Annotated in this window: 41 protein-coding genes and 4 pseudogenes (2 of these 45 running past the window's edge); 19 read left to right on the top strand and 26 right to left on the bottom strand. The window is 62.6% G+C overall.

All coding sequences use genetic code 11. From position 1 onward, the window contains the following. On the bottom strand, positions 1–75 hold the start of the coding sequence (locus LQ249_RS14695) for a VRR-NUC domain-containing protein (protein WP_057004063.1). It extends 1,572 nt beyond the left edge of the window; only the first 75 of its 1,647 coding nucleotides appear in the window; the start codon lies at positions 73–75; its stop codon lies off the left edge, out of view. A 187-nt stretch (positions 76–262) separates the two neighbouring features. Between LQ249_RS14695 and LQ249_RS14690 the strand changes: the two genes are divergently transcribed. Next, complete coding sequence (locus tag LQ249_RS14690) at positions 263–487, top strand: YgdI/YgdR family lipoprotein (RefSeq protein ID WP_017845718.1); 225 nt, start codon at positions 263–265, stop codon at positions 485–487. A 75-nt stretch (positions 488–562) separates the two neighbouring features. Here LQ249_RS14690 and LQ249_RS14685 read toward each other — a convergent pair whose 3' ends face one another. From LQ249_RS14685 to LQ249_RS14650, 8 genes are all read right to left on the bottom strand, one after another. Beyond that, positions 563–1,987 (bottom strand): polyurethane esterase, encoded by a 1,425-nt coding sequence (locus LQ249_RS14685; RefSeq protein ID WP_169864524.1) that lies wholly within the window; start codon positions 1,985–1,987, stop codon positions 563–565. Positions 1,988–2,046: 59 nt separating this feature from the next. Next, positions 2,047–3,390, bottom strand: a complete 1,344-nt coding sequence (locus LQ249_RS14680) for a TolC family outer membrane protein (RefSeq protein WP_017845716.1) — start codon at positions 3,388–3,390, stop codon at positions 2,047–2,049. A 2-nt stretch (positions 3,391–3,392) separates the two neighbouring features. After that, a complete protein-coding gene (locus LQ249_RS14675; protein WP_017845715.1) occupies positions 3,393–4,694 on the bottom strand; it encodes an HlyD family type I secretion periplasmic adaptor subunit in 1,302 nt (433 codons plus the stop codon). Further along, positions 4,691–6,442, bottom strand: a complete 1,752-nt coding sequence (locus LQ249_RS14670; protein WP_232566592.1) for a type I secretion system permease/ATPase — start codon at positions 6,440–6,442, stop codon at positions 4,691–4,693. Before LQ249_RS14670 ends, LQ249_RS14675 begins: the two co-directional genes overlap by 4 nt. A gap of 97 nt (positions 6,443–6,539) precedes the next feature. Next, on the bottom strand, positions 6,540–6,908 hold the full coding sequence (locus LQ249_RS14665) for an AprI/Inh family metalloprotease inhibitor (RefSeq protein WP_017845713.1): 369 nt from the start codon (positions 6,906–6,908) through the stop codon (positions 6,540–6,542). 48 nt (positions 6,909–6,956) lie between these two features. Next, positions 6,957–8,390: a serralysin family metalloprotease gene (locus LQ249_RS14660; protein ID WP_046383347.1), complete on the bottom strand. Its 1,434-nt coding sequence runs from the start codon at positions 8,388–8,390 to the stop codon at positions 6,957–6,959. Between the two features lie 358 nt (positions 8,391–8,748). Further along, positions 8,749–9,852: a DmpA family aminopeptidase gene (locus LQ249_RS14655; protein ID WP_046383346.1), complete on the bottom strand. Its 1,104-nt coding sequence runs from the start codon at positions 9,850–9,852 to the stop codon at positions 8,749–8,751. 9 nt (positions 9,853–9,861) lie between these two features. Then, positions 9,862–11,226, bottom strand: coding sequence for an APC family permease (locus tag LQ249_RS14650; protein WP_017845710.1), 1,365 nt, complete (start codon positions 11,224–11,226; stop codon positions 9,862–9,864). A gap of 199 nt (positions 11,227–11,425) precedes the next feature. On the opposite strand from LQ249_RS14650, the gene LQ249_RS14645 reads away from it, so the two are divergent. After that, positions 11,426–12,220: a helix-turn-helix transcriptional regulator gene (locus tag LQ249_RS14645; protein WP_017845709.1), complete on the top strand. Its 795-nt coding sequence runs from the start codon at positions 11,426–11,428 to the stop codon at positions 12,218–12,220. Between the two features lie 43 nt (positions 12,221–12,263). Here the strand turns inward: LQ249_RS14645 and LQ249_RS14640 are convergent, their stop codons facing one another. The 5 genes from LQ249_RS14640 to LQ249_RS14620 all read right to left on the bottom strand — a co-directional run bounded on the left by LQ249_RS14640 (position 12,264) and on the right by LQ249_RS14620 (position 16,685). Beyond that, the gene (locus tag LQ249_RS14640) at positions 12,264–13,343 is read right to left on the bottom strand and encodes a polyamine ABC transporter substrate-binding protein (RefSeq protein WP_232566591.1); all 1,080 of its coding nucleotides are present in this window, start codon (positions 13,341–13,343) and stop codon (positions 12,264–12,266) included. 60 nt (positions 13,344–13,403) lie between these two features. Beyond that, positions 13,404–13,745, bottom strand: coding sequence for a cupin domain-containing protein (locus LQ249_RS14635; RefSeq protein WP_017845707.1), 342 nt, complete (start codon positions 13,743–13,745; stop codon positions 13,404–13,406). Between the two features lie 26 nt (positions 13,746–13,771). Then, positions 13,772–15,178 (bottom strand): NAD(P)/FAD-dependent oxidoreductase, encoded by a 1,407-nt coding sequence (locus tag LQ249_RS14630; protein WP_017845706.1) that lies wholly within the window; start codon positions 15,176–15,178, stop codon positions 13,772–13,774. 168 nt (positions 15,179–15,346) lie between these two features. After that, on the bottom strand, positions 15,347–15,775 hold the full coding sequence (locus tag LQ249_RS14625; protein WP_104903136.1) for a hypothetical protein: 429 nt from the start codon (positions 15,773–15,775) through the stop codon (positions 15,347–15,349). 82 nt (positions 15,776–15,857) lie between these two features. Next, positions 15,858–16,685, bottom strand: coding sequence for a helix-turn-helix transcriptional regulator (locus LQ249_RS14620; protein ID WP_046383340.1), 828 nt, complete (start codon positions 16,683–16,685; stop codon positions 15,858–15,860). A 257-nt stretch (positions 16,686–16,942) separates the two neighbouring features. Here LQ249_RS14620 and LQ249_RS14615 point away from each other — a divergent pair, with 257 nt between their 5' ends. Beyond that, positions 16,943–17,215, top strand: a complete 273-nt coding sequence (locus LQ249_RS14615) for a DUF1652 domain-containing protein (RefSeq protein WP_017845703.1) — start codon at positions 16,943–16,945, stop codon at positions 17,213–17,215. 92 nt (positions 17,216–17,307) lie between these two features. Here LQ249_RS14615 and LQ249_RS14610 read toward each other — a convergent pair whose 3' ends face one another. Then, positions 17,308–19,752, bottom strand: a complete 2,445-nt coding sequence (locus tag LQ249_RS14610; RefSeq protein WP_057004052.1) for a UvrD-helicase domain-containing protein — start codon at positions 19,750–19,752, stop codon at positions 17,308–17,310. Between the two features lie 218 nt (positions 19,753–19,970). Between LQ249_RS14610 and LQ249_RS14605 the strand changes: the two genes are divergently transcribed. Continuing rightward, positions 19,971–20,666, top strand: a complete 696-nt coding sequence (locus LQ249_RS14605; RefSeq protein ID WP_057004051.1) for a pirin family protein — start codon at positions 19,971–19,973, stop codon at positions 20,664–20,666. Positions 20,667–20,721: 55 nt separating this feature from the next. Here the strand turns inward: LQ249_RS14605 and pgm are convergent, their stop codons facing one another. The 4 genes from pgm to LQ249_RS14585 form a co-directional block, all read right to left on the bottom strand. Continuing rightward, the gene (pgm, locus tag LQ249_RS14600) at positions 20,722–22,368 is read right to left on the bottom strand and encodes a phosphoglucomutase (alpha-D-glucose-1,6-bisphosphate-dependent) (RefSeq protein WP_046484153.1); all 1,647 of its coding nucleotides are present in this window, start codon (positions 22,366–22,368) and stop codon (positions 20,722–20,724) included. Between the two features lie 104 nt (positions 22,369–22,472). Continuing rightward, positions 22,473–23,879: an aminotransferase-like domain-containing protein gene (locus LQ249_RS14595; protein WP_169864516.1), complete on the bottom strand. Its 1,407-nt coding sequence runs from the start codon at positions 23,877–23,879 to the stop codon at positions 22,473–22,475. Positions 23,880–23,915: 36 nt separating this feature from the next. After that, positions 23,916–25,352 carry a hypothetical protein gene (locus LQ249_RS14590; protein WP_046484150.1) on the bottom strand — a complete coding sequence of 479 codons (1,437 nt, stop codon included), beginning with the start codon at positions 25,350–25,352 and terminating at the stop codon, positions 23,916–23,918. A 705-nt stretch (positions 25,353–26,057) separates the two neighbouring features. Then, a complete protein-coding gene (locus LQ249_RS14585; RefSeq protein ID WP_017845697.1) occupies positions 26,058–27,080 on the bottom strand; it encodes a zinc-dependent alcohol dehydrogenase family protein in 1,023 nt (340 codons plus the stop codon). A 269-nt stretch (positions 27,081–27,349) separates the two neighbouring features. Here LQ249_RS14585 and LQ249_RS14580 point away from each other — a divergent pair, with 269 nt between their 5' ends. Then, on the top strand, positions 27,350–28,264 hold the full coding sequence (locus LQ249_RS14580) for a LysR substrate-binding domain-containing protein (protein ID WP_057004049.1): 915 nt from the start codon (positions 27,350–27,352) through the stop codon (positions 28,262–28,264). A 43-nt stretch (positions 28,265–28,307) separates the two neighbouring features. Here the strand turns inward: LQ249_RS14580 and tnpB are convergent, their stop codons facing one another. From tnpB to LQ249_RS14560, 4 genes and pseudogenes are all read right to left on the bottom strand, one after another. Further along, positions 28,308–28,616, bottom strand: coding sequence for an IS66 family insertion sequence element accessory protein TnpB (tnpB, locus tag LQ249_RS14575; RefSeq protein WP_046383331.1), 309 nt, complete (start codon positions 28,614–28,616; stop codon positions 28,308–28,310). Next, positions 28,613–28,945, bottom strand: a complete 333-nt coding sequence (gene tnpA / locus LQ249_RS14570; protein WP_232566590.1) for an IS66-like element accessory protein TnpA — start codon at positions 28,943–28,945, stop codon at positions 28,613–28,615. Before tnpA ends, tnpB begins: the two co-directional genes overlap by 4 nt. Positions 28,946–29,088: 143 nt before the next feature. Next, positions 29,089–29,433 (bottom strand): annotated as a pseudogene (locus LQ249_RS14565) (MFS transporter); the annotation flags it as partial. Further along, positions 29,422–30,630, bottom strand: a pseudogene (locus LQ249_RS14560) (condensation domain-containing protein); the annotation flags it as partial. The pseudogenes LQ249_RS14565 and LQ249_RS14560, both read right to left, overlap by 12 nt. A 460-nt stretch (positions 30,631–31,090) precedes the next feature. Here LQ249_RS14560 and LQ249_RS14555 point away from each other — a divergent pair. Continuing rightward, a complete protein-coding gene (locus LQ249_RS14555; RefSeq protein WP_169881115.1) occupies positions 31,091–31,696 on the top strand; it encodes an ATP-dependent Clp protease proteolytic subunit in 606 nt (201 codons plus the stop codon). Positions 31,697–32,085: 389 nt separating this feature from the next. On the opposite strand, the gene LQ249_RS14550 is transcribed toward LQ249_RS14555, so the two are convergent. Next, positions 32,086–32,640: a hypothetical protein gene (locus tag LQ249_RS14550; RefSeq protein WP_232566589.1), complete on the bottom strand. Its 555-nt coding sequence runs from the start codon at positions 32,638–32,640 to the stop codon at positions 32,086–32,088. Positions 32,641–32,925: 285 nt separating this feature from the next. After that, positions 32,926–33,819, bottom strand: a complete 894-nt coding sequence (locus LQ249_RS14545; protein WP_232566588.1) for a DMT family transporter — start codon at positions 33,817–33,819, stop codon at positions 32,926–32,928. Positions 33,820–33,976: 157 nt separating this feature from the next. Between LQ249_RS14545 and LQ249_RS14540 the strand changes: the two genes are divergently transcribed. The 12 genes and pseudogenes from LQ249_RS14540 to LQ249_RS14485 all read left to right on the top strand — a co-directional run bounded on the left by LQ249_RS14540 (position 33,977) and on the right by LQ249_RS14485 (position 56,156). Continuing rightward, positions 33,977–34,558: a helix-turn-helix domain-containing protein gene (locus LQ249_RS14540; RefSeq protein WP_232566587.1), complete on the top strand. Its 582-nt coding sequence runs from the start codon at positions 33,977–33,979 to the stop codon at positions 34,556–34,558. A 118-nt stretch (positions 34,559–34,676) separates the two neighbouring features. Then, positions 34,677–35,135: pseudogene (locus tag LQ249_RS14535) on the top strand (tyrosine-type recombinase/integrase); the annotation flags it as partial. A 358-nt stretch (positions 35,136–35,493) separates the two neighbouring features. After that, on the top strand, positions 35,494–35,898 hold the full coding sequence (locus LQ249_RS14530) for a hypothetical protein (protein ID WP_232566586.1): 405 nt from the start codon (positions 35,494–35,496) through the stop codon (positions 35,896–35,898). Between the two features lie 134 nt (positions 35,899–36,032). After that, the gene (locus tag LQ249_RS14525; RefSeq protein WP_232566585.1) at positions 36,033–42,545 is read left to right on the top strand and encodes an SDR family NAD(P)-dependent oxidoreductase; all 6,513 of its coding nucleotides are present in this window, start codon (positions 36,033–36,035) and stop codon (positions 42,543–42,545) included. Positions 42,546–42,574: 29 nt separating this feature from the next. Further along, positions 42,575–43,891, top strand: coding sequence for a flavin-containing monooxygenase (locus LQ249_RS14520; protein WP_232566584.1), 1,317 nt, complete (start codon positions 42,575–42,577; stop codon positions 43,889–43,891). Between the two features lie 25 nt (positions 43,892–43,916). Then, a complete protein-coding gene (locus LQ249_RS14515) occupies positions 43,917–47,351 on the top strand; it encodes an alpha/beta fold hydrolase (RefSeq protein ID WP_232566583.1) in 3,435 nt (1,144 codons plus the stop codon). After that, complete coding sequence (locus LQ249_RS14510) at positions 47,344–48,840, top strand: flavin-containing monooxygenase (protein WP_232566582.1); 1,497 nt, start codon at positions 47,344–47,346, stop codon at positions 48,838–48,840. The genes LQ249_RS14515 and LQ249_RS14510 overlap by 8 nt, the downstream gene beginning before the upstream one ends. Beyond that, entirely contained in the window at positions 48,828–51,605 is a 2,778-nt protein-coding gene (locus LQ249_RS14505) for a polyketide synthase family protein (protein WP_232566581.1), read from the top strand. The genes LQ249_RS14510 and LQ249_RS14505 overlap by 13 nt, the downstream gene beginning before the upstream one ends. After that, on the top strand, positions 51,602–53,398 hold the full coding sequence (locus LQ249_RS14500) for an acyltransferase domain-containing protein (protein ID WP_232566580.1): 1,797 nt from the start codon (positions 51,602–51,604) through the stop codon (positions 53,396–53,398). Before LQ249_RS14505 ends, LQ249_RS14500 begins: the two co-directional genes overlap by 4 nt. Further along, positions 53,395–53,667: an acyl carrier protein gene (locus LQ249_RS14495; protein WP_232566579.1), complete on the top strand. Its 273-nt coding sequence runs from the start codon at positions 53,395–53,397 to the stop codon at positions 53,665–53,667. The genes LQ249_RS14500 and LQ249_RS14495 overlap by 4 nt, the downstream gene beginning before the upstream one ends. Further along, on the top strand, positions 53,660–55,429 hold the full coding sequence (locus LQ249_RS14490) for a fatty acyl-AMP ligase (RefSeq protein WP_232566578.1): 1,770 nt from the start codon (positions 53,660–53,662) through the stop codon (positions 55,427–55,429). Before LQ249_RS14495 ends, LQ249_RS14490 begins: the two co-directional genes overlap by 8 nt. Next, positions 55,416–56,156 carry a thioesterase II family protein gene (locus tag LQ249_RS14485; RefSeq protein ID WP_232566577.1) on the top strand — a complete coding sequence of 247 codons (741 nt, stop codon included), beginning with the start codon at positions 55,416–55,418 and terminating at the stop codon, positions 56,154–56,156. Before LQ249_RS14490 ends, LQ249_RS14485 begins: the two co-directional genes overlap by 14 nt. A gap of 81 nt (positions 56,157–56,237) precedes the next feature. On the opposite strand, the pseudogene LQ249_RS14480 reads toward LQ249_RS14485, so the two are convergent. Beyond that, positions 56,238–56,414 (bottom strand): annotated as a pseudogene (locus tag LQ249_RS14480) (Arm DNA-binding domain-containing protein); the annotation flags it as partial. Between the two features lie 1,116 nt (positions 56,415–57,530). On the opposite strand from LQ249_RS14480, the gene LQ249_RS14475 reads away from it, so the two are divergent. Continuing rightward, a protein-coding gene (locus tag LQ249_RS14475; protein WP_169881118.1) for a hypothetical protein crosses the window boundary here: on the top strand, positions 57,531–57,671 show its 5' end (the start). Its footprint extends 1,479 nt past the window's final position; the window shows 141 of its 1,620 coding nt (coding positions 1–141); the start codon lies at positions 57,531–57,533; its stop codon lies off the right edge, out of view.

Genomic DNA, 57,671 nt, shown 5'->3' with positions numbered 1-57,671 from the left:
GCGTTGTGCCAGCCAATCCAGCACCTGACGGAAGTTATGCAGGTAATACAGGGGGTTTTCGAGGGTTTCGGGCATGGTCCGCAGCGATTAAGTACTGGTTATGCATACAGAGTGCCGCCGCTGACGCGTTGTTGCAATCGGTAATAGATAAATGGCGCACGCAACTTTTTGCGTAAAAGTGATCAGATAGGGGAATTGATGGCGTAACATTTATGGCCCGCAGCCTCAGGCCGCGGGACTTTTCAGGGTTAAGGTAAGGGTTATGAACATGAAGAATTTGGGTCTGCCACTGGTTGCACTCACTTTTCTGGTATTGGCCGGTTGCGCGACGCAAACCGTAGTGACATTGCAGAACGGCACGCAGTATTTAACCAAAGACACGCCGAAGACCAAGACCGCCGACGGCTTCTATGAATTCACCGACATCGCCGGCAAGCGCATCCGCGTCAGGGCCGATGATGTGGCCACGGTTCGCAAGGAAGACTGATCCCGCCCTGCATCCCTCATCAAACATGTGGGAGCCCGCTTGCTCCCACCCTTTGAACCGCGTGCCAACGCGGTTTCAACCGATCACGACACCCTCCCCCGACCAGTTGCTCACCCCCACCAGCGTCACCGAGTCCGCGCCAAAACTGATCACCGTATCGCCGCCCACCGCCTTGGCGTGCTCGCGATAATCCAGGCTGCCCTGCACATCCGTGAACACCAGTTTGTCGCTCGATTGGTAGCCGATCACCCGATCCTGGCCAAACGGCCCGCTGAACAGAAAGGTGTTATGGCCACTGTTGTCGCGAAGGGTGTCGTTGCCCTTGCCGCCTTCGATGAAGTCCGCGCCCTTGCCGCCCTGGATCAGGTCATTACCGTCACTGCCGATGATGAAGGTGTTGCCCTTGTGCGGCTCGGCATTGCGGTTGAGGTCCTGCACCCAGGTGGTAGCCCGCGCCGGGTCGGACAGGTTGGCGACGATCACCGTCGAGTCCCGGCTCATCTGGTCGTAGAACCCGGATTCGAGCACGCGGGTCATGCCGTCGCCATAGCCGCTGGGCAAATGCGACACCCAGGTCGGCAGGTTGGCAATGGAGAACGGCAGCACGTTCCACAGCGTCGAGGCGTAGTGATCGTTGAAGCTGACGATGTTGTCGGTGGTCGATTCATGGGGCTTGTCATGCACGCCCAGGGACGACAGGTTGAAGGATGAACCGTCCAGCGCACGGAATACCGGGTCGTTTTCATAGCCGATGTTCAACACCTTGTCGCCGGCGCTCTGGGTCGGCGACGCGTAGGCCACATAGTTGGCGTCCTTGTAGAACCCCGACCATCGCTGGTCGCTCAACTCCGCCAGGCTGTTGACCGCCAGCCCGCCGAGGCTGTGGCCGCTGACCAGCACGTCGGAACCGCTCAGGCCATGGGCGCCGGCATACTCGGCAACCGCCTTGAGCAAACCGCCAAAGGCTTCGCCGGCGTAGTTCTTCGCATAATCCTTGGGGCCCAGGGCGGCGAGCAGATCGCTGAGCAGATCACCGATGGAATCGCTGATCAGGCTTTCCCGCGGCCCCGACGTGCCGCGAAAGCCGATGCCGATTTCGAGCAGGCGGCCGGCGTCATCGTACTTGCCCAGCACTTCGGCCTGCGCGGTGGTGTAGCCAGCCTTTTCACCGAAAAACGTGCCCCGGGCGTCGACCTTGCCGGCGTAACCCAGGGTGCTCGCGCTGAGCGGCGTCCATCCGGCGTGTTGCAGCGCTTCCAGGGCGGCCTTTTCCGAATCGGGATTCCACGGGATACCGGGAATCACGCCTTGGGAGTCGGCACCGCCGAGCAATGCACCGACCAGCGTCGCCGGCAGGCCAACGCCCAAGCCGTGGTGCTGATAGCCCACCGCAAAGCCGTTATCCAGGTTGTGGTAGGTATACAGCGTGATCGCCATCGCATCGGCGAACAGCGCCTTGGAACCCTCGGTGCCAAGGTTTTTATAATCAAAGATTCCCATCGGTAGTGCCTCTCTGTTGTTGGAGTTGTCGAGAAAGCGCAATGACGTCCCAGGTGCAGCTACGGCTGCTTGCCCACCGGCCCAAAGGCCTCATCGACTTGCGCCAGGTCGGTATCGCGCAGGTTGCCGGCGTAGTAGTGCAATTTGGTCCAGGCCATCAGGTAGTCATAACGCGCCTGGGCCAGGTCGCGCCGGGTGCTGTAGAGCTGCTGCTCGGCATTGAGCGCATCGAGGTTGACCCGCTCGCCGCCGAGGATGCTTTGCCGGGTCGACACCACCAGCGCCTCGGCCGAGGTCAGGGCTTTCTGGTAGGCGCGCAGCTTGCTCACGCCCGACAGGCAGGCGCTGAACTGGCGACGCAGTTCGATCAGGGTTTCGCGGGTCTTGCCTTCCAGCTCGTATTCGGCCTGCTCCATGGCACGGCTGGCCTGGCGCGTGGACGCGGAGACAGCGCCACCGGCATACAACGGCAGGCTGACTTCGACGCCGATGGTGTTGGTGTCGTAGCGCTGGTTGTAGGTGTTGCCGCTGTCGGATTCCTGCTGGCGCGAACTGGCATACGCGGTGATCTTCGGCAAGTGCCCGGCACGGTTGCGCTCCACTTCATAACGCGCCACTTCCAGGGCCTGACGTTGCGAGGCCAGCGTCGGGTTGTTGCTGATCGCCAGCGCGTGCCAGGTGTCGTAGTTGGCCGGCGTCAGGCTGAAGGCGGCGAAGCGCTGATTGAGCGGCGCGAGGTCGTGGATGTTGACGCTCTGCACGCCGATCAGCGCGCCCAACGCTCTTAACGAGGCGTCCTGTTCATCCAGCGCCTGGATTTCTTCGGCGGTGGCCAGCTCATAGCGCGATTCGGCTTCAAGGATGTCGGTGCGCGTGCCCTCGCCCTGCTGGAACAGGTGCTGGTTCTGCTGAAACTGCTGCTCGAAGGCGTTTTTCTTGGCGCGGGCGATCTCGATCTGGTCTTGGGCGAACAACGCTTGGGTGTAATAGCTCAACACCCGCACCAACAGCGCCTGGCTCTTGTCGCGAAAACTTTCATCGGCAAACAGCGCCTGGGCCACACCCTTGCGGTAGTTGGCATAGGCTTCGTAGTCGAACAGCGGCTGCTGCAGGCTGAAGGTCGAGCCGTAGCTGTTGTAATTGCGCGCGTCGCGATAGCTGCCGCCACGCCCGTCAGGCAGGTGCGCTTCGGAATTGTTGCGCCCCTTGTTGTAGTTATAGGACAGCCGCGGCAGCAACCCGGCGCGGCCGATGGTGCGGTTTTCCAGGCCGGCGTCGCGTTCCTTGAGCGCGCCAAGGAACACCGGATCGTTGCGCAGAGCCTGCTCGTACACATCGAACGGGCCCATGGCGGCCTGGGCAGGCGCACAGCTCAACAGCACGGCAATGAACAGCGGTTTCATGTTCATTCCTCGGTCAACGCAGAGCCGGCGCGGTCGAGCAGCGGCTTGAACAGGTAATTGAGCAACGAGCGCTCGCCGGTACGCACGAACATCTCGGCGGGCATGCCCGGCTTGATCACCAGGCCGTGGAGTGTTTCCAGCGCGGCCTCGCTGACGCTGGTGCGCAGCACGTAGTACGGCGCGCCGGTTTTTTCGTCGAGCAGTTGGTCGGCGGAAATCAGGCTGACCTGTCCCGGCACACGCGGGGTACGGCTCTGGTTGAACGCGGTGAACAGGATGTCGACCGGCAGGTGGGTGCCGACCTTGTCCACCAGGTGGACCGGCAAATGCCCCTCGACTTCCAGCCGCGTGCCCTGTGGCACGATCTCCAGCAAGGTCTCCCCGGCACGCACCACCGCGCCTTCGGTGTGGACGCCGAGGTTGACCGCAATGCCATCGGCCGGCGCGTTGATTTCGCTGTGTTGCAGGTCGAACCCGGCGGACGTGAGTTGCTGCTCCAGGGTCAGGCTGCGCAGTTGCGCGTCGGCCAGTTGGCTGCGCACTTCCTTCTGGTATTCGTCGCTGTGCTGCTGCAGTTTGAGCCGCGATTCGAGGATGCCCTGCTCCACTCGGCCGCTTTCGCCGGTGTTCTGCGCCAGGTCCTGTTGCACCTGGGACAACTGGCGCTGGTACTCCATCAAGCGGTTGCGCGGGATGTAGCCATTGTCGGCCAGGGGCTGCAGATTGCTCAGTTGATCGCGCAGGGATTGAGCCTGGGCGCTCAGGTCGCTGCGTGCGCGGCGCATGCCATTGAGCTGCGCCGTGGCGCCGTCGATATTCGCGCGAATCCCCGCCTGTTCACGGGCAAAGGCTTCGCGGCGGCTGCTGAACAGTTGGCGCTGGCCTTCGAGCACCAGGGCCAGCGCGGGGTCCGGGGCGGTGCTGAGTTCGGCGGGAAACACGATGGCCGCGCGATTGTCGCGCTCGCTCTGCCAGCGCGCCACACTGGCCCAGGCCAGGCGGTACTGCGCTTGCAGCGATTGCACATCGGCCTGGTTCTGGGTCTGGTCGAGACGAAACAGCGGCTGGCCCTGTTTGACCGTCTCACCTTCGCGCACCAGGATCCGGCTGACCACACCGGGGCTGAAGGTCTGCACGGCCTTGCGCTTGCCCGAGACCACCACGGTGCCCTGCACCGGAATGCCCTGGTCCAGCGGCGCCAAGCTGGCCCAGAGGAAAAACCCACCGGCGCCGACCACCGTCAGCCACCAGCCCAGACGCACGAAAAAAGCGGCGTCGCGTTGTTCCACAGTGAGCATGCTCATGCGCCTGGATTCCTTGCGGTTTGATACTGACGACTGAAACTGACGCCGGTTTTTTCCTGCGTCGCCGCCTGCTGGCCGGACAACGCGCGCAGCACGTCCTGGCTCGGCCCAAACGCTTGCAGGTGGCCTTCGTTGAGCACCAGCAACTTGTCGGCCTGGGCCAGGGCCGAAGAGCGGTGGGTGACGAGAATCACGCTGCTGCCCTGGGCCTTCAACTGCACGATGGCGCTGGCCAGCGCGGCTTCACCGACGGTGTCGAGGTTGGAGTTGGGTTCGTCCAGCACGACCAGCCGCGGCCCGCCATACAGCGCACGCGCCAGGGCCACCCGTTGCTTCTGGCCGCCGGACAGGCCGCCGCCGTTGTCGCCCAACACGGTGTCGTAGCCTTGCGGCAGGCGCAGAATCAATTCATGCACGCCGGCCTGTTGCGCCGCCTGGACCACTTGCGCCGGGTCGGCATCGCGAAAGCGCGCAATGTTGTCGGCGATGCTGCCGCTGAACAGTTCGATGTCCTGGGGCAGGTAACCGATGTGCGGGCCAAGATCGTCACGGTCCCAGCGATGGATATCCGCGCCATCCAGGCGCACGGTGCCGGCCAGGGTTGGCCATACGCCCACCAGCACCCGCGCCAGCGTGGACTTGCCGGACCCCGACACGCCCAGCACCCCCAGCACCTCGCCGGCGCCCAGGTGGAAACTGACCTGATGCAGCGTCGCCAGGCGTCGACCCGGCGGGCCGGCGCTGACCTGCTCGAAACTCACCTGGCCCTTGGGGGCGGGCAAGGCCATCGGCTCGACGTCCGGCGCAAATTCGCGCAGCAGTTGGTCAAGCCGCTGATAGGCCAGCTTGGCCGAACTCCACTGCTTCCACACGGCAATCAACTGGTCGATCGGGCTGAGCACCCGCCCCATCAGGATCGAACCGGCGATCATCATCCCGGCGGTCATCTCGCCCTTGATCACCAAGAATGCGCCCAGGCCGAGCACCAACGATTGCAGGCACAGGCGCAGGGATTTGCTCAGCGCGGTGATCACCGAGCCGGTGTCGCTGGCCGCGTTCTGCAAGCCCAGGAACTGCGAATGCACGGCAAACCAGCGCTGGCGCAACGCGCCGAGCATGCCCATGGCCTGGATGGTTTCGGCGTTGTGCAAATGGCTGGTGGCCAGTTGGCTGGATTGCTGGGAGTAACCGCCAGCCTCAGCCAGGGGCTTGTTGGTCAGGTATTCGTTGAGGCAGGCCAGGCCGATCAGCAGCAAGGCCCCGGCCGTGGCCAGCACGCCCAGCCACACGTTGAACAGGAAAATCACCAACAGATAGATCGGAAACCACGGCGCATCAAAAAACGCGAACAGCGCCGGCCCGGTGATGAACTGGCGCAGATGGGTCAAATCTGCCAGGGACTGCCCGGCATGCCCCTGGCCGCGTTGCAGGTTGCGTTCGAAGGCGGCTTTATACACGCGCAAGTTGAAGCGCCGTTCCAACTGGCTGCCGATGCGGATCACGATAAAACTGCGGATGACTTCCAGGCTGCCGATAAAGGCGAAGAAACCGACGACCATCAGCGTCAACATCACCAGAGTGGTTTCATTCTGGGAGGACAGCACGCGGTCATACACTTGCAGCATATAAATGGATGGCACCAGCATCAGCAGGTTAATTAATGCAGTGAAACAGCCAACGCTGATCAAAATACTTTTATATTCACCCAGCGCCTTGAATAAAGGCGCAACAACAGGGGGCTTCGCCATGGTGTTTGATCTTCCTTGAACCCAATGACCGGCAATAGTTGCCCCAGCCCCTGAATAAGCGGCGGCCAACTATTAAATTCGAGTTATAGCGTTATAACTAAGGTATTCGTTGCAATGTCACGATATCGCCAGATGGCGTGCGCGCCTGGTATTCACCGTCGCGCTGACGATTCAAGTGGGTAATCCCGGAACCTTCGGCATTCATCAACCAGATCCCGTCCGGCGTCGGCGACCATGTCAGGGGTTTGTCTCCCAGCCATTGCTCAACGCAGGCCACATCGCCCCCCACGGCGGTGGCTTGCTCCAGCAAATCCAGGGCACAGACCTGATCCTGTCGGTGCAGTTGCCAATGTCCGGCCAACTGCGCGGTGGTGGGTAAAACGAGACTGCTAGCCATTGCATGGGCTCCTGCCGACACGAACAACACCTGTAGGACACAGGCGATCAAATGCACAAAACGCGGCATGTGTATGCCCCTCCTGGAAGCGCGGCGCCACAACGCCGCGCCGGAGCATCAGGCCACGATGTCGCTGACCGCTGCCTGGCCCACGGTGGTGACGAGGAAATCCGCCACGCCGTGCCCGGAGAAGTCCACGGCCAAGGTACCCAGGTGGGTGCCCGAGGCATAGCTCAATACTGCGTCGCCGGCATGCCCGGTGAACGCGTTGACGAAGCTCAGGCCCGCACCTTTGGTGATGCCGCTCAGGTCGATCTTGTCGGCGCCGCTGGTGAAGTCAAAGATCTTGTCCGCCGCACCTGGCTTGGAATCGGAACTGGCACCGAACACAAAGGTGTCGTTGCCGGCGCCGCCCCACAGTTGGTCCGCACCGCCAGCGCCGTAGATGAGGTCGTTGCCGGCCCCGCCCTTGATCAGGTTGGCGGCATTGTTGCCGATGATCAGATCGTTGCCCGCGCCGCCGAAGGCGTTTTCCACGGTGACGCCCTTGGCGATGGACACGTTGCCCACCAGGCCGCCAACGTCGGAGAACGAGGTCTCATTGAGGTTGATCTTCTGGTTCTGGGTGAAACCGGAAAAATCCAGGGTGTCGTTGCCGCCGCCGTCCCAGACCGAAAACACCAGCTTGTCGGCGTTGGCGGTGGCGCTGAGGAAATCACGCCCGGTGTTGGAGTTGAAGCCGTAGGTGGTGTCGCCAGCGCGGGTGGCGTAGTTCGCGCCGTAAAGCTTCTGGATCGCCGCGATATCGTCGATCAACGGCCCGGAGGCATAGGCCTCGACCCCGCCCTTGCTGAAGTTCTGGTTGGTGTTGCTCTCGCTCCAGTAACTCATGAGGCTGTAGCCGCGCGTGTCCTGTCCATAGGTCGCGTCGTTGTAGGTCGGGTTGCCGTTCCCGGCGTTGTAGTCGCCGGGGTGAGCCAGGCCCAGGGTATGACCGATCTCGTGGGTCAGGGTCTGCCGGCCGTAGTTGTTCAGGTCCGGGGTCTTGTTGGGTGTGTAGCTGCTGTTGGTCAGGTACCACGAGGTGCCGTCGTAGCCCGCGCCGGTGCCGGGCAGGTAGGCGAAGGCCGCCGCGCCGTCCTGGCCGCCGCTGTAGTTGCCGAAGGTCATATGCCCATCGCCGCCGCTGGCCTTCTCGGTGAAGGCAACGTTGGCGACATCCGACCAGGACTGCATGGCCAGTGCGGCCTGGGCTTTCTGCTGGCTGTTGAACTGGCTGAAGCCCGAGATGCCATGCTTGTTCAGCGTGCTCGAGGAGGCCGAGGTCAGGAAGGTGTAGGTCAGGTCGATCTTGCCGTTGCCGTCGACGTCCCGGTACGCGGCGCCGTCGCGCAGCAGCTGGGTGGCGGCCTGGTCAACGGAGTAGGAGGGTTTGCCATTGATCGTGAGGTTGCCGCCACGGTCGTACAGATGGCTGAAACTATCGATTTGCGTATACGCAGTGCTGGCTTGCGCGGCAGACACAATAGCCTGGTCTTTTACTTTTGACATAAACGTACTTCCTTGTGTGCAAGTGCATCAGTCTTGGGTCGATAGGAACCCCGCTGGCGAGATCGTCCTATCACTCGCCTCTTTTGAAGGCGTCACGAAACTGACACAACTTGAAATCTTTCGTCTACATCTATTTACGCAGTGAAAACCGACAAGTCGGCAACTTAAGCAAGTCGCGTGCAATGTTTGTAGGGGGTTAGTTGCTTTTGTCCGACAAAAAGCACCGCGCTGTTATTTAAATATTAAATAGCGGTAAAGCCGCTCAACTTGAGCGGCGCACTTGTTTAGATGGATCCAATATATTGTCACGGTGTCATTCGCCGCATTAAAGAGCCAGCATCTTTATAAATACACCGGATTATCGGCAGCTGTTCCAGCCCGTCTCGCGCAATGCCTGCAACAGTGTTTCGCCGTCCAGACCCGGCACCCGCACCCCGTCGTCGGTGGTCATGCTCTCACCGGCCAGCATGGCGTTGACGATCGCCTCCTCCACTGCCTCCGCCGCGGCGAGGAACAGCGGGGACATATGATCGTTATTGACCATCTGCACCGCGCTGCTGAACGCCAGGTCCTTGCGCCCATAGTCCGCCGGGGGCAGCGCCTGATTGCCGGTGGCGAAGGCCAGGAACAGGTCGCCGCTGGAGTCCTCGGTGCCGCCGCCGGTGCGCGCAATGCCGATGGACGCGCGTTGCGCCAGGCGCCGGCATTGATGGGGCAGCAACGGCGCGTCGGTGGCCAGGATCACCACGATCGAGCCCATGCCCGGCGTGCCCCGCTCGGCGAACGGCGATGGGATCGTCATCAACTGCCGGCCCACCGGGTAGCCGTCAACCCGCAGTTCCTGGCGCTTGCCATGGTTGGCCTGCACCAGCACGCCGACCGTCCAGCCGCCCTGCTCCGCCGGCAACCGGCGCGACGCGGTGCCGATGCCGCCCTTGAATTCATGGCAGATCATCCCGGTGCCGCCGCCCACCGCGCCTTCCTGTACCGGGCCACTTTCGGCGTGGTCCAGCGCCTCGCGCACATGCGCAGGCTTGACGTGCTGGCCCCAGATATCGTTCAGCAGGCCGTCGTAGGTTTCCATCACCACCGGCATGCACCAGTACACGGCCGGGTCCGCCAGACGCTCGCGCTCCAGGGCAATCAGGGTGTCGCGCACAATGCCGAGGCTGTGGGTGTTGGTGATCGCCAATGGCGTGGTCAACAGCCCTGCTTCGCTGATCCACTCCAGGCCCGTGGCGTCGCCATTGCCGTTGAGCACGTGATACCCGGCAAAGCACGGCTGCTGCCGCGCCTCGCCGACACGCGGCTGGACCACTGTGACGCCGGTACACACCTGTTTACCGTCGACGCGGGTCTTGAGCGTGCTGTGGCCGACCCGGACGCCGGGAACATCGGTGATGGCATTCAACGCGCCGGGCGTGCCCAGCCCCAACGTGATGCCCAATTGACGTGCGCGCATAACCACTCCTTACAGTTTCTGATACGCCGGACTCAACCGGCCACTGATGCAATACAGAATCACCGACAGCGCCAGCAAGCCGATGATGACCATGATGTCGCGCACCGAAGCCTCCGCGATCAAGGTCATCAACAGATACCCGGCGCCCAGCACCGCCAGCAATGCCGGCAGCGGCCACAAGGGCATGCGATACGGATGTGCGCGCTCACGCAGCAGCACCCGGCTCATCAGCGCACTCAAGGCCACGATCAGGTACACCAGCATGATCAGCAGCACACTGAACGAGGTGAGGTCCGCCAGGTTGGAGCTGAAACTCAGCAGCGCCGAAGGGATCGCCAGGAACAGCGTCGCCAGCCAGGGCGAATCCCAGCGCGGGTGAATGCGCGTGAACAGTTTGTTGATGGTCGGCGTCCACAGGGCGTCGCGGCCGCTGCTGAATACCACGCGGCCGATCTGGATCACGATGGCGACGATGGCGTTGAACACCGAGAGGAAGATCCCGGCACTGACCAGGCGTGACAAGGTTTCGTTGCCATGGCTGGTCAGCAGGTAGCCGATGGGGTCGGGGCTGCTGATCATCGCACTCAGCGACGGCGCGCCGATCAGCAGCGCCGTGATCGGCACCAGTTCGATCACCACCACCAGCCCCAGGGACCACAACACCGCTTTGTGTACGCCCTTGCCGCCGCATTTCATGTCTTCGGCCAGCAGCACCGCCGGCCCGTAGCCATTGAAGGAGAACAGGCCGATGCCGACCGCGCCGATCACCAGGGCCCAGGGCGCCAGGTGCAACATGCCGTTTTCGACGATCTGCGGCTGAAACAGCACGCTGACCGGCTGCACCGGATGGCCGAAGCCGAGGAACACGATCACCAGCAAGGCCGCCACTTCCAGCAGCAGGCAAGTGCCGGTGATCCAGGCATTGAGCTTGATATTAAGGATGCCCAGGGCGTAACTGCACACCACAATGACCAGCGCAACGGTCTGGGCATCGAACCGGGTGCCCAGGGCGTTATTCAAGTAGGTCGCCGCGCCCGTGGCCAGTACCGGTGGGATAAACAGCAACATCACCAGTACCGTCAGGAACGTCGCATAGCCCGCCATGCCGCCGAATACCCGCTTGGCATACACATATTCACCGCCAGCGCTGTTGTGGGCGCGGCCCAGTTCGGCGTAGCAAAAGGCGAACATCAGCGCGAGCAAGGCGGCCATGACAAAGGCCAGGAACACGCCGCTGCCGGCCTGTTGAATGGCGAACGGGGCGATCACGAACACCGAACTGGCGGGCGTCACCGCCGAAACGGTAATGGCCACCACATCGAAGACGCTCAGGGTGGGCTTGAGCACGCCGTCAGGCGCGGGGGAAGCACTCATATCGTTATCCTCTGTCGTTGTTTTTGGTGTGAGGCAGAAACGAAAAGTCTGAAAGTCGTGGGATATGTTTCCCACTCAATGATCGCGAAGTTAAAGCCAGAGCTGTTGTCAGCCAATTCCCCTATTGGCGTACTCCCCTTGACGACACCCGGCAAAAGCCGAACCCTTGGCCGATCTTTTGATGAGGGGAACCTGTGACATGAGCCTGTTCAGGGAAGTCGGCATGCATGCGGGGCTGGGGCGCACCCTGTCACAGATCGGCAGCGAGCGATTCTGGAAACAGCTGGTGCTGTTGTTGCACCAATGCCTGCCGTTCGATAACGCCCTGGCGATTTTCTACCCGCTCGATGGCCTGCCCCAGGCCCTGGAGGAATACGACGCCCAGCCCAGCAGCAAACCGGCGTCGATGCTGGTGTACCTCAACGGCCTGTACGTGCTTGACCCGTTTTTCCAGGCCTGCCGCGAAGGGTATGCCAGCGGCGTGTACCGCCTGGAGGAAGTGGCGCCGGACCATTTCCGCCAGAGCGAATACTTCCTCAACTACTTCCACGACAACGTGCTGGAAGACGAGGTGCAATTCATCCTGCAACTACCTGGCGCGGGCACATTGTCGCTGTCATTGGGCATGCAGCGGCGCTTCAGTGCTGAAGAAACCGGGCTGCTGACCACCTTGGCCGCGTGGGTGCTGCCGTTGATGCAGCAGCATTGGCAGCAAAGCACCCAGCGTGTACCGGCAGCGCAGGCGATGGCCAGCCAGATTCGCGATGCGCTGAGCCATTTCGGCTGCGGCGTGCTCTCGGACCGCGAGCTGGAAGTCGCCCGCCTGGTATTGCGCGGGTTCTCCTCCAAGGCCATGGCCGAGCGCCTGAATATCTCGCCGGATACGGTCAAAGTGCATCGCCGGCATCTGTACGCCAAGCTGGATATTTCTTCGCAGCCGGAGCTGTTCTCGTTGTTTATCCAGTCGTTGGGGCATGACCTGGAAAACCCCTGAATCCAAATGTGGGAGGGGGTTTACGTCCTCCCACATCAGTTCTTCAGCGCCCGGTACGAATGGTGTTCCACACCCGCGTGCGAACCCGGTCGATATTCAGCGGCATCGCTTCCAGCGCGAACAACTTGCCCATCATTTCCGCGCTTGGGTAGATCTTGGTATCGGCCTTGATTGCCGGGTCCACCAGGCTGTCCGCCGCACTGTTGCCGTTGGCGTAATGAACGGAGTTGGTGATGTCGGCCATCACTTGGGGCTCCAGCAAGTAGTTCATGAAGGCATACCCGGCCTTTTCATCCGGGGCGTCGGCGGGCATGGCCACCATGTCGAACCAGATCGCGGCGCCTTCCTTGGGGATCTGATAGCCGATGTTCACGCCATTCTTGGCTTCCTTGGCGCGGCTTTCGGCTTGCAGCACGTCGCCGGAGAAACCGACGGCCACGCAGATGTCGCCATTGGCCAGGTCGCCGGTGTATTTCGAGGAGTGGAAGTACGCCACGTAGGGGCGAACTTTCATCAGCAGCGCCTCGGCTTTCTTGTAGTCCTCAGGCTTCTTGCTGTGGGGTGGCAGCCCCAGGTAATTCAGAGCGATCGGCAACAATTCCGGGCCATTGTCGAGGATGGCCACCCCGCATTTGCTGAGCTTTTGCATGTATTCGGGCTTGAAGATCAGGTCCCAGGAATTCACAGGCGCGTTATCGCCCAGCACTGCCTTGACCTTGTCGACGTTGTAGCCGATGCCGGTGCTGCCCCACAGGTACGGGAAGCCGTGGGCGTTGCCCGGGTCGTTGTTTTCCAGGGCCTTGAGCAGCACCGGGTTGAGGTTCTTCCAATTGGGCAATTGGCTCTTGTCGAGCTTCTTCAGGGCGCCGCCCTGGATCTGCCGCGCCATGAAGTGGTTGGAGGGGAACACCACGTCATAGCCGGAGTTACCGGTCATCAACTTGCCGTCGAGGGTTTCGTTGCTGTCGTACACGTCGTAGCTGAAACCGATGCCGGTTTTTTTCTGGAAGTTCTTCGTGGTGTCCGGCGCAATGTAGCTCGACCAGTTGTAGATCTTCACCGTCTCGGCGGCCTGGCTGACAGAGGCCACCAACATCAAGGGCAACAGGGCAATGGCTTTCATGGTTCGATTTCCTGGCGGTTTTAGGGCTGTTTTTATGGCAGGCGATCAAGGATCAAAGCGTTACAGGATCAATACATAGGTCTTGCGCACGGTTTCCTGGATATCCCAGGTTCCGCTGCTGTTGGCCGGCAACATCAGTGCATCGCCGGCTTGTAGGTGGACGATTTCACCGTCGTCAGGGGTGAAGGTGCAGCGGCCCTGGATAAAGTGGCAAAACTCCTGGGCTTTGATCTGCCGGCGCCAGCGGCCGGGGGTACAGGCCCAGATACCGGTTTCGACGCCGTCGCTGCGCTCGACGCTCAAGCTTGACGCCACGGCGATCGGCTCGCCCAGGGGCACGGCGACCGGTGACGAATCCGGCAGATGGGCATTCAGCGCGTCTTTGAATTGAGTGATGCTCATGGGGCTACCTGTGTGAGTGGAACGGCTCAGTGCATGAAACTTTCCATGAACCCGGCCACGCCGATCGCCAACTTGCGGCGCCAGGGCGCGGTATTGGGGTTGGCCAATACCTGGTCCTCATGGACAAAACTGCGAATGATCGCGTTGTAGCCCAGCCAGCGGCACGGCTCCGGCTCCCAGGCCTTGAGCGCCTCCAAGCCACGCTCGCGGATCACCCAGGGTTGATGGGTCAACGGCGTCTCCTGGCCCAGGATCAGGTCGGCCAGGGTGCGGCCGCCCAGGTTGGTGGCACCGACGCCCTCCCCGCCGTAGCCGCCGGACAGTGCGATGCCGGTGGCGTGATGGCAGAGCATGTGCGGTCGGAACTGGCGCGACATGCCGAGGTTGCCGCCCCAGGAGTGGGTAATCCGCACGTTTTTCAACTGTGGGAACAGCTCGCCGAACAGGTAGCGACGCAGCGCCACTTCGCTGTCGGTCAAATCGAAGTCGTGGCGCAATTTGCCAGCAAACTGATAACCGCCACGGGCACCGAACACCAGACGGTTGTCGGCCGAGCGCTGGCCATAGGTGACCTGGCGGCTGCTTTCGCCGAAGGCCTGGCCATGCCTCAGGCCGATTTCGTCCCAGGTGCTGGCGGGTAATGGCTCGGTGGCGACGATCAGGCTTTGCACCGGCAGTTGGTAGCGACCCAACGGCGCCAAGGTGGTCGCGTAGCCCTCCACGGCCGGCACCACCCAGGCGGCACGCACGCCGGCTTTTGCAGTGCGCAGGCGGCCGGACTGCCAATGGGTAACGGGGGAGTTTTCGTAGATCTTGACGCCCATGCGTTCCACCACCCGCGCCAGGCCGCGGACCAACTTGGCTGGGTTGATCGTCGCCACATGGGGCGCATAAACCGCGCCAAAGGGCTTGGCGATTCGCAGTTGCTCAGCCAGTTGTTGCGGGTTCAGCCAGCGGTAGTCGGCCTCGGTGAGGCCTTGGGCGTAGAGCTTGTCCAGATAAAGGCGCAGGCTGCTTTCCTGCTCGGGGTAACGCGCGGCGCAGTACAGGGCGCCGCCCTTGCGGTAGTCGCAGTCGATGCCTTCGCGGGCCAGCACCTGCGCCACTTCGTCGGGAATGCCGTGCAGCAGGTCAAACGAAGCACGCCGCTGCTCGGGCGTGAGGCCGGCGAGTAAACGGTCTTCCCCCAACAGGTTGCCCATCAACCAGCCGCCATTGCGCCCGGACGCGCCGAAACCGGCGGTTTGCGCCTCGATGATGGCAATGTTCAGCTCGGGCGCCTGGCGCTTGAGGTAATACGCGGTCCACAGACCGGTGTAACCGGCGCCGATGATGGCCACGTTGACGTCCAGGTCGTGCTCCAGAGACGGCCGCGCCAGCAGCGGGTCGTCCAACTGGTCCATCCATAAACTGATAGTGCGCCATGCCGGCATGCCAGGTTCCCCTACCTCGTTTCGATAGGCTGGATCCTAGAGCGGGATGTCAGGGGCTGTCTTGCGCGCGTGCACGCAGGGAAATGTTGGCGCGACCTGCTGCCCCGTCAACGCCGAATGATTGGCGCTAACCGACGCGGGCAGAGGCTGCGGGGCCGACTATTTATTCTACCCCTTGAAGGCGTACTGGACGTTTACGATAGTCGTTCGACCGCCAACACTGAACTCACAACTCACTACCCCGAATAACTGTTTAAGGGGGATGCTCCTGGTGAGCGACACCTCGCCTTTGTCAGCTGTATAGCTGTTACCGGTTTGATGGTCGACGTAAATAACATCTTTAACACTCTCCCCGCCCACCTGGTATTTACCCGTCGAAATGGTGGGCGGTGTGAGTTGCACTTGAACCGCTTCGAATTTATCCGGGTTCTCGTCAACGGTTCGGGCACCGAAAAACCTCAGCGCACCGTCTTGCTCATCCATATACACACGGTCCGCTTGAAAGGTGTGACCCGTTCCGTCGATGTTAATGATTCCGTCCATGCGGCCTTCACTCTCTGGACCGTTCGGGTGGGCGGATTTATTGTGCTTAGACATAGCGACACTCCAACTGAAAGAAAAGATGCCTGGGCATTACACTACGAATCCGCGAATGAAAAACCTGTCGAACATGACAGGTTTAACCCACATCTTTTTTATTGCCAGTTGATCTAGCCGACTCGCCCTCAAAGCGCCCTTTAATGTAAGCCTTCGGCGTCAGGCCGGTGTGCTGGCGAAAAGCGCTATAAAACGCCGATAACGAATTGAACCCCGCCGCATAGGCCAAGTCGTCCACGCGTATGGGCGGCCTGGCTTTATCCAGCGCAGCCAGCAAATGCACGAGCCGAGCCTGATTGACATAGCGATAGAAGGTTTGCCCGAGGACTTGATTGAGCAAGTAGGAAATCTGATTGCGACTGTAACCGCACTCCTTGGCAACCCGTTGCAGGTCCAACTCCGGGTCCAGGTAGGGTTGTTGCTGCTGGAAGTAGTGCTGCAGGTCGTTGGCCATATGCCCTAGTTGCTGGGGCGACAGGCCCAGGCGGCTGACGCTCGGGCGCGTGGTTTGGGGGCTGTGCTCATGCACCAGTGACGCATATTCGTTGACCCGCCAGATCAGCCCGTCGCGCACGGTGATGGCCTCACTGGTACGGAACGACACCAGGCCCTGCCCGCCGCGCAGGGTGATGCGGTACTGGATGAACGCGGTGTCGCCATCGGCGCGAATGCGGTCCATGTGCTCGATGGCCTCGTCGGGCCCGCGCGGCATGCTGGCTTGCAGGTACTCGCGCAGTTCGGCGTAGCCGACGACGCGGTTCTGGAAGAAGTCGTGGTACTGGATGTGCGGATGGTAGTAAGACATCACGCCATCCAGGTCACGATGACGCCAGCACAGGTGGTGGCGCGTCACTAGCTCGCGCGTGGCGTGGGTGTGCTGGCAATCATCGTCCGCGGCGGTGTGGGGCATGCATGGCTCTACGACGGGTAAAAGGTGGAGGTTGCCGAATTTCAGCGCTGCCATCAATGGCCGACGGCAACTTCTGACTAATGGCCTTTTGCCCAGCCTTTAGCAAGACATGACACACGTCAAGCTATAGGAAAAGAACCGCCGAACGGGGCGAAAAAACTGCCCTTGCATTTATGAACGAATGCTATTTTTACACTCTCACTCGCTGTGACCAGTGACGGTCATGGCCCCCTGCCGCGAGCTAAAGGAAGCGCTCAATGAACAAGGTGGGCAACATGAACAAAGTGACATTCCCCAACGCCTGCCAGCTGATGCGCTGGCATTTCCATCCCATGGGCTTCGAAGGGAGCATGGACGCTCCCGGCAGTATGGTCGCGCGTCTGTTCGACCGCGCCAGCGGCGAGACGCTGATCGCCATCGCTGGCATCCCCTGCGCCACCGTGATGAATGCTACCGATGTAGAGCGCATCATCGAAGCGGTGGAAGCGGAGCTGGAGTGTTTTGTGCCGCCACATTTGTTAAGGGCTTGAACACGACCAGCGGTGCGCCAGTCGAGCGGTCTATCGACTGATGCACCGCTATTGCGGGCAAGCCCCTACATAGGGCCTGTGCCAGGCAGTGCTTAGCGCTGATCGTCAAAGAACGCTTTCCTGGCGTCGACCCGCTCCGAGGCCTTCGGCACATTCACGGCCTGGCCCTCGGGTTTTTCCACATACCAGTAGCAATGGCTGACCGCGCGGGTAATGCCGACATACGCCAGGCGCAGCACTTCGTCTTTTTGCGCGTTGTCGTAGGGTTCGGTGTCGCCGGCCTTGCCCAGGCCCGCCATGCGGTACACCTGGTTCTTGTACGGCGAACGGGTGACATGCTGGCAATCCCCAAGCAGGAACACCGCATCCGCCTGCAGGCCTTTGGCGCTGTGATAGGTCAATTGCTTGAGCCTGCGCGCCGCGGGCGGCAAGCTAGAATCCACATTAACTACAGATTGAATATGCTCATTAATCAATAACTTATCGCTACTTTTTCGATACAACATTAACACCGAATCACCCTTTTGATAGTGCTCCTGCAGGCGCCGGCCCAAGGCCGCATCGTCGCGTTCCAGTACCGTAACGGGCACCAACGCCTTGGGTATGCCGCTGGCTTTGGCCTTCTTGCCGGGGATCGCCGGCGCGGCGCGCACAATGTGTTCGGCGGCATCGATGATGTGCTGATGGCTGCGATAGTTCTCGCCGAGCATGACGCGGGTGGTACTCGGTGCCGGGAATTCCTGGTTGAACTGCATGAAGTACTTCGGCGAACTGCCGCGCCAGCCATAGATCGACTGCCAGTCATCCCCTACGCACAGCAGTGACGAATGCTGGGCGCCGCGTCCTACATGCATGGCTGGCCCACGGCTGCGGATTTCACGCAGGCTGGCGCGCAGCCAGGAGACGATCTGCGGCGAGACGTCCTGGAACTCGTCGATCATCAGGTGTGACAGCGGCCGCAACAGGGGGTCGCTGAGCAACTTGAGGTTTTCCGGGGTGTTTTCGCCAAACAGCGAGAACATGCGGTTGTAGGTCATGATCGGCGGCGACTGGTCGAGCAGATGATCTTCCAGAGCTTTCCAGAAAATGCTCAAGGCCTCGAAGAAGGCGCGGTCCGGATCGTCTTTGGCGAAACTCATCTGGCCCACGGCACTGGGCACGTCCAGACCGAGGTTCTCGATGAAACCTGCGGCCATGACAAAACAGTCCAGCAACGGCGCCGACGCCAGCTCGCCTTTGACCTTGTAATCGAACCCCGGCCCCGCACTGGCGTCACCGGCCAGGCTGCTTAAAAGACGCTTGGACGACTCATAACTATCCAGCCATATCAAAGGCTTACGGCAGAATGCTTGAAAAAGGGTGCGCTTGACCGCCCATTCCGCACGCACCGACAGCTTGGCATTGGGGCGGCTGAGCTGGGCGTTTTCCCGCGAATCGAAGCCCAGCACGACCCAGGCATCCAGCTCGGGAATATAGCCATGGCAATGGAATTGCGCGCCATTGATCTCCACGGTCTGGCGACTCGGCTCGATCCCTTTGATCGGCCAGGCGCCCGCGCGAAACCACAGGTCTTCAATCACGTCACACAGCTCTTCATCGCGCTTGGCGGCCAGTTCTGTCACGGCCATGCGCTTCTGCACGTCCGGGTGATCACGCTCCAGCTCCTTGAGCTGCAAACCATGGCGCGCCAGCGGTGCAATCAGTTCGCGAAAGCGCGTGTGCTGGCCGTACAGCCGGTGGTAGCAGGCGTTCATCTGCTGGCGTTGCGCCTCGTTGAGGCGCAGGTCGAACGGGTTGCTGTCTGCGTCCTCGAAGCCCGCACTGAGGTTCTCGAACGCCTGCAGCCGCTCGAAGCCCGGCAGGCTGCGCACCATCGGCAGGATGCGCGAGTGAAAGGTCCGCACCACGGCCTGGGCTTCTTTGATATCAAGAGGTTGCCCCCATAAGCTGAGCACTTCCATGAGCTTGTTGATGAAGTCCTTGCGCGACTCACGGGTGAACGTCACCACGGTCATCGAGCTCAGCTCGAAACCCAGGTAATGGGTGAGCAGCAGGATACGCAACACCAGCGAGGTGGATTTGCCCGCACCGGCACCGGCGATCACCGAGGTGGACGGCGTGTCGCTGAAGATCATCTTCCATTGGGCGGCGCTGGGCTGCGCGTGAGCCGGCAGCAAGCGTGCCACATCGGCCTTGATGCGTTTTTTCAGATCGGCCGTGAGGGGCAGCCGCCAATCATCGAACAGGTTGTCATCCACCCCCGGCGCACGGTGTTCTTCCGGGCGGAAGTCGCGAATCAGCAGGACCTGCCGGCCTTCTTCGATGCCGTCGGCCTTGCCCTCGCGATAGCCGTACTCCACACCCGCCTCGTGCCCACTGCGAAAACCGTCGGCCTGCCCATGCAGCCAGGAGAACCGGTGTTGCGCGCGCAAGCGGGTCAAGCCATGCCCGAACAAGCGGGCGGCGAGCCGTTTCAACCATGGCATTTCGGCCAGGGGGCGCAATTCAGGGGGCAGATCAGGCTGTTGCTGCGGCACGCGGACTCCTGCGATGAGCTGGGTGTTGACGAGTGCGCCATGGTCGCCGGAATCGCCGCGCAGTTCCAGCCAATTGCTTTGCCGTCATGCAGTTAGGCGATGAAGTGAAAGTCAAAGCATCCGAAACCAATCCAATTGATCGATAGGAATAAGGCATTTTTTACGCTTTTTATCGATCATGCACTGTTGGATGATGACCCCATCAACTGGAGACGATCATGCTCGAATTACGACCTTTCACCGCCCTGGGCGGCGCCCATCATGGCTGGCTTGACGCCCATCATCACTTTTCATTCGCTGAGTACCACGATCCCCAGCGCATGCACTGGGGCAACCTGCGGGTCTGGAACGACGACATCATCGCGCCCGGCACCGGGTTTCCCCAGCACCCGCATCGCGACATGGAAATCATCACCTATGTGCGCGAAGGTGCCATCAGCCATGCCGACAACCTCGGCAACAAGGGCCGCACCGAGGCGGGTGACGTGCAGGTCATGAGCGCCGGCACCGGGATTGCCCACAGCGAATACAACCTGGAAGCCACCCCCACCAAGATTTTCCAGATCTGGATCATCCCCAACGAAGCCGGCCTGCCGCCGTCATGGGGCGCCAAGCCGTTTCCGAAAGGTGACCGCGAAGGGTTTGTGACCCTGGCCAGCGGCAAGGCCGGTGACAGCGAGAGCCTACGCATTCGTGCGGATGCGCGCCTGGTGGCGGCCAACCTGAAAGCCGGGGAAACTGCCGAATACCGCCTGGACAGCGGGCGTCGCGCCTACCTGGTGCCGGCGACGGGGGTGATTGAGGTCAATGGCTTGCGCGCGCACGCGCGAGACGGTGTCGCGGTGGAAGATGAACAGCTGTTGCGCGTGACCGCGATAGAAGACAGCGAGATCGTGCTGGTCGACCTGGCCTGATCTCGAGGCGAAATATAGGCGCGGGCTGACCCGCGCCTATATTGACTGAGGCGTGTCAGCCAGCGCTGATTGCACCGTCAACCAGTACCTGCGCCTCTTGCACCAGTTGCTTGAGGTGATCTTCACCGATGAAGCTCTCGGCGTAGATCTTGTAGATGTCCTCGGTGCCCGATGGCCGTGCGGCGAACCAGCCGTTTTCGGTCATGACTTTCAAACCGCCGATCGCCTGGTTGTTGCCCGGCGCATGGCTGAGGATCTGCTGGATGCGCTCCCCGGCCAATTCGGTGGACGTCACCTGCTCCGGCGACAGTTTGCCCAGCAACGCCTTCTGCGCCGGGGTGGCCTTGGCGTCGACGCGAATCGCGAACGGTTCGCCCAGAGCGTCGGTCAGGCCACGGTAGATCTGGCTGGGGTCCTGGCCTTTGCGCGAGGTCATTTCTGCCGCGAGCAGCGCCGGGATCAAACCGTCCTTGTCGGTGCTCCACACGGTGCCGTCCTTGCGCAGGAACGAAGCGCCGGCGCTTTCCTCACCGCCAAAACCCAGCGAACCGTCGAACAGACCGTCGGCAAACCACTTGAAGCCGACCGGCACTTCGTACAGGCGCCGTCCGATGCGCGCCGCGACGCGATCGATCAAGCCGCTGCTGACCACGGTCTTGCCCACGGCCGCATCGGCGCGCCAGCCGGGACGGTTCTGGAACAGGTAGTCGATGGACACGGCCAGGTAATTGTTCGGCGCCAACAGGCCGCCGGACGGGGTGACAATGCCGTGGCGATCGTGGTCCGGGTCGCAGGCGAAGGCCACGTCGAAACGCTCCTTGAGTCCGATCAAGCCCTGCATGGCGTAGCTGGACGACGGGTCCATGCGGATCTGGCCATCCCAGTCGACGCTCATGAAGCGGAAGGTCGGATCGACTTCGGTGTTGACCACGTCCAGGTTCAAGCGGTAGTGCTCGGCAATCGCCGACCAGTAGCGCACCCCGGCGCCGCCCAGCGGATCGACGCCCAAACGCAGGTCGGCGCTGCGAATGGCGTCCATGTCGATCACATTGATCAGGTCGGCCACGTAGCTGTTGAGGTAGTCATGGCGATGGGTGGTGTCGGCTTTGAGCGCTTGGGCGTGGGTGATGCGTTTGACCCCGGCCAGCCGATTGGCCAGCAGCTCGTTGGCCTTGGCCTCGATCCATTTGGTGACGTGGGTATCGGCCGGACCGCCGTTGGGCGGGTTGTACTTGTAGCCGCCGCTTTGCGGCGGGTTGTGGGACGGCGTGATGACAATGCCGTCGGCCAGGCCGCTGGTGCGACCGCGGTTATAGCAGATGATGGCGTGGGAAATGGCTGGGGTCGGCGTGTATTCATCGCCCTCGGCGAGCATCACATGCACACCGTTGGCCGCCAGGACTTCCAGCGCGCTGGCCCCCGCAGGCGTCGACAATGCATGGGTGTCGAGGCCGACGAACAACGGCCCGTCGATACCTTGGGCTTCGCGGTACAGGCAGATGGCCTGGCTGATGGCGAGCACATGCCATTCGTTGAAGCTCAGTTCGAACGAGCTGCCCCGGTGCCCGGAAGTCCCGAACGCGACGCGCTGGGTGGAGATCGCTGCATCGGGCTGACCGGTGTAATAGGCCGTAACCAGTCGCGGGATATCTACCAGCAACTGGGCTGGCGCCGGTTTGCCCGCAAAAGGACTGATTGTCATGCATAAACCTCGGAAAGAAGGATTCGGAAAAAATGACAGTTTACTGAGAGTTGGACTGCCGCGCGATGTTATAGATCCCACACCAGCAAGAGATTTTTCACACGCTAGGCGCTCTGCGCCTGCAACAAGGCCTGCGCCAGCGCATCCAATGCCGCGTCCAGGTTCGGGTGCCCGTTGAACGCATGGCTCAGCCGTAGTTGCTGATGATGCAAGCCACTGAGGCTGAACAATTCCCCCGGGGCAATCACCACCTGTTGCGCCAGCAGGCGCTGGAACACCTGGCGCATGTCCACCGGCACCGACGCGTGCAGCCAGAAACTCGCCCCGGCCAGCGGCATGCGGTAAGTCACCCGCCCTGCCAGGCGCTGATCCAGGCGCTGGCTCATGGCGTCGGCCTGTTCACGCAGGCGCTGGCGCAACGTCTGCAGGTGCTGGTCCAGCCGCCCGCTTTGATACAGGTGGGCAATTGCGCGTTGGCGGATCGACGACAGGCGAAACGAACGCAGCAGGAACTGGCGCTGCAGCTCACTGCTCAGGTGGCGTGACAGTACATAGCCGAACGGTGCTTCCGGGCCGAGTACTTTTTCGAACGACGAAAATACGATCAGCCGTTCGGGGTTGACCTGGTTGCGCAGCGCCGTGTGGTTCTGCGCAAAACCCAACTCGCCAAAGGTGTCATTCTCCAGCAGCCAGCAGCCATATTCTTCGAGCAACTGAGCCACCCGCAAGCGCTCATAGTTGAGCATGACGTTGCCCGACGGCATGCCCACCACCGACGACAGCAGCACCAAGTGGACGGGCTCATGGCGCAACAGGTGTTCGAGCCGCGCTAGGTCCAGGCGACCGTCGACCTGCCAGGGCAACTCAATGACGCGCACGCCGGCAGCCTGCAGCAGGCGCAGTATTAACCAGTCGCAGGGGGACTCGACCAATACCGCGGCGCCCTTGAGACCCAGTACATCAATGAGTATTTCCAATACACCGCGCAGATCGGCACCGATGTAGACGTCATCGGCCTGCCAGCAGCGGGTCGGCGATGAGGTGTAACGCGCCGCCAACGCGGCGCGCAGCTCCCAGACGCCGCAAGGCTGCGACCAGGGTTGCAGCTGGCGTGGGTGGCGGCGCACCAGTTGGCGTTCGAGCATCAGCAATGCGCCGTCCAGCGCTCCCAGCAGCGCCGGTTCATCGCCGCTGAGTACCACCATTCCGGGCCGCCGCGCCGCCGCATACAGGCGCTCCAATAGATCGGCGCCCGCCGCCATCAGCGGATTGGCTGCCACGGGCCAGGCGAAATAACCCGATTTGGCCACCGAATACACCCGCCCTTCCTTTTCCAGCAGGGAGTACGCGTATTGAATCGTCGAGATCGACACATTCAGGCGCGTCGCCAACTGCCGCAAAGAAGGCAGTTTGACGGGCATGTCCAGGCTGACTTCGTTGATCAGGTTGATCATGTAGCGGTACACCGCCTGGTAGGCGAAATCCGCCTGCCGCTCACCTCGCAGGTTCATGACTGTCTACCTGGACGCACACACCGACGCACCCGCCTAGCGCCCGAACAACTGAAACGCCCGCGCCTCGGCGTTGGTCTGCAGGCGTGCGGCCCGGCGCTTGCGCGCATCGGCGCCCTGTTCAACCGCCAACGGGCGCTTGCGGTAAAGGTGCTGGAGCAGAGGCAGCGGCAAGCCGCTGGTGTCGATCGCCCATTGCTGCAGCATGTCGGCAGCCGGCTTGCCCTGGAGCACCTTGTGCAACTCGGGGAGTGCCACCAGCATGCCGGGGTGGCATTGACGCAGGTAACCCTCCAGCCGCTCACCATGATGGATGAAGGGCGAGAACAACAAACAGGTCAACTGGGCCTCCTCCAGGCCAAAGAACTCTTGGGCGTAGGCCGTCGACTGCACACGCCCTTCCCCACCGCAGGCCTCTGCGATCAAATGTTCAGGAATTTGCCGGCGACACAGGTAGTCCATCGCCTGGCGCAGAAAACCCGCCACGCCGTCCTCGTAGGACAGCTCGCGCAGGCACTGGGCCTGCACCCCGCGCAGGTGAGCCATCAGCAGCGGGTTGGGGTAGGCCGGATGGCTGAAGTGAAAACCAAACGGATCGGGGACGTAGCCCAGGAAGTCGCTGAGCAGAGGGGTTGAAGCAACGTCGACGTTGTTAAGCAGGTCGGCGATACCAATGTAGGCCAAATGGCGGTGCCCACCCCGGCCGGGGCTCTCATGGGCAACGTATTGCTCGCCATAGAGGTCTTGATAACAGCCGTTGCTCCACTCCTCCATGCGCGCGAACAACCCGGTGAGCGAGGCCGGCTTGCCCGGCGCAGTGCTGACGCCGGCCGCTTGGGCCGCCTTTTTCAACCACGCCAGGTACTGGCTCTGCTTGCGCGGCGAATCACCGCTGACCAGCGCATGCACCCCTCCGTTCCAGGTGGTGACACGCTGGTAGAAATCCCCCAGGGACAGGTAAGTATCGTTACACAACGTCGCGCGAATATCCCCGGAGGTCAGGTGCCCCACCATCAGCATATTGCGCTGGCTGACCTCCCGGCCCGCACCTGAGGCCGGGCGCTGGTGGTTGAACGGCTGCACTACCTGGTTTTCCACCATCAGCAGCTCGACCCGCGGGTCGTCGTGGAAAAACAGTGTGCTGTAGCCATGCTGCAGGCTATCCAGCGTGGCCTGGGTCATGCCGGCATGTCGGAGCGTCGCCACACGCAAGTTGAAAGTCCTGGGCGCGCGGCCCGCGATAGTCAGTTGCGCCGCACGCAGCAGTGCCAGGGTATAGCTGCTGACTTCGCCGCCCCCATGGGCAACCAACACTTTGTAATCGCCCACTTGTTCCATGCCGCCGGCAGCCACGACAATTCGCTGAATCAATAATTGAAGTGCAGTACGTTCGGCGCGCGTGAAGTGCCCGACCAAACGTTGCAGAACTTGCTGATAAACATAGTTCATGGCTTGTTCGTGAATTGCGCTCATAGTTCTACTACCTGAGTTGAAATATCAGTTCCAAGTAACTGCCGAGGTTATTTGCTCGACCCATTAGATGCGTAGGAATGTCGTCACACCGCGTGGCGTAACGATAAATAAACCTTAGCACGCCGTAACAATTCGACAGGGAACGCCAATTGTGTGCCCTTCGCGCCGCCTCTCCTTGAGACCCTTGCGCCAGGGCGTCCTGGCTACCCTAGGACCGTTCCGACAATGCCCTACACCGGCTTAAGCAGGAAACTAAGGATGCATCCGACATAAAGAAAAGATCCAGTTCAACCAATCAAACTTCAATAAATTGGAGTTACCTATCCCAACAGCCGCACCCTGTCTCGCAGGCAAGCATCGCGATAATTTAATTTCATATGTATCAGGCCGGAACGTCAGACATTCAATCATTGCTCAATCCTTGAGATGAGAGTGAAGTCACGATTATCGGCACTGGCATAATGATTAACAGATACAGAACGCCGCAAGAAACCAGTTCAGATGGCAATTGGGCAAGCCGTTGATTACGCGCGCACACAGATGCCGCGCTGGAATACAGCGCGGCATCGGGGGGAAAGCTCGTGTTTTGCGGGGCCTGGCGCCCTGATGGCGGCTTAAACGCCGCGAGGGTTAAGCCCTGACAAATGGCGCATTTGCCCCATCCGTTCAGACGCCGGAGTATTCATTTGCGAATACTCCTACAGCTCAAACAGCTTCAACCTGCAATGCGACGCGCTCACGGCACGGGCATTCGTCCATGTAGCGGTGCGCTTCGACGAACTGGCTGAATGGAAACACAGTGGTTTTCAGCGGGACCAGCACACGGTCGGCGGTCATCTGGTTGATGTCGCGCAACGCGCGCTGCAATGCCACTTGGTCCTGGGCGATGCCCAGCTCCGGTTTGCCGGTGAAGTTGCCGATGCAATGCACAAAGAACTGAATATTCTTCTGGAACGCCGCACAGGCCGGGAATGGCGTCTGGTTGCCACCTTGCAGGCCATACAGCACCAGGCTGCCACGCGGCGCCAACACATCACCGAGTAACGACATCTGCGGGCCGCCCAAGCCATCGAACACCACGTCAACGCCGCGATTATCGGTGAACTTGTTGATTTGCATGAGCAGGTCCTGCTCTTCGGTGACGATGACCTTTTCCGCCCCGAGGGACAGCAGGTACTCGCGCTCCGCGCTGTCCTTGGTCGCGGCAATCACACGCACACCCAAGGCCTTGCCCAGTTGCACAAAGGACGGGCCGGCGCAGTGGCTGGCGTCGGTCACCAAGGCAAACTGGCCGGGTTTGACCCGCGCCAAGTCCACATATGCAAAATATGCAATCAACAGCGGCGTGTAATGCACGCTGGCTTCGATCGGGCTCAAGACATCCGGATAACGGGTCAACGCCGAACGGGGCAGGACGATTTGTTCGCCATATACCGGGTAATCATTGGGGCTCTCGGCGGGAAAACTGGCGACTTTATCGCCCACGGCCAAGTCATCCACGCCGTCGCCCAGGGCTACGACCACCCCGGCCATCTCGTGGCCAAGGCCGGACGGCAAACGTGCATGGGAAGACGCCAGGTTCTGGCGCCACAAAATGTCATACCAACTGATGCCAATTGCCTCGACTCGTACCTGCACTTCGCCCGGTGCAGGCTGCGCGGCTGCATGCTCTTCGCACTTGAGCACCTCAGCCGGACCAAACTTGTGAAAACGGATCGTGCGGGACATCGCAAACCTCGTCAAAGTAACCTCTATTGCCCTGAACTCTATCTGGGCTTTCCGGGTAAGACCACCGGTCGCCGTTAATAGTCGACATGTCTGTCATTGATTCCGCGACTGAGGAATAGACCTCAACTATCGTAGGAAAACTCAATTAGCCGGTGCAGAGTACCAGCCTTTCCCCGTAAGATTCATGCCGGTCATGCTCCGAGCATGGAGATCATAGGGATCATGTATGGCCGCTCTCGTCAAGTTTACAGACTCATCCAGGACACAAGATGAACCGTAACGACCTGCGTCGTGTCGACCTTAACCTCTTGATCGTATTCGAAACCTTGATGCATGAGCGCAGTGTGACCCGTGCCGCCGAGAAATTGTTCCTCGGCCAGCCGGCCATCAGCGCGGCACTGTCGCGCCTGCGCGGTCTCTTCGATGACCCTCTGTTTGTGCGTACCGGGCGCAGCATGGAGCCGTCGGCCCGCGCCGTGGAAATTTTCGCCCTGCTGTCCCCGGCCCTGGACTCGATTTCCACCGCCGTCAGCCGCGCCGCCGAATTCGACCCGGCCACCAGCACCGCCGTGTTCCGCATCGGCCTGTCGGACGACGTCGAGTTCGCCCTGCTCCCCCAACTGCTCAAACGCCTGCGCGCCGAAGCCCCCGGCATCGTGCTCGTCGTGCGCCGTGTCAATTACATCCTGATGCCCGGCCTGCTCGCCTCCGGCGAAATCTCCATCGGCGTCAGCTACACCGCCGAGCTACCGGCCAACGCCAAGCGCAAGGTACTGCGCCGCAGCCTACCGAAACTGCTACGCGCCGACAGCGTGCCCGGCGCCCTCAGCCTGGACGACTTCTGCGCCCGCCCTCATGCGCTGGTGTCGTTTGCCGGGGACTTGAGTGGGTTTATCGACGAAGAACTCGAAAAGCTCGACCGCAAACGCCATGTGGTGTTGGCCGTGCCGCAATTCAACGGCCTGGGCACCCTGCTTGCCGGGACCGACATCGTCGCCATCGTACCGGACTACGCCGCCGAGGCCCTGACCGCGGCGGGCGGCTTGCGAGCCGAGGATCCGCCACTGCCGGTGCGCTCGTTCGAGTTGCACATGGCATGGCGGGGCTCGCAGGACAATGATCCGGGTGAGCGTTGGTTGCGATCGCGGATTCAGATGTTTTTTGGGGACCCCGATAGCCTGTAATGAAGCTCCACTAAACTCCATAAAACCTTTCTATAACAACTACTTATTGATAATTTAAGTCCACTGCCGCCTGTCTAAATCCAATGTGCTCGGTGTCCAACTGCATTTCAGCTCCATGACGAATGCTTGGCCAGTGGAATTTGCCCTGGTTCAACCGACGAGCAGCCAGCCAGACACCGAAGCCGTCATGTACCAGAACTTTCATGCGAGTAGCGCGGCGGTTGGCAAACAGATAAGCACAGTGCGGCTTCGCCGCACCGAACACCGCGATCACCCTGGCCAACGCGGTTTCGGTGCCCGCTCGCATGTCCATCGACTCGGTAGCGAGCCAGATGAAGTCGATGCGGATCATCGCAGCAGGTCTCGAAGAAAGGTCGCGCAAGCAGCAGCATTTTCGGTTGGCCAGTTCACTTTGACGGTGCCGCGCGGGTGCTGGATCTCGACGTAGATATTCGACGATGTAGCTTGCGAACTTGCTCCGCCCAACTGCATGGGTAACGGAATAAATGCAGGTTGCAGCGCCATGCTTTTCTGCGCGTGCACCCGAATCCATTTGTGGACGAGGTTTGCGTTGAGGCTATGGCCGAGTGCGATGTTGGCAATAGAAGCGCCGGGCTGGGCACACTCTTGAATGACCTGGACCTTGAAGGATTTTGAATAGGAAGGGCGTGTTGGTTGCATGAAATATCCGCTTAAAAGGCTAGAACTGGTGCCCACTTAAATTTAAGTGCACACCATGTCTTGGCCTTGCGAGGCTGGGTGGATGACTTGGCCGGACGCATACACTCCTGATTACTGGCCAAGTGAATCGCCCCAAATGGCCTCTATCGCGCAAACGTTGATTGAGAGGCACGTGTCCTTAGCTCCGGTAGGAGCGAGAATAGTGCCAGTACACCTAGGCCAGCGCCAACCCAAAGCGCCCCCTGTAGTCCCAAGCCAGCTGCAATACCCCAGCCGCCGATCCACGAGCCGGCCATAACGCCGAGCATGATGCATGCCGTATGTACGGAGTTGACCAGCATGTTGTTATGTCCAACACGTGCCCCTCGGGTAATTAGGGCTGGGTTCATCGAAACACCGGTCAGACCGATTACCACCAGTGCCACGATGGCGACGGCTTTAATTTGGCCGAACAAAGCAAAGATCACCATTGCGGCAATTGCTGCCACATGCTTCGCGGCCGCTTCCATCGTGAAGTCTTCATCAAAAACATCACAGGCGTATTCGAAGTCCACCTGCACATCACTATGGTCATCGAACTCCGACACCCATATCGCCAGTGCATCCTGATCATGAGCATGGGTCTGCGCTACGGTTTCACAGGTTACGCCAGGGATCGAGACGGCCTTCGGCCAGCGCATATAGGAAATGGTGGTATCGAACAACGGCGCCGAGCCCTTGGCTACGTCCCCCAGCGGCACACGCTGATGGCGCAGCAACGTACGAATGCCTTGCCGCAATTGCGCAACAAACTCCTCGATGTGTTGGCCTGGAATAATCTCAACGCGCAACGGCAAAGTATTGGCGAAATGCCCAACCACCGCCTTGGCCCTGCGGTCAGCACGGTTCAGTACCGGAATCCCGAGCACGACCTCATTACGTTGGTGCACACGGGCCAGATAAAGCGCGATCGCGGCGCTGAGAAACAGGAACGGGGACTCGCCACGGTCTCTGATGGTGGCCAGCAGCGGCCGCTCCAGGGTGATAGAGTAACCAGCGTTACTCCGCGCGCCAGCAGCCAGCTTGCGGCTGAACAGGGCGGGCTCGACCCCACTCAATACTTGGGAAAAGTAGGCACGATCTTCCCTGTACGGTTCCAATTGCGTGTAGTCGTCGGCCTCAATGACCGCCAAAAAGGATGTCGCTTGGGTTTGCGTTTCCGTCACCGCATTTGCGGTCAATCTCAGGTATTCATCACGTACCTGACCCATGAAGTACTGCAAACCCCAGGCGTCGCATACAACATGGTGCGCCCGGACATAGACATACGTTGAATCACTTGCTCGAAGCAGGAACAGGTCAGCCAATTGGTTGCCGTCCAGGGCGTAACTGAAGCCAAACGCATTGCGCAACCAGGCCTGGATATCAGCGTCGGGATCATATTCATGCGTAAGGTCAAGGGTCGTTATCGAGACATCCAACTCGGCGGCGAGCCATTGAAAAGGTTCACCGTCTTCTTCCCCAAGACGCAGGCCGAAGGCATCGGTGCGTCTGGCAACAGAGGCCATTGCGTGACGCAAAGCCTGTTCATCCACTTCGCCAACGAGACGGTCGTAGCAGAAGAGCGTGTACTGATTGCTTTCGGGGAACTGAGCAGCGGCAACCCAAATGTCGCGCTGATAAGGCGATAACGGCTTACGGATCATCCCTGTATCCTCTTGAAGAAACTCCAAGGCGTGGAAGCACGCAATGCGCCAACATGCCAATCAGGCATTTGGCTCGTCCTCATCCTGAGTACGACTTTATCCGTCAGAAGAGTAGGAAAAACTTCCACGTCTCTGTAAGAACATTTCGAGCGTAGAAGCAAATTTTTCCTTTGCAAGCTTGCTTCGCATATTTTTTTGAAGCTGCCCATCGTGACGGCGCGATGCATTTTTGTGTTGCACTTGGCTGAAACTCGGAAGATCCAACGGTGAGTTTCGTCGGGTCGATGGCTCACCAAGGTTCTAGCAAGATGCCGCCAAAGGCTTTGACTTACATCCGGCCGAACGCCTAAAGTCTCAACGGTTTACGATTCGGGAGCTGCTTATGCTCCCTTCGGCCAGAAGGCACGCCCGTGGATATGGTTTGCCTAAAATGGAACTTTGAATAGGTCTGGGAGACGCTATAAACACCGACGAACAAGAGCAGGACAACAAAGAACAACAGGGCGCCGTCAGTGCCAAATTGATGGAGTATGCGATCAAGGCTCGTAAGGTATTCATCACGGGAGTGGTGGATGAGCGGATGGCCAAGGACGTTGTGCAACAACTGCACATTCTTGCGTCCATTAACGATGATCCTATTTACGTCTTCATCAATTCGCCGGGTGGGCATGTTGAGTCGGGCGACATGATCTTCGATGCCATTCGTTTTATTGCCCCGCCGGTGGTCATGATTGGCTCCGGCAGCGTCGCGAGTGCGGGCGCTCTGATTTACGCCGCAGCCAAGAAAGAAAATCGCTACTCGCTTCCGAACACACGATTCCTGCTGCATCAACCGTCGGGAGGCTTTCAAGGGCCAGCGAGTAATGTCGAGATTTATATGAATGAAATTGTCAGGATGAAAAAACGCTTGGACAAAATCTTCGCCCAAGCCACCGGACAAACGGCAGAAAAAATCAGCGCTGACACCGAGCGTGACTTCTGGCTCAATGCTGAGGAAGCATTGGAATACGGATTGGTCAACAGAGTCATTGTGTCGGAAAAAGAAATCACGCGACCGACCGCCTGATTGTGCAAAGTGGATTAGCCCCCACGCCTTGGGCGGAACCTGTCTCGCACTGCGTACCAGGGGGTTAGTTTTTTTATCCCGTGTCAAGCTCGGCGTTTTGAGCCTCATGCAAGCTTTCACATCACGCCGCCTGACCACAACCTATTCTCAGTCTCTCATCAATTTTTATTGGGCAATCGCTGTTGCAAGCCCATTAATAGAATTGGAATGGAGAAAAATGAGAGGTGCTTAAGCTCGCGTTCAAAAATGCATCGGTGTGACCGCGGTAGTTATGCAGTTATTCGGCGACGCAGAGTGGGTCGAGTGCTGTGCTGATGCCGGAGAAATTACCACACCTAAAGCCCCAATTTACCTACGCTGCCAGCATCCTTAGCAGCTTGTCACAATCATCAAAACTGAATGATGAATGTCGTCCCCACCCTTGGCGGCAGATCTTCGAAGAGCAATTTACTGGCTGCTGCTAGCTTTGGGTCTTTCAAAGTTTCTTCGCCCAACGCCAGCATCACGCTAAGTAAAGTGAGACTGAAAACCATAACAAGCGTACGAATTACATTCTCAGCGCTCAACGAGTCCGGTTCGACCCAGTGCCAAACCGTCAAAAATCCCAGTATCGCTCCTAGACCCGTTCTGCCTACGGTCAAAAAACTTCCACCAATGTCACCTAAAAAAAGATGCACAGCGTCGAGCCAACGCTGATACCGAACGGACATGAACCTCCACTTGTATTTAACAATTGCAGCCACCGCGAATGCTAAACACAGCCATGCGTAGTAGCCCATCAAAAAAGGTGCCGCGAGTAAAAGGTCCAGCATTGCCTTGAACTGTGCTGACGACTCTGAATTTAACAGAACTGGCACTCCTCCCAACGCGAAGGCGAGTGCCAGCTCCCGGGATGCCCTCACAACAACGTGCAACTTTGGACGTGTTTTTTTAACCTTGAACATATAAACCCTCATCGTGCGCAGTCGTTGGATCTGCGCTGGCTTTGCTCGGAGCGGCAACGATTAATGAAGACAACGAAAGCAGGCAACGGAGCTTACCGGGTTCATAACTGATATGTCCTGCCGAAATAGTCAAGCCGGCAGCTCGTTCAACCAGCAAGGTACGCCACCCCTCAAGGTCATATGACAGCACCTGCCACACCTGCCACAGGTAGCTGAGTTGGAACACTACCCAGGTCAATCCTGGCTATCCACGGCCGTCAAACATGGCGATAGTCACGCCCGGCCCTAGTTCGCTTCCTGACGCGGGGCACGGCCCAGCGACCAACCAAAATTCATGCCCGCCGCCGCCAGCAGGATCGCGCTCGCGCCAAGCACTTGCAGGGTGCTGAGCGGATGGGCGAAGGCAACCCAGTCGACCAGGATGGCGACGATCGGGTAGATGAACGACAGTGCGCCAACCAGCGCCGTGGGGATTTTCTGGATGGCGCTGTACAGCAGGGTCGACATGAGCCCGGTATGGACCACGCCGATAATGATCAGATATGTCCAGGCGCCCTCGACCGTATCGACCCTGCTGAAATCCACGAACGGGGCCAGGACCAGCACGCCTACCACCATCTGGATCAGCACGATCAGGTGCGCGGGCAGGTCCTTGAGGCGCTTGGTGATCGCCGCCGCCACGGCATAGAAGAAGGCCGAAGCCAGGGCCAGGCAGACGCCGAGCAAGTAGTCGGCACCGGTGGCCTGCCCACTGCCCTTGGCGGACACGATCAGCATCAGCCCGGCGAAGGCCAACAGCAGCCAGCCAACCTTGGCGGCGCTGAGGCGTTCAGCGAAAAACAGCACCCCCAGACCGACCAGTATGAACGGCTGAACGTGGTAGACCACCGTGGCAATGGCGATAGAGGAATGTTTGTAGGCACTGAACAGCAGCACCCAGTTGAGGATCAGCGCCACCCCGCCCAGGCATACCAGAATGAACTGCCGAGCGCTGATCAGGGACCGACGCAGCACCCCAAGCACCAGGCACGTGACCAGCATCGCCAGGGCGCCGAACAAACAACGCCAGAACACCACAGCCTCCGGGGCCTGCCCCGACATAATGACGAACCAGCCCACCGTGCCGGAGATGACCATGGCCGAGATCATTTCGAGCGTCCCACGGGATTGCGACTTCATCACTCACTGCTTCCTTGCTGTCGACATTGCCGTAACCTAAGCCGCCATTCGCGGACGCTGCCTCGGCAAAAAACGAACTTTATAATGAATTAATGACCACTATAATGAACACGGTGCCAAAGCGCGTCAACCCAGTTAAGGATGATTTATAAAACAAATGAACAACATAACGAACACCCTGCCGAGAAATAACCCGAGCCGAATCGATCTGCTGGCGCTTTCAATCAAACGCGAACGCTTGGCCGCAGGACTTTCCTTGACCGAGTTGGCGAAGCGCGCCGGGGTGGCGAAGTCGACCTTGTCTCAATTGGAGTCAGGAATCGGTAACCCCAGCATCGAAACCTTGTGGTCGCTGGCGATGGCAATGGGTTTGCAAGTCACCCGGTTCTTCGAGCAACCCCAACAGCCGTTGCGGGTGATTCGCGCCAACGAGGGCATGACCACCTATGCCGAGACTGCCAATTACGCAGCAACACTGCTTGCCGATTGCCAGGCGGGAGTACAGCGCGACATCTACCGGCTCAAGGTGCAGCCCGGCGAAGTTCGGCTGTCTCAGCCTCACCCAACGGGAACCGTAGAGCACGTAGTGCTGTGCAGCGGCAGCGCCCATATTGGCCCGGCGACTGGGCCTGTATTGCTGAATGCCGGCGACTACATCAGCTACCTGGCGAATGTGCCTCACGTGTTCGAAGCACTTGAGGCGGACACTACTGCAGTGATGGTGATAGAGCATTCCTGAGGTAGGCGCCATTTTTCGTTCGCTCGTGTATCACGAGCGACCTGGGGGCAACATTGGGGGCATATTTGAAATTTTTCTGCCTGAAAATGTTGTCCTAGAGCCCAGTCAAAATGTTTTTTGGGTGGGCGCTGATTGGCGTTATGTGGCGAGCAAGACCAAGCATCTGGACAAGAGCAAACACATCGTGCCGTTGCCTGAGCAAGCCTTGGTTCTGTTACGCGAGCTACATAAAACCCGCGTGGTGGATGAAGAAGGCAAAGGCTGGGTGTTCGTCTCGCCGGTCTATCCGGGACGTCCCATAAACCCGACCTCCATGCTCAAGTCCTTTCAGCGTATCTGGCCAGAGTACGACATCACTGCCCACGGCTTTCGCGCGACCTACAGGACCATTGCCCACGAGCACTTGGGCATCGATCCAATTGTGCTCGAACTGTCGTTATCCCACCGGATGCCGGGGGCGCTAGGGGCTGTATACGCGCGCGCCCAACTGCTGGTACAACGCAGGGAAGCGGCTCAACAATGGGCTGACTATTTAGATCAGTTGCGGCAAAACGCTGCGCGAATAACCACAGATTGACGATACAGCGAATAAAAATCAGGAGATTGGAGCGGGAAACGAGACTCGCATCTGGCGTCCTCCCCATTGACATCCATGGGATTTCTTTTTTTGATGGGCCAAGGAAAGTCTTAATTCTGGACTTGCAAGGCTTTTGGATGCTGCCCGTAACCAATGGATGTATTGAAATAAAACACCCGCATCGAAACTTAGGGAGTGAGTGGTACTACTCCCCTCCACGCCTTTGGTACTAGGCGCTTTTGTACAATTGACGCCGCTGTTCAGCCCTCGCAATACTTACCGCCGTAAACCAGCCAGCAACAACAATAATAATTACTGCAGGGCGCCTAGATGCGCCGATGAGACAAGGAGTTCTTAAATGTTTGGTTACTATGCGCAATACAGCAAGGAATACATCACCACCCTGATGATCGTGACCACCCTGTTCTTTGCCTTACCCATCTTCCTCGCCCCGCTCCAATGGGCCCGGCTCATGCGCTGGACCATCCCCGAACACCAACACCTAGCTATCTATTTCGGCCGTTGCCTCGGTGCGTTCATTCTTGTCGTTGAAGTAGCGATGTTGCGTTCGGCCACCACTGGTACCAGTTTCAGTTATGCCTTCGATATTCTTTTCGTGGTCTTCACGCTGATGTTCTTCGTGCATGTCTACGGCGCAATCAAAAAGATCCAGCCTATTACCGAAACACTGGAAATCGGTTTCTGGATGATCCTCTTCGTACTCAATATTTTGTTCTACCCCACCACCAGTATCACGCTGTAAACCTTCGCCGGACCGTGGCCGGAAGTTTGCCGGTCGCCGTTCAACCCCGTTAAAAGTACGCATTTCCTGGCGCCTTCGCGTCGGCGGTCCCGTGTCCGCCGAACGCTGCGCCATGGCCGGTTCAAGGAGTGAACATGATCGAGTCCAGGGAAGACGCCGCGCTCAAGCCCGTCCTTAAGGAATTAGTGCGCGACCTGCTCCTGCAGGCCACCGGCCTGGCCCCGGCAGTGCTGCACGATGAGGCGCCGTTCCATGAGATCGGCCTGACCTCCCTGGCGATCCTCAACTTCAACGAGCGCATCCAGCCGGTGTTCCCCGGCCTGAACAAGACCCTGCTGTTCGACTGCAGACACCTTGGCGATGTGGTCGAGCATCTGCTGCGCGAGCACCCCGAGGCCTGCGCCCGCTACCTGCAACAGCAGCACCCCACACAACAGGAACCGCCCGCGGCGCCCTGGCCGCACCTCGCTCCACTTGCCCTTCGGCGGCCGGACAGTGACGTCCTGGATATTGCAATCGTCGGCCTGCACGGGCGTTTTCCCGATGCCGACAACCTCGACCAGCTCTGGCAGAACCTGCTGCACGGCCTGGATTCGATCAGCGAGATACCTGGCGAGCGCTGGCCGCTGGAGGGCTTTTTCCAGGCCGGGGCCGATGCCCGCGACAACGGCCTGAGCTACGCCAAATGGGGCGGTTTTCTCAACGATATCGAGCGCTTCGATGCACAGTTTTTCGGCATTCCGCCACGCGAAGCGGCCTGCCTCGACCCGCAGGAACGGCTGTTCCTGCAATGCGCCTGGCATGTACTGGAAGACAGCGGCCACCTCGGCGAACGCAGCCGCGTGCTGCGCCACGCCAACGGTTCGCTGGATATCGGCGTGTTCGTCGGCATCACCAGCAACACCTGGCCACTGCTTGGACCTGCGCTGTGGCAGACCGGGCATACGGCGATCCCCAGCGGCCTGCCATGGTCGGTGGCCAACCGCGTGTCCTGGGCTCTCGACCTGTGCGGGCCGAGCCTGGCGGTGGACACCGCCTGCTCGTCATCACTGACCGCCCTGCACCTGGCCATCGAGAGCCTGCGCAAAGGCCAGTGCCGCGCGGCGCTGGTGGGCGGGGTCAACCTCTACAGCCACCCGGCCAAATACGTGCAGTTATGCCAGCAGCACATGCTCTCGCCCAGCGGCCGCTGCCAGGCATTCGGCAGTGGCGCCGACGGTTTCGTCCCCGGCGAAGGTGTCGCGGCAGTCCTGCTCAAACCGCTGTCGGCGGCGCGCCGCGATGGCGACCGGATCTTTGCCGTGCTCAAGGGCAGCGCGGTCAATCATGGCGGGCGCAGCAACGGCTACACCGTGCCTAGCGCCCGCGCCCAGGCCGAACTGATCCAACAGGCGCTGAACGACGCGCGGGTGCCGGCGGCCAGCATCAGCTACATCGAAGCCCACGGCACCGGCACCCGCCTGGGCGACCCGATCGAATTGCAGGGGCTGAAACAGGCCCTCGCAGCGACCGACAACACGCCGTGCGATGTCGGTTCGGTGAAGAGCAATTTCGGTCATCTGGAAGCCGCAGCGGGCATGGCCAGCCTATGCAAGGTGGTGCTGCAGTTGCGCCACCGCAGGCTGGCGCCATCGCTGCACGCGCAGACCCTGAACCCCTACGCGGCGCTCGAACACAGCCACCTGCGCATCGTCCGCGAAGCTCGCGAGTGGAGCCCACGTGGCGTGCGTCGCGCCGGCATCAGCTCCTTCGGCGCTGGCGGTGCCAACGCCCATGTCATCGTCGAGCAGGCACCCGAGGCCATGGCACGCACCGCCAGTACCGGGCTACCGGTGTTCGTGCTCTCGGCGCGCAGTGAACACCAATTGCGCGAACAGGCCAGCGCCTTGCTGGACTGGCTCGCCCCCCACGGCGACGACGCCCTTGGCGCCCTCGCCTACACCCTGCAATGCTGCCGCGCGGCCTTCGATCACCGGCTTGCACTGGTCGCCGGCGGCACCCAAATCCTACGCGACGGGCTGTCGCGCTTTCTCGACGGCGAGCCCTCGGGCTATCAGGGCCGCGTGCTGGGGGGGACATCCCCGGATGCGCAAGCGCCCGGCGAGGATCCCCATGCAGTGGCCCGGGCCTGGGTCGCCGGCCAGTTCGCCGATTGGAGCCGCTTCTGGCCGCAAGCACCGATCCCGCTGGCCGCGCCGCTGTACCCCTTCGCCCGCGACCTGCATCAACTGCCGCGCATCGCCGCCGTCAGCGTGAGTGACAGCCGCCGTATAGCGCTCGATCCGCAGCAGTTCTTCCTGCGCGATCACCGCGTTCAGGGCCAGCCGGTGCTGCCGGCCGCGGCATACCTGGATTTCTGCGTCGATACCGCGCGGCGCCACGGCCTCGACCTGCCGCTGGAACTGCGCGCCCTGACCTGGGCCAGCCCGGTGCGCTTCGACACCCCGCAACCGCGCACCCTCGACTGCCACCATGAACGCCACGACAGCGGGCTGCGCCTGAGCTTCCAGAGCAACGGCGAGACTCACCTGCGCGGCGAATGCCGGCCCCTGGCGCAAGCGCCGCACGCCCCGCCGGACCTGGCCCGACTGCGTCGCGACTGCTGCGAGGCACTGGACCTCAGCCAGTTCTACCCGACCCTCGAACGGCTGGGTATCGCCTACGGCCCGACCTTCCAGTGCCTGCACGCCGCCTGGCGCGGCGCCGACCAGGCGCTGACCGAAGTGCGCCTGCGCCCCCGCCACGACGAAGCGCTGACCGCCCTCGACCCGGCGCTGCTGGATGCGGTGTTGCAAAGTGCTTTCGTCACCGCGGGCCAGATCGAAACCACCTTCGTGCCCTACGCCTGCCAATCACTGCGCTGCCATGGCGTGCTGACCGAGCGGCTGTATGTGCAGGTGCGACCCCATCCGGCGCAAAGCGGGTCGATGCACATCTATGACTTCCGCGTATTCGCTGATTCCGGCGCACTGCTGCTGGAGATCGATAGCTTCGCCTTCCGCCAGTACCGAGTTGCCGCAGAGCAACCGGTGCATTTACTGGAGCCGTGCTGGCTGGCGGCGCCACCGGCGCAAACCGCCTCGCCGGCCACCACCCTGCTCTACCGCGCCAACCCGGACCTCGCCCTGCCCGCCGCCGTGCTGGACAGCAGTTGGCACCTGCACACTGCCAGCCACTTCCACTATCTGGCGCCGCGCACGGTACAGGCCGACCTCAACGACCCTCGGCATATCGACCTGCTCCTGCGCCTGCTGACCACCCAGGGACTGAGCCCCCAACGCCTGCTGCTGGACCTGCGTGCGTCCGCGGCCCGTGAGGCTGCCCTGGGCGACGGCCTCGACGCCGTGCTCGCCGCCGCCGACCTGTTGCGCCACCTGTGCCAGGGCCTCGGCACACCGCGCCTGCAGGTGCAGGTGCTGGTCGATGGTGGCCCAACCAGCGCCATCGAAGGGCTGCTGCGCTCAGTGGTGCAGGAGCTGCCGAGCCTGAGCGCCAGCCTGATCGAGGTCGACGGCAATCCCCCTGGTCTTGAACATGAACTGCTGGCCGCCGCGCAACCCGGCGTGCAGCGGATTCGCCTTGGCGACGGCCAGCGCCAGCGTGCCGCGCTGCGCTTCATCGCGCCCAACGAGCGCGGCCAGGCCATCGATTTTGCCCCTGGCGACACCCTGCTCATCAGCGGCGGCCAGGGCTCCGTGGGCCGGGCCCTCGCCGGGGCGCTGGCGACGCTGGGCGGTTTGAACCTGGCCATCCTCGGCCGCCGCGACGCCGACGCCAGCTGCGAACAGTGGCTGCAACAGCTCCGCCAACTGGGGGCGGCCAACGCCGGTTACTGGCAGGCCGACTGCGCCGACGCCGACTCGTTGCACACCGCACTGACCGCGATCCGCCAGCGCTTCGGCGGCTGTCAGGGGGTGATCCATTGTGCAGGCGTATTGCACGACGGTTATTTCCTGCGCCAACCGGCCAGCGAACGCCATGCGGTATTGCAGGGCAAGACCCTCACCGCGCAGCGCCTGGACCAGGCCACGGCGCAGGACCCGCTGAAGCTGTTCATGGTCTGTTCGTCGCTGGCCGGGGTCTACGGTAATGTCGGGCAGAGCGCCTACGCCCTGGCCAACGCCTGGCTCGACCGCTTCCTCGAACGCCGTCAGCAGCGCGGCGCCCCGGGCCGCTCACTGTCGATCGCCTGGCCGCTATGGCAAACCGAACACGGCATGCAGGCACCGGAGCCAGTACGCCAGTGGCTGAACCGCAATGGCCTGGCGCTGCTGCCAGAGGACCAGGGCGTGGAAGTGTTCCTACGTTGCCTGGCCCTGCCACAGACCGTGCTGGTGCCGGTGTGCGGCCAGCGCGAGGCGGTGGCGACGCTGTTCGGCATCGCCGCGCAAGCGCCGGCCAGCGCGCCCGTCGTGCAACCGGGCGTGTCGCTGCTGGACTACCTGAGCCAGCAACTGGCCGAGGTCACCGCCACCGCTCTGGAGCGTATCGACCCGGACACCTCGCTGGAAGTCTTCGGTCTCGACTCGATCCTGGTCATGGAACTGAACGCTCGCCTTGAACGGCACTTCCCTGACCTGTCGAAAACCGTGCTGTTCGAAGTGCGTAACCTGCGCGAGCTGGCGGCGCTGCTGGCGGCCGAGCACCCCGAACAGGCCGCCCATCTGGCGCCGGCCGAAATCGCCAGCCCGGTAGCGCAGGCGCAGCCGGTGCCGGTGCCGGTCATGGAACCCGACGCCGGGCGCCAGGACATCGCGATCATCGGCCTCGCCGGCCGCTATCCTGGCGCCCGCGACGCCCAGGCTCTGTGGCAACACCTGGCAGCGGGCGACGATCTGGTCAGCGACATCAGCCACCGCTGGCAACAGGCGGACGACCAAGCCCCACTGTACGCCCGCTGGGGCGGGCAACTGGAAGACTTCGACTGTTTCGACCCACTGTTCTTCGGCATCTCGCCCCGTGACGCCGAGCGCATGGACCCACAAGAACGGCTGTTCCTGCAGACCGCCTGGCATGCCGTCGAAGATGCCGGCTACACCCCGCAGACCCTGTCCGGCCCGCGCCTACCCGGCATGCCACGACGGCGGGTGGCGGTGATCGCCGGGGTGATGTACGGCGAATACCAGTTCTACGGCGCCAGCGCCTGGCCGCAGAAGCCGGCGACCCTGGCCAACTCCTCCTACGCCTCGATCGCCAACCGGGTGTCGTTCTGCCTGGACCTGGAAGGCCCGTCGTTCGCCGTCGACAGCATGTGCTCCTCGTCGCTGACCAGCCTGCACCTGGCCTGCGACCTGATCCGCGGCGGCAGTTGCGAACTGGCCCTGGCCGGAGGCGTGAACCTGTCACTGCACCCGTACAAATACCGCACCTTGTGCGAACTCAACTTCGCCTCGACCCAGGGCCAGTGCCGCAGCTTCGGCGCCGACGGCGACGGCTACGTGCCAGGCGAAGGCGTCGGCGTGGTGCTGCTCAAGCCGCTGGGCCAGGCCCTGCGTGACGGCGACCACATCCACGGGGTGATCCGCGGCAGCGACCTCAACCACGGCGGCCGCACCTCTGGCTACACCGTGCCGAACGCCGACGCCCAGGCTCAGGTGATCGGCCGCGCGCTGGAACGCTCGGGCCTGCCGGCGTCGCGGCTGGGCTATATCGAAGCCCACGGCACTGGCACCAGCCTTGGGGACCCTATCGAAATCCGCGGCCTCAGCAAGGCCATTGGCGCCCAGGTGCCCCAGGACTGGCAGTGCCCGATCGGCTCGGTGAAAGCCAACCTCGGCCATCTGGAATCGGCCGCCGGCATGGCCGCGCTGACCAAAGTGCTGTTGCAGTTCAAACACCGGCAACTGGCGCCATCGATCCATGCCGAGCAGTTGAACCCGAACATCGACTTCAGCAAGACGTCGTTCGTGGTCCAGCAGCACCTCGCACCATGGCCGGAACCCCGCGATGGCCTACCCCGGGTGGCGGCGATCAGCTCCTTCGGGGCCGGCGGCGCCAATGCCCATATGCTGGTGGAAGACGCGGCGCCGAGCGCCCTGCCGCCGGTGACCGGCGCGCAGGTGTTCGTCTTCAGCGCCCGTGGCCAGGGGCAATTGCGCGAGTACCTGCAGCGCTTTGTCGATCACCTGGAACACGAACGCGCTCTGGCGCCACAGCAATCTACGGCGCGCCTGGGACGCGAGGGCTTCACCACCGCCGAAGTCGCCCGGACCCTGCGCGAAGGGCGGCAGCGGTTCGATGAAGCGCGCCTGGCAGTGATCGCCGGGGACTTCGATGAATTGCGGCAGTTGCTCGGTGAGTGGTTGCTGGAGGGGCGTGAGGGTAAGGCGCGGACGCTGTTGGGGGATGGCAGGTTGCAGGATGAGGCAGCGCGCTGGCTGGAAGGAATGGATATCGAGCCTGCCACCGAGCCGGAACGGAAAGTGCCGCTGCCGGGGTATGCCTTCCTTCGGCGGCGGTATTGGGTTGAGACTATCGCGAGCAAGCTCGCGCCTACAGGATCGCGCGCCACTGTAGGAGCGAGCCTGCTCGCGATGGACTGCACAGCGGTCCCAAAACAACCCAGCCCCCAAGACATCCTCGACCGCCTGTCCCGCCAGGAAATTACCCCGGACCAGGCCAGAACCCTGCTCAAGGCCCTGCTTTGACCACTCCAACCACAAAGGGAATCGACGCTATGCAGCAGCCGACAATCGCCATCATCGGCGCCGGGGCCAGTGGCCTGGGCGTGGCCAAGGCCCTTCGGGAAGCCGGGGTGAACTTCGAGATCATCGAGGCCACCGCGCGCTTCGGCGGCAACTGGCAGCCCGACGGCCCGGCGTCGAAGATGTACGAGTCGGTGCACCTGATCAGCTCACGGCATAACACCCAGTTCGTCGACTTCCCCATGCCAGCCGACTACCCCGACTACCCGCGGCACAACCAGGTGTTCGCCTACCTCACGCAACTGGCCGAGCATTGCCAGCTCACCGCGCACACCCGCTTCAACACCCGGGTCACGCACATGGCCAAGGACCGTCAGGGCTGGCAATTGACCTTCACCGACGGCAGCCAGTCACGCTACGAGGTAGTGGTGGTGTGCAACGGCCTGCTCGGCGTGCCGAAGATCCCCGATTACCCCGGCACCTTCAGCGGCCTGAGTCTGCACGCCCGGGACTACCGCTCTTCGGAGCAATTGCGCGGCAAGCGGGTTCTGGTGGTGGGCGGCGGCAACTCCGGCTGCGACATCGCCGTGGACGCCGCGCAGACCGCCAGCCGCGCGCTGCACTCGACCCGTCGCGGCTACCACTACATGCCCAAGTTCATCGACGGCCAGCCGACCCAGGAATGGCTGATGGACCAGGCGCCGAAGTTCAGCGACGAGGACGCCTACTGGGCCCATGTCGAACGCAGCTTCAAATTCGCCGGCTTCGACGGCCGCGACTATGGCCTGCCGGCGCCGGACCATGATATCCGCGAATGCCACCCGATCCTCAACTCGCAGATCCTCTACTACATCGGCCACGGCGACCTGCACGCCAAGCCGGACATCAGCCGCTTCGACGGCCAGCAGGTGCACTTCAGCGACGGCAGCGTGGAGACCATCGACCTGATCGTCTGGGCCACCGGCTACGGCATCGACCTGCCGTTCCTGCCGCTGGAGGTGTTCGACTGGAAGCGGGAGTTCGACGGGCTGTTCATGCGCATGCTGCCGGTCCGGCACGATGACCTGATGTTCGTCGGCTACCTCAACACACCGTCGGGCATCGGCAACCTGGCCAACATGACCGGCCGCTTCATCGCCGCCTGCATCCAGGCCCGCGCCGCCGACAGCCCGGCGTGGCGGCAACTGCAACAAATCAAGCTCACGCCGGAACGGCTCGACCTTGGCCAGCAGCGCTTCATGCAGACCCAGCGACATGCCCATGAAGTCGACCTGTGGAAACTCATTCGCACCCTGAACTTCCTCACCGCCCGCCTGCAAACGGCGCAACCCCTGGCCCATAGCGCCTGAATCCGAAGCTTCGCGAGGCCCGACCATGAACCAGCCCACCCACCTGCCATCTGCCAACGAACTGAGCGCCCTTGAAGCGCTGCGCCTGCTCGACAGCCTTGCCCCACCGCCAGCGCTGGAAGCCCGGCTGCTGGATGACTTGCACGAACTGCTGCTGGGCGTACTGAAGATCGCCCCCGAAGACTTCTCGCCGACCCAGCCGCTGATGGACTACGGGCTGGACTCCATCGCCTCGACCGAAATCGGTACGCTGTTCACCCGACAATTCGGCATCACCGTGCCGCCGACGGTGTTTTTCGAATTTCAGGACCTGCAGAGTTTTTGCGGGTATTTGTTGGCTGGTCATCGGCCACAGCTGGAGAACCACTATAAAACCATACCCCCTGTAGGCGCGAGCTTGCTCGCGCCTACAGGGGCAGAGCCGATCGTCACGGATTTCTCTGGCGGTACCGCCTCGTCAATCGAAGCGCTCTGGCAAGCCCCCCCCCAACAGGAACCCGCCCAATCCCTCCTCGACCAGCATCTGCTCACCTGCCGCCAAGCCACCCGCATCCAGTTCCAGCGCCCCGCCGCGCCGCGCCTGGAATGCGCGACCTATGGCCAGGGCAGACCAGTCCTGCTGCTGGGCGGGCTGGTCATGCAGTACGACGTGATGTGGCGCCTGCAAATGCAGGCCCTCGGTGAAGGCCACCGGCTGATCATGTTCCACCTGCCCGGCTGCGGCGAAGCAGAGCTGCCGGACGCCTTCGATATCGCGCATTTGGTCGCCGATCTCGCCGACCTGCTCGACCAGCTTGGCATCACTGCCCCGCTGCCGGTGATCGGCTACTCCTTCGGTGGCGTCCTCGCCCAGGCCTTCGCCCTGGCCCATCCCGAACGCTGCGCCGGGCTGTGCATCACCGTCAGTTCACCGTTCAGCGAGGGCGCCTCCGACTTCCCGGTGCTGATGCGCGAGCTGCAAAAGAGCCCGCGCTTCATGACCCTCAATCGCGGCTGGAACATGCCAGCGCTGCCGGCGTACCAACAGGTGATCGGCGATTTCGACCTGCGCCCGCGCCTGCTGGCACTGAACTGCCCGTGCCGGATCATCTGCGGCAGCGACGATGCCTACCAGCCACCCGCCTACTCGGCACTGATCGCCAAGGCCATGCCCCACGCCGAGCTGATCGAGGTGACCGGCGCCGGACACCTGCTGGGCTTCACTCACCATGAGCACTACAACCGCCTGCTGCTGGAATTCCTCGCCGGGGTGCCGACGCCGGGCACCCCGGCGCCGCTTCCGCGCCCCGGGGTGTTCCAGGCGGCCAGCGCGCAGACCCTGGAAACCCTCGGTGACTATGTGCGCCAGGGCGACCAGGGCCATTGCGCCATTCTCTCGGCGCCCGCGGCGCAGACCGCGTTGCTGCTCAATCACCTGGGCCAGCGCGGCAAGCACGAACCCGGTGATTACCGCAGTTACTTCCTGACCTCGCTGGAAGAAGCCCTCGACGCCGCCCTGCGCCTGGCTCGCCACCACGCACGCAATCGCACCCCGGACGGCGAGGCCGGGCTGTTGCTGGTGGATGCCAGCGGCTACTGGGCGCGCTATTTCAACCCGCTGCAAGGCACCCACGCGCAGGCACTGGTCCCCGGCTTGCGGGTGGTCGGCAGCCTCGCCGAAGCCCGGACGCTGCTCGCCAGCCTGGGTCCGCAACAACTGGCGGCGGTGGCCTGTATCGAGGCTGCCGATGCCAGCCCGGACGCCTGCGATGCGCTGATCGCAAGCCTCGCCGGCAGTGGCGTTCTCAGCCTGTTCGTCGAACACTGCCGCGGTGCAGGCGACTGGTCGCTGGCGGCCCTACGCGAAAGCCCAGACCTGCTGGTCTTCGGCGAAGGCATCAGCGGTTTCCAGGCGCCGCTCGGCGCTTGCCTGGTGCATGAGCGGGTGAAGAATCCGTGGCTGATGACGCCCAACGAAAGCTATGTACGCCATGTGATGACCAACTTCGGCCTGCCGCTGCGCCTGGCGGCCGAGCACCTGACGCAGCGGTTCGCCGGCGAGCTGCCCGGCACGTTGCTACGCCAGTTGCGCCGTGTCGAATCGAGCAGCGAAGCGACCTTCCAGGCGCACCTGCGCCACGGCAACAGCGGTTACGCGCGCATCGCCCGCATGCACGGCTTCGATGCGCGGTTCTACGAAGCCCACGGAGTGCGTTCGCGGCTGCAGGTGGATGGCGAACCGTCGCGGGAGATCATCGACTGCTTCGTCAATGTCGGCACCTGCCAGCGCGGCCTCAACCCGGCGGACGTGATCGAGCAGGTGGCCGGGAAACACGACCCGCACCACGACTACTGGGGCGAGCTGACTCACCTGCTCGCCGAGCAGACCGGCCTGCCCCTGGCGCTGCCGGCGTCGAGCACGGTCACGGCGGTAGAAGCGGCCCTGACCCTCGGCCTGCTCGGCGCCCCCGGCGAACGGCGCAAGCTGCTGTGTTTCAGCGGCGGGCTGGGGTTTTCCATGCTCAGCGCGGCGGCGTCGCGCAACGAAACCTTCGATATCTTCCGCCAGCCGTTCGAACCGCTGCACGCCAACACCCTGTTCGTCGACCCGCAGGCGGCGGACGCCGAAAGCCGTCTGCAAACGCACCTGCTCAGCGGCGAGGTCGCGCTGGTCTGGTTCGAAACCCTGCAGGTCGACGCCAACGCCTCGCGGCCGATTCCACCGGCGTTGATCGCCCTGGTCGAACGCCACCGCGAGGCCAGTGGCTATCTGGTGGGCGTCGATGAAACCCAGACCAACCTGGTCACCGGGCACTTCCTGCACAGCCAGGCGCAGGTTTCGCAGCCGGATATCGTCGCCCTCGGCAGCGCCCTGTGCGACAGCCTGCTGCCCATGGGCGTGGTGCTTTACCGCGACGTGCTGGGGCAACGCGCCGTGCAACGCCAGCCCGAGCGCCTGCTGGATCTGCAGACCCGCGGGATCAATCAACTATGCGCCCACCTGGCGCTCAACTGCCTGCGGGCCATCGCCCGTGATGCCGGCCTTGCGCACGCCCGCGACCAGGGCGAGTACTTCAAGCAAGGCCTGCTGGGGCTGCAACGGGAGTTTCCGCTGATCAGCGAGGTCCGCGGCGAAGGCCTGCTGCTCACCGTCGAGCTGGACCTGCGCGACACCCCGGCCTTCGTCGAGCGCAGCTTCGGCTACCTGCTCTGGGGCAGCCTGCTGCGCGACCCGCAAGGCGGCGTCGCCGCTGCCGTGTGCCCGATCTACAACAACTGCCTGCGTTACCTGCCCCCTCTGACGATCGACCGCGAGGCCATCGACCTGATGCTCAGCAACCTGCGCCGGGCCCTGGTCCGGGGCATCGATGGCGTGCTTCAGGACTGCGCCGCGCACAACCGGCGCCAGGGCGATTCGCGCACCGCCGACTTTCTCGCCGGACTGATTCCGGCAAAAAAAAAGGAGCCACGCTGTGACTGAGCACACCCGCGTCAACCCGTCGCGCCCCGCCGAACCCGGCGTGGCTTCCATCCGTCCCTTGCAGGGTCGTGGCCCGATGATCTGCATCATCGGCGCCGGGGTCGGCGGCCTGTCCATGGCCCGCGCGCTAAAGCGCAAGGGCATCGCCTTCGACTGCTTTGACCGGCGCGACCGCATTGGCGGTATCTGGGCCTTCGAGCACAGCGGGCAGCACACTTCAGTGTGGCACAGCATGAACATGAACACGCCCAAGGGCCTGTACCAGTTCAGCGATTTCCCGATGCCCCGGCACTACCCGGACTTCCCTTCGCATCGCCAGGTACACGCCTATCTGAACAGCTTCGTCGAACACTTCGAGCTACGTGATTCGATCCACCTCGACTGCCCGGTGCAGCGCACCGAACGCCTGCCGGACGGTGTCTGGCGGGTGACCCTCGGCTCGGGCGAGGTCCGCCACTACGATGCACTGGTGGTCGCCAACGGGCACCACAACACGCCCAACTTCCCCGACTACGCCGCCAACACCACCATCGACGCCATCCACTCCCAACAGTACCGCTACCGCCACGGCTACCGGGAAAAGCAGGTGATGGTGGTCGGCGTCGGCAACAGCGGCGCGCAGATCGCGGTGGACGTCAGCCACGACGCACGCATGACCTACCTGTCGCTGCGCCGTGGCGTCTACGTGCTGCCGCACTACCTGTTCGGCATCCGCATCGACAAGGTCATGGGCGTCCTGAATGACTGGTGGGTGAAGAAGATCCTGCCCTACCCGCTCAGCGGGCTGATGTTCACCGGTTTGTACAAAGCGTTGATCGCCAAGCGCAAGCAACTGGGCATGCCCAAGCCCGACCACCTGATGATGTCGAGCCTGCCGACCCTCTCGGAAAACTTCGCCAACCGCGTCGGCGACGGCAAGCTCAAGGTGGTGCCACAGGTGCAGCGCATCGACGGCAACACCGTACACTTCGTCGATGGCAGCCAGCTTGAAGTGGACGCCGTGATCTATGCCACCGGCTACCACACCGACTTCCCGTTCCTGCCGGCCAAGCTGCTCAAGGTCGAGGAAAACCGCATCCCGCTGTTCCAGCGGATCTTCCTGCCGGACATGCCGAACATGGCCTTTATCGGCCTGTTCCAGGCGGTGACCTGGGGCTTCCTCGACATGATGGAGCGCCAGGCCGAACTGACCGCTGACTACTTCGCCGGCCAGTACCTGCGCCCCGAGCCGGACAGCGAGCGCCGGCACATCGCCGCCGAGCGCAAGGTGATCGAGCGCGAATTCCTTGCCACGCCGCGCAACAACTATGAAATGCACGGCCCGACCTACATGCACTACCTGGCCAAGGAACTGCGCCAGGGCCGCGACCGCGCCAAGGCCACCGGCAGCGTCAGCCCGCTGCTGGTCCAGGCCTACGCCTACGACGCGCTTAGCACGCTGGCCAAGCCGCAGGCGAGTGCCGTGGAGAGCGATCCATGCCAGGGATGAGCGCACCGGTCCTGGCCGTCGTCGGCATGTCCGGGCGCTTTCCCGGCGCCCCGGACCTGCGCGCCTTCTGGCACCTACTGCGCGACGGCGGCGATGCCGTGCGCCAGGTGCCGGCCGAGCGCTGGAACTGGCGCGACTACGACAGCGAACTGAATGCCGGCGAAGACACCAGCTATTGTCAGCGCGGCGGTTTCATCGAGCATGTCGACCGCTTCGACGGGCGCTTCTTCGGCATCCTGCCCCGCGAAGCACAGAGCATGGACCCGCAACAGCGGCTGTTCCTACAATGCGCCTGGGCCGCGCTGGAAGACGCCGGCTACGCGCCGGCGCACCTGGCGAAGCGGCGGGTCGGGGTGTTCGTCGGGGTCGGCCACGCCGACTACCCGACGCTGATGCGCCGCGACGGCGTACCCAGTGACGCCTGGCGCGGCACCGGCATCGCCCTGACCGCCATCGCCAACCGGGTGTCGTACTGCCTGGACCTGCACGGCCCCAGCGAAAGCATCGACACCGCCTGCTCCAGCTCGCTGGTGGCGCTGCACCGTGCCAGCCAGGCACTGCGGGGCGGCGAGTGCGACGTGGCGATCGTCGGCGGCGTCAACCTGCTGCTCGGCCCGGAACTGTTCATCGCCTTCGCCAAGGCCGGGATGCTAAGCCATGCTGGGCATTGCCAGACCTTCTCCGCCGACGCCGATGGCTACGTGCGCGGCGAAGGCGTCGCCGCGCTGGTGCTCACTTCGCTGGACGTCGCCCGGGCCAATGGCGACTACGTCTACGGCGAGGTGCTCGGCAGCGCGCAGAACCACGGCGGACGGGCCCACAGCTTTACCGCGCCCAACCCCTGGGCGCAGAGCGAAGTCATCCAGCAGGCCTGGGCGCAAGCCGGTCATTCGCCACGCCAGGCGCGGCTGATCGAAACCCACGGCACCGGCACGCCGCTGGGCGATCCGATCGAGATCAACGCGCTGAAAAAAGCCGTGCCTGCGGGCGACGGTGCGCCGATCGTGCTGGGCGCGCTGAAAAGCCAGATCGGTCATCTGGAAGCCGCCGCCGGGATCGCCTCGGTGATCAAGAGCCTGCTGTGCCTGCACCATCGGCAACAGGTCGGCAACCTCCATCACCGCCAGCTCAACCCGCAGATCAATCTGGACGACAGCCCCTTCCAGCTCGCCAGCGGCACAACCGCGCTGACGGAAAACCCGGGCGAACCGCTGCTGGCGGGCGTCAGCGCCTTCGGCTTTGGCGGGGTCAATGCCCATGTGGTATTGCGCGCCGCCGCCGCGCCCATCGTGGAAGATGCCAACGCCCAGCCGTGCCTGATCCTGCTGTCGGCCAAGGACGACGCCGGCCTGCGCGCCCGCGCCCGCCAGTTGCTCGACGCCTTCGGCGAGACCGGTGCACCCGGCAACGGGGCGCTGCGCCAGGCCCTGCTCGAACGCCTGCGCGACCTGCTCGGGCTGATGCCGGCGAACAACACTGCGCCGACCCGGCTGGCGACCTTGAATGTCGACGCCGGCTACTTCGTCGGCTGCCTGGAGCAAGTGCTCGACGCCCTGCAACTGGACGTGCCGATCGACGCCTGGCGCGGCGCGGTCAGCCTTGAAGACGTGGCGCAGCGGCTGGCCGCCGAAGCCCAGCCCCAAGCGACCGCCGAACCGCGCCTGGACACCTTCGCCGCCCTGCCCGCCGCGAACCTGGCCGAAGCCAGCCTCGCCAGTATCGCCCGCACCCTGCTGGACGGCCGCGACGCCATGTCCAAACGCCTCGCCTTCGTCGCCGACAGCCGCGAACAGTTATTCCAGCGCCTGCGCGACTTCCTCGAGGGTCAGCACGACGGACTTATGTGCAGCGGCAGCGCAGAAGCGGTCGCCGCGCCGAAAGACGCTGGGCAACTGACGCAATGGGCCGCGCATTGGGCCAGCAGCAAGGTGCCCAGCCCGGACTGGGCCAGCGTCTACGGCGAACGGCCACGCCCCGGCAAGATCCCGTTGCCGGCTTATCCCTGGTGCCTGGAGCGGGTCTGGTACACCCCGGTACTCACCGCCACCAAACGTACCGCCCCGAGCTCCGCGCAGGCCTGGCTCGACCTCTGGGAAAACGCTGCCGCCCTGCCCGGCTCGGTCATGGCGCTGGCCGGACTGATCACCCAGGCGCTTCGGCAGAACCCTGTTGAGCCGCTGGCCTGGTGCGACCTGCGCTTCGGCCCGCCGCGGGAACTGGAAAGCGCCGAGGCGCTGCGCTTTACCCCGGTCGAGCCGCACTGGCAGGTCAGCCAGGGCGAGCAGGTGCTGCTGCACGTGGAACGCGGTGAACCCGCGCCGATGCCCGCCGCCCTGCAACCTCACGCCGGCACCACCACCCTGGCGGCCAAGGCGTTGTATGCCAGCCTCGCCGAACAGGGCTTGTGCTACAGCGCCCTCGGCCGCGCCCTGCAAGACCTGCGCAGCACGCCGAACAGCCTGCACGCCAGCCTCGCCCTCGGCTGCCAGGGCGTGGATGACCTGTCGTTCTGGGCGGCGCTGCTGGCCAGCCTGTGCGTCGCGCCGGCATTGCTCGGCCAGGCTCCGACGCCGTGCCTGCCGTTCAGCATCCGCCAACTGTCTCTCGACCCCGAGGCGCTGCCCGGCGCCCGGCACCTGGGCATCGTCCGCCAGGGTGACGAACTGGCCGTCAGCCTGAGCAATGCCGATGGCCGCTGCGCCCTGCACCTGGAGGGCCTGGTCATGCGTGCCATCCCGCTGGCCCTGAACCGGGTGAACGCATGAACGCCTGGCTGTTCCAGGGCCAGGGGAGCCAGCGCAAGGGCATGGGCGCTGAGCTGTTCCCACGCTTTGCGGCGCAGGTAGCCGAGGCCGACCGGGTGCTCGGCTATTCCATCGAACGCCTGTGTCTGGAAGACCCCGACCAGCAACTGAACCAGACCCGCTACACCCAGCCGGCCATCTACGTGGTGTCCTGGCTGGGCTGGCTGGCGGCGCGGGAGGACGGCGCCACGGCGCAGTTCGCCGCGGGTCACAGCGTAGGTGAATACGCCGCGCTGACCGCCGCAGGCGTGCTGGACTTCGTCCTCGGACTGCGTATCGTCGCCGAGCGCGCGCGGTTAATGGCCGAGGTCGAGGACGGCGGGCTGGTGGCGGTGCTTGGTCACGGTGAGCAACAGGTCCGCCACCTGCTGGCGGAACTGCCGGACGGCGGCCTGGCCATCGCCAACATCAACAGCCCGCGGCAGATCATCGTCGGCGGCACGCACGCCGCCCTCGACCACCTGCTGACACTGTGCGCCGGCCGTGGCATCCGCGCCCTGGCGCTGAAGGTCAGCGGGCCGTTCCACACCCCGCACATGGCGTCGGCCGAACGCGGGTTCCGGGATTTCCTGCACAGCGTCAGCCACCGGTTTCGTGACCCTGTCTTCCCGGTGATCGCCAATATCGACGCCCGCCCGCACCGCCGCGAAGCGCTGGTGGACGCCCTGTCCCGCCATCTTTCCCACCCAGTGCAATGGCAACAGGTGGTGCAACACCTGCTGGCGGCGGGCGTCGAAGATTTCATCGAAATCGGCCAGCCGCCGATCCTCGCCGGCATGCTCAAGGACATCCGCGAACAGACGTCGGTGCCACCGCCACGCGCGGTACGCGAACGCCCAGTGCTGGTGGCGGCGCTGCCCCCGAACCTCGGCGGCGAAGCGCTGCTGCTCGAACTCGCCCGCCATGGCGCCATGGGCCTGCTGGACGCCCACGACCTGGACGGCCAGCCCCTGCGCGAAACCCTGGAGCGCTACAACGCCAACCCGCATCTGCGCGGCCGCTTCGGCGTCAGCCTCGGCGGTACGGCGCGACTGGCCGACGTCGCCGGGCTGGGCATCGGTTGCATCGAGATCGCCGCACACTACCTGACTGCGCAATTGCGCGAACGCTGGCCGGCGGTGCACTGGCTGGTGCGCATGGAACACCAACGCGACCTCGACGCCGGCCTCGCCCACGCCGACGCCCTGCTGATCGCCGCCGACCAACGCCTGCCGCTGTTGCTGGAAGCCCTGGCCCGTCGCGAACGACAGGTCCGTCGCCCGCTGATCGGCGCTGGCGGCCTGATCGGCAGCGCCGCCAGCGCCCAGGCCATGTTCGAACTGGGGGTGGATTTCATCGCCCCCGGCGCGGTGTTCCTGCTCGCCGCCGAGGCCACAGTGCCGGCGCCACGCCAACAGCAACTCGCCCGACTGGGCCGCCAGGCGCACCAGTGGCTGGCCGACTGGCGTTATCCCGAACTGCACAGCCGCAGCCAGGGCTACGTGCTCGACCGCGCCGCCCAAGAACAGAGCGAGGCCTCGCAAACCTTCTACCTGAGCGACGACGGCGACAGCGGCGAGGGCCGTCGCGTCCTGCACGCGCGTATGCAAACCACGGTGCGCGAAGCGCACTTACGCGGCGATGCCTCGCTCTGGCTGTTCAACCACTGGCGTCGTCAACACGCCCCGGACCTGACGGTCCCCTTACCCGCGGCACAGTTGCTCGACCTGCTGTGCCCGATCGCCCCCGACGCACCTTCAAGGACAAGCCCATGAGCCTGATCGAACACCTGCAAACCCATATCAGCGACTTCATCTGCAAGGAAGCCGAGCTGCCGGAAGACGAGATCGACCTGCATATGCCGCTGGGTGCCCTGGGCGTCGGCTCGCTGGTCGGCACCCGGCTGATCGGCAACCTCGAAGAACACTTCGGTGTGCGCCTGTCGCCGACCCTGGTATTCGAACACCCGAACATCAGCGAACTGGCCGCGGCCATCGCCGAGATCGCCAGCCAGGCCAACCGCGAGGAACCCGCGCATGTTTGACAAGACCTGCCTGAGCCCCCAGGAACTGGCCTCGGCCACCGGCAGCCTGGCGATCCACGACAGTCTGGCCCTGCGCGCGCGCCTGCACCCGGACAAGGTGCTGTTCACCCTGCTCGACGACAACGGCAAGGAACAGCAGCGCCTGACCTACCGGCAACTGCTCGGCCGCGTCAGCGCCATCGCCCGCCAGTTGCGCGAGCACAGCCAGCCGGGCGAGCGCATCGCGCTGTTCTTCCCGCAGGGGCTGGAATTCATCGCCACTTTCCTCGCCTGCCTGGTGGCCGGGCGCATCGCCGTGCCGGTCAACCTGCCGACCCGGCGCCGAGTCGAGCGCTGCCTGAAGATCCTCGACGACAGCGGCAGCCGCCTGCTGCTGGTGCCCGACAGCGAGCGCGCCGCGCTGCAACAGGCGTTCGACGGCAGCGCCGCGGCGGACCTGGCGATGCTCAGCCCGACCAGCACCTGCGACGACGACGTGCAGTGGTCGCGCCCGGACGACAGCGACCCGCAGCGTATCGCCTTCCTGCAGTACACCTCCGGTTCCACCTCGGCACCCAAGGGGGTAATGGTCAGCCACGCCAACATCAGCGCCAACCTTCGCATGATGCGCGACTCATGGGCGCTGGATCACACCAGCGATTTCGTCACCTGGCAGCCGCACCACCACGACATGGGGCTGATCCTCGGCCAGTTGCTGCCCATCGTACTGGGCAACCACACGGTGATCATTGCGCCCTCGACTTTCGTCCGGCAGCCTCTGATCTGGCTGCAGGCGATCGCCCGCTACAAGGCGCGGCTGGCGGGCGGCCCGAACTTCGCCTACAACCTCGCCGTGGAACGCTACGACGCCCAGCGCCTGGAAGGCCTGGACCTGTCGAACTGGAGCCACGCCCTCAACGGCGCCGACGTGGTCCGCCCGGCCAGCCTGCAACGCTTCGCCGAGTGCTACGGCGCCCACGGTTTTTCCGCCAATGCCTTCCTGCCCTGCTACGGGCTCGCCGAGGCGACCCTGTTCGTCAGCGGCGGCCCCCACGGCCAACCGGTGCGCTCGGTGCTGGCCGACCCGCTGACCATGGCCCTGGAACAGCGCCTCAGCGCACCGGCCGACCCGGCCGCGGCCCAGGTCCTGGTGGGCTGTGGCGAGCCGTCGTGGGAAGTGCGGGTGGCGGTGGTCGACCCGGCCACACGGCAACGCTGCGACGCAGGGCGCATCGGTGAAATCTGGCTGCGCGGCCCGGCCATCGCCAGTGGCTACTGGCAGAATCCCGAGGCCACGGAAGCCAGTTTTCGCGCGCGGCTCGACGATGGCAGCGAACAGACCTGGCTGCGCACCGGCGACCTCGGTTTCGTCGAGGAACAGGACCGCCAAGTCTACATCTGTGGCCGCCTCAAGGACCTGATCATTTGCGAGGGCCGCAACCTGCACCCGGAAGACATCGAGCACACCGTGATCGAAGCCCTGAAGGACGTCCGCCCGCAGAGCTGCGCGGTGTTCAGCCACGACAACGAACAGCAGCGCCAGACCATCGTCGCCGCCATCGAACTCAACCGCGAGATCAAGCGTTGGCTACAGGACAACCCGCGCCAGCTCAAGGCCGCAGTGCGCAGCGCGGTGGTGGAAAACCACGGCATCACCCTCAACCGCATCGTCTTCGTCCAGCCCACCAGCATCCACAAGACCACCAGCGGCAAGATCCAGCGCAGCAAGATGCGCCAGCTCTACCTGGCGGCGGAACTGGACCTGCTCAATGAAGCCGGCTGACCCGACGCTGGTGCAGTGGCTGGCCGACGCCGCGGCGCCGGTCAGCCTGGTCTGCTTTCACTGCGCCGGCGGCAGTGCGCAGAGCTTCTTCCCGTGGAAAAAACCGGCAACCGGGCTATGCGAACTGTACGCGGTGGAACTGCCGGGCCGCGCCCGCCGTCTGCGCGAACCTTTCGCCCACTCGGTGGACGCGCTGGCCGACCGCTTCGCAGAGCAATGCCGCGCACTTCCGGACAAACCCCTGGTGCTGTTCGGCCACAGCCTTGGCGCCCTGCTCTCCTACGAAACAGCGCGCCGCTTGCTGGCCGGGAGCGAGCGGCGGCCAGTGGCGTTGCTGGTGTCATCGCGCCAGAGCCCGGACTGGCTGCCGGCATGCGCCGGCTTGCCGGAACTCAACGACCAGGCCCTGCGCGACTACCTCATCGACCTCTCCGGCACCCCGCGCGAGGTTCTGGAAAACAAGGCGATGATGGACATCGCCGTGCCGATTCTGCAGGCGGACCTGACGTTGATCCTCGACTATCGGCACCCGCATCCCCGCCCGCTGGAGATTCCCGTGCGGGTGTTTGGCGCCATCGATGATCCGCAGGTGGGGTACGAATCCCTGCTGGCCTGGCAGCGGGTCAGCGGCGCGGACTTCAGCCTGCGCATGATCGACGGGGGGCATTTTGCGGTGATGGAGCAGATGGGGTGGGTGTTGCGGGAGGTGGGTGTCGGGGTGTCCTGAAAAACGCTGCACGGGGAGACCCGATTGGGAGTGAGATAAATCATGGGATTCTCCGAGGGACGGAGAGAAACGTCGGGGGCGTGCTTCCTTGAGGCTGGTTTGCGGGTAACAACCCAAGGACATGCGCTTCTGCTTGCCCGTCCAGTAGCAACGGAAAAGCCAGACTTTTCCGCCGCTGGCCGTCACATTGAGTGTGAGACCAACGCTGTCACCGAGGGTGTAGTCATTACCGGTGATTCGGGCGTGCCGAACTGTCATTTCTGAGAGTGCCATAGCGAGCGCCTGAACAGAGTCAGGGCTAGATGCTCATCTCGCTATGCAAACTGCTCCAGCAACAAACCGATTCAGTACGCGTCAGAATCCTGGACTTAATCCTGGACTTAAACGCACCGGATGGTGCTGGATTTCAGTGGTTCCCGCCGGAACGAAAAAAGGACCCGAAGGTCCTTATTTCAATCGCTTACAGAATTCAGTGGAACTCTGCGGCGCTATGTTTGGAGCGGGAAACGAGACTCGTATCTGGTGTCCTACTCATTGAAATCTAAGGGGTTTATTTCATTCCTGAATCAGGAAAGGACTTGATTCTGGACTTATTTTCAGGATGCTTCAAGAACAAAGAGTCAGTGATTCCAGGCAACGCTATTGGGTTCTGCTCATATCCAATTGGAGAATACCAATAACCTGACAGTCTCAATTACGCACGCTCAGCTCGAGAAGCGTACCCGCCGACAAAGTGCCCCCATCCCCAATACAAAACCCACTGTTGGCGACCCAGCGCTACCTGTGGTGACGGGCAGCAATCGGCTGTGGATTCAACCGCTCGACCCAAAATTGACTTTCTGGTCCGAGCAAAACCAATTTAAAGATAGGCACCGAGGGATATACGGGGTTGCTTAGGCGCAGCAACCGAGGACTGCCTTCGGCGCCGCGTCAGCAGTGGGTAAAGTCTGCGGTGGCTCAGTAGGTTTCCAACTTGAACGGCGCGTCCGCAATGGCGGCGTTGCCGGTGCTGAGCAGACCTGCCACATTTGGCCGCGACCCCACTGGCAGCAGTATCCGGGCACATGGGCTATGCGTTTGTATTCTCACCGCGCATACCACCGCGCGACATAGTCATCCAATGTTTCGATCAAAGTGGAGTCTAGGCCAAGACTGGCTGGATGCAGACGTATACGTATCAACGTATTTGACGCCCTTGCAGTCCACTGCTACACCGAGCTAGCCCCCTCACAATAAAAAACTGACCTGAAGCATCCGAATACGGTCCGCCTGAGCCCCATAACCGTCCGGAAGTCAAAGCACAGCAGCTGGACTGCTGGAGCTAGTTTCATGGTGCTCCACTTTTCTCGGCACACTCAGTCAAGGATATGACTTATGGAAAGTGTTGGTCGCTCTAGCAATACCTTTCGGAAAACGTTAATCAATCCGCCCTGCTCGTCGTCCGTTCGACGCCGCGCTGCAGGGTTGGCTTTCGCAGGACTGCTATTGGTTGGAAGCCACGCAGCCGCACAGGAT

This window comes from Pseudomonas sp. 7-41 (assembly GCF_021233075.1).
GTDB lineage: Bacteria > Pseudomonadota > Gammaproteobacteria > Pseudomonadales > Pseudomonadaceae > Aquipseudomonas > Aquipseudomonas veronii.
The sequence above is the reverse complement of the archived record's forward strand: the minus strand, read 5'-3'. Positions and strand labels throughout refer to the sequence as shown.

Bases quoted from the DNA above. Each gene is read 5' to 3' on its own strand.
- LQ249_RS14690 (WP_017845718.1), top strand. From the start codon at position 263: ATGAACATGAAGAATTTGGGTCTGCCACTGGTTGCACTCACTTTTCTG.
- LQ249_RS14685 (WP_169864524.1), bottom strand. From the start codon at position 1,987: ATGGGAATCTTTGATTATAAAAACCTTGGCACCGAGGGTTCCAAGGCG.
- LQ249_RS14680 (WP_017845716.1), bottom strand. From the start codon at position 3,390: ATGAAACCGCTGTTCATTGCCGTGCTGTTGAGCTGTGCGCCTGCCCAG.
- LQ249_RS14675 (WP_017845715.1), bottom strand. From the start codon at position 4,694: ATGAGCATGCTCACTGTGGAACAACGCGACGCCGCTTTTTTCGTGCGT.
- LQ249_RS14670 (WP_232566592.1), bottom strand. From the start codon at position 6,442: ATGGCGAAGCCCCCTGTTGTTGCGCCTTTATTCAAGGCGCTGGGTGAA.
- LQ249_RS14665 (WP_017845713.1), bottom strand. From the start codon at position 6,908: ATGCCGCGTTTTGTGCATTTGATCGCCTGTGTCCTACAGGTGTTGTTC.
- LQ249_RS14660 (WP_046383347.1), bottom strand. From the start codon at position 8,390: ATGTCAAAAGTAAAAGACCAGGCTATTGTGTCTGCCGCGCAAGCCAGC.
- LQ249_RS14655 (WP_046383346.1), bottom strand. From the start codon at position 9,852: ATGCGCGCACGTCAATTGGGCATCACGTTGGGGCTGGGCACGCCCGGC.
- LQ249_RS14650 (WP_017845710.1), bottom strand. From the start codon at position 11,226: ATGAGTGCTTCCCCCGCGCCTGACGGCGTGCTCAAGCCCACCCTGAGC.
- LQ249_RS14645 (WP_017845709.1), top strand. From the start codon at position 11,426: ATGAGCCTGTTCAGGGAAGTCGGCATGCATGCGGGGCTGGGGCGCACC.
- LQ249_RS14640 (WP_232566591.1), bottom strand. From the start codon at position 13,343: ATGAAAGCCATTGCCCTGTTGCCCTTGATGTTGGTGGCCTCTGTCAGC.
- LQ249_RS14635 (WP_017845707.1), bottom strand. From the start codon at position 13,745: ATGAGCATCACTCAATTCAAAGACGCGCTGAATGCCCATCTGCCGGAT.
- LQ249_RS14630 (WP_017845706.1), bottom strand. From the start codon at position 15,178: ATGCCGGCATGGCGCACTATCAGTTTATGGATGGACCAGTTGGACGAC.
- LQ249_RS14625 (WP_104903136.1), bottom strand. From the start codon at position 15,775: ATGTCTAAGCACAATAAATCCGCCCACCCGAACGGTCCAGAGAGTGAA.
- LQ249_RS14620 (WP_046383340.1), bottom strand. From the start codon at position 16,685: ATGCCCCACACCGCCGCGGACGATGATTGCCAGCACACCCACGCCACG.
- LQ249_RS14615 (WP_017845703.1), top strand. From the start codon at position 16,943: ATGAACAAGGTGGGCAACATGAACAAAGTGACATTCCCCAACGCCTGC.
- LQ249_RS14605 (WP_057004051.1), top strand. From the start codon at position 19,971: ATGCTCGAATTACGACCTTTCACCGCCCTGGGCGGCGCCCATCATGGC.
- pgm (WP_046484153.1), bottom strand. From the start codon at position 22,368: ATGACAATCAGTCCTTTTGCGGGCAAACCGGCGCCAGCCCAGTTGCTG.
- LQ249_RS14595 (WP_169864516.1), bottom strand. From the start codon at position 23,879: ATGAACCTGCGAGGTGAGCGGCAGGCGGATTTCGCCTACCAGGCGGTG.
- LQ249_RS14590 (WP_046484150.1), bottom strand. From the start codon at position 25,352: ATGAGCGCAATTCACGAACAAGCCATGAACTATGTTTATCAGCAAGTT.
- LQ249_RS14585 (WP_017845697.1), bottom strand. From the start codon at position 27,080: ATGTCCCGCACGATCCGTTTTCACAAGTTTGGTCCGGCTGAGGTGCTC.
- LQ249_RS14580 (WP_057004049.1), top strand. From the start codon at position 27,350: ATGAACCGTAACGACCTGCGTCGTGTCGACCTTAACCTCTTGATCGTA.
- tnpB (WP_046383331.1), bottom strand. From the start codon at position 28,616: ATGATCCGCATCGACTTCATCTGGCTCGCTACCGAGTCGATGGACATG.
- tnpA (WP_232566590.1), bottom strand. From the start codon at position 28,945: ATGCAACCAACACGCCCTTCCTATTCAAAATCCTTCAAGGTCCAGGTC.
- LQ249_RS14550 (WP_232566589.1), bottom strand. From the start codon at position 32,640: ATGTTCAAGGTTAAAAAAACACGTCCAAAGTTGCACGTTGTTGTGAGG.
- LQ249_RS14545 (WP_232566588.1), bottom strand. From the start codon at position 33,819: ATGAAGTCGCAATCCCGTGGGACGCTCGAAATGATCTCGGCCATGGTC.
- LQ249_RS14540 (WP_232566587.1), top strand. From the start codon at position 33,977: ATGAACAACATAACGAACACCCTGCCGAGAAATAACCCGAGCCGAATC.
- LQ249_RS14530 (WP_232566586.1), top strand. From the start codon at position 35,494: ATGTTTGGTTACTATGCGCAATACAGCAAGGAATACATCACCACCCTG.
- LQ249_RS14525 (WP_232566585.1), top strand. From the start codon at position 36,033: ATGATCGAGTCCAGGGAAGACGCCGCGCTCAAGCCCGTCCTTAAGGAA.
- LQ249_RS14520 (WP_232566584.1), top strand. From the start codon at position 42,575: ATGCAGCAGCCGACAATCGCCATCATCGGCGCCGGGGCCAGTGGCCTG.
- LQ249_RS14515 (WP_232566583.1), top strand. From the start codon at position 43,917: ATGAACCAGCCCACCCACCTGCCATCTGCCAACGAACTGAGCGCCCTT.
- LQ249_RS14505 (WP_232566581.1), top strand. From the start codon at position 48,828: ATGCCAGGGATGAGCGCACCGGTCCTGGCCGTCGTCGGCATGTCCGGG.
- LQ249_RS14500 (WP_232566580.1), top strand. From the start codon at position 51,602: ATGAACGCCTGGCTGTTCCAGGGCCAGGGGAGCCAGCGCAAGGGCATG.
- LQ249_RS14495 (WP_232566579.1), top strand. From the start codon at position 53,395: ATGAGCCTGATCGAACACCTGCAAACCCATATCAGCGACTTCATCTGC.
- LQ249_RS14490 (WP_232566578.1), top strand. From the start codon at position 53,660: ATGTTTGACAAGACCTGCCTGAGCCCCCAGGAACTGGCCTCGGCCACC.
- LQ249_RS14485 (WP_232566577.1), top strand. From the start codon at position 55,416: ATGAAGCCGGCTGACCCGACGCTGGTGCAGTGGCTGGCCGACGCCGCG.